Here is a 57,671-nt window from a genome sequence, read left to right as displayed (position 1 = left end):
TCCGGCCCAGCCTCCCGGTCGTCCCGCCGGGGCCGATCGGGCCGTTGACCGGCCTGATGAACTTCTCGCCCGATCGCGTGGCCGCCCTCCGCGTGCTCGGCTACCGCGACGCGACCAGGCGCTTCGACGAGATCGAGCGGCTCCTCAGCCGCCGGGGCACCCTCGACGAGGCCGAGTCCGCGATGCTGTCCGCCCTGGAGCGGCTGAGGGACGGATCACCGACGCCGTGAGGGGCGCGCGCCGGGAACCCATCGACCGCCCGAGGAGCACAGTTGTCCGACCGCCTGCACGTGCTCACCGTCATCTACCAGTCCGACCGCGCCGACCGCTCCAGCACCCTCACCGTCAGCCTCGCCACCATGGGCGCCGCCGTGACCTACCTGGTGGGCACCATCGCCTTCTACGACAAGCTGGATCTGCTCGGCTGGGCCATCAGCCTCCTGCCGTTCCCCCTGGTCTGCGTCCTGGCCTTCCAGGCCCAGATGGTCAACCTGGCCGCGGTCCGGGCCCGCTCCATCCTCACCCTGGAGAAGGCGATCCTGGACGCGGTGGAACCCCCGGCCGGTCCCCGCCTGGACCGTGCCGTCCTCGGTGTCACGGCCAGCGAGCGGGCCTCCAACCTGCACACCGCCGCCCGCTGGCAGCGCGGCGCGACCATCATCGCCTACGCGGGCGTCGGACTCATCGACGTGCTGTACGTCGTCCTGATGCTGATCAAAGCCGCCCCGCACCTCTCCGGCTGGCTCGCCGTCCCCGCCACCGTCTACGGCGCCCTCCTCGTCCTCGTGGCCCTGGCCTGGCACCACAGCGTCACCAACCTGGACCACACCGCCGTCGGCGGCCCGTGACCCGTGCGGACGCCCGGGGCGTGTCGCGGAAGTCCCGGCCGCCCCGCTCGCCCGTCGTCCCACTCGGCCGTTCGCTCCGGGTGTCCTCAGTGGTCGCAGGAATGTCGTGGACGTCGTCAACGGCTCAACGGCCGTCACCCACCGGTTCGCCGAGATGTGCGCTGCCGGGACGGACGCCTCCCCGGGCGGGGCACACCGTCCAAAAGCGTGAGCACTTCAGCCGCAACTGCCCCAACGGCGCCCGTTTGAGCACTCGCGTGTCACCTGCCCGCCAACTGCTCATGCTTTGAGCCGTGTTCGACGTTCGGGGGCAAGGCCGCCCACCCGGGCTATTTGCTGATCCGTGCGTCGCCCCATGCCGCGTCACCGACGTAACAGTCGTCCTCACCTTCGAGGAACACGCCGTGAAGGTAGAGAAGGGACGTACCGCGCACGTCGAGTGTCACATCACGAGACTCCATGATGCCGAGCTCGTACACCTTGCCGATCTGCTTGCCGTTGGAGCTGAAGGAGAACTGGATGCGTGTTCCCGGCGGGGTATCGCTCGGCAGGCCGATGGTTGCCCTGAACGTAGTCCACTCGCCCTTGAGGTCAATGATCACTTTCTGCGACACCATGCTGTCGCAGTTCCCGAGAGAGAGGCGCAGAGTGCGAGGGTACGGCTCGTTGTTGATCGTGGCCGGGCCTTCGTTCTCGTGGATTTCTTCCATCTCCGTCAGGTAAGCGATCTCCGGTGTGGGAGTGCCCGTCGAGTCGGGATTCGGTGTCGTGGGGTCCGGCTCGGGTTCGGTGGGTGCAGAAGATGGGTCCTCAGTGGGGGACGAGGCCGGAGAGGGCGCGGCACCGGGACTGGAAGCGCATTGCTGCGCGCCGAAGAACAGGGCGACGACGAGGCCCAGGATTCCGATGGTGTTGGTCCATTTCGCCTCAGTCGACAGCCCGTTGGACAAGACGCCCGCCCCTTACGCCCACCTGGTGTGGCGCCGATGGTACAGGCCGGGCCCCTGGGGCATCCCAGGGTCGAGGAAGGCCTCACGAAGTACCGGACGCTTCCAGCGAGGTACCCGTCTCCGGCCCCACAGTGCCGGGACCGCAGGTTCCAGGACGCAAGCCCGGCTTTCCGCAGCAGTTGTGCGACCGCGGAGGCTCCCTGCACCACCCGGCGGGACGCCATCCGGACCCGGCCGCCGGACGGCGCACCGCGGCCGTCCGGCACACTCGGACAGCAGGTCACCGGTCGACAGCAGCGTCCGGACCGGCAGGAGGGCCGCCGACCGATCGCGCCGACGTCAGCGCGGCAGATCCAGTTCGGCGCGGACGGTCTTGCCGACCGGCAGCCGGTCGAGGACCTCCCACCGGTCGGCCAGCGCCTCGACGAGGAGCAGGCCCCGGCCTCCGACGGCGGAGGCGTCCGGGGCGACGATCTCGCCGGGGTGGGGCGGGCGGCGTTCGCCGCGGGTGTCCGAGACGTCGATACGGAGGACGCGGGCGGGGTGGGCGTCGGCCTCCGCCCCGAGTCCGGGGCCCTCGTATGAGGCCGCTCCGCCGCAGAGTGTGAGCTGGAGTTCGAAGTCGCGGCCCGGTACGCGGCCGTGCGTGGCGGCGTTCGCACCCAGCTCGGCGACGATCAGGGCGGCGGCGTCGGATACGGCGGATCCGTACGGGAAGCCCCAGCTGTGCAGCCGGTACAGCGCGAGCCGGCGGGCGAGGCGGGCGCCCAGCGGGGTGGAGCTGAACCGCTGGGAGAACATACGTACGGTAACCGGCTTGCTGTGGGGGACGGTTGGCGCCATGGCCCCAATGTGTCGGGCTCTGGGGGCCGTTCACCAGGTCAGCGACTCATACGCGGGATCAGCGTACGGGTTCACGGGGTAACTCCACCCACCGCTAAAGCGGCGGGCTTCCTGTGTCGGTGGCTAAGCACCGTCGCAGAGAGCCAGCCCTGCCCTGCTGAGCACATTGAGCGCGCCGACGTCGCACTCGGTGCGCGGCGGAGTGGCGTACGCCCAGGTCGACTTGAGGTGCCCTGCCAACGGCTCCGCCCAGAGAGGCGCGTAGGGCGTCTTGTGCGCCTCGGCGACCCGAAGCGCAGCGGAACTCCGAGCGAGCCGCAGCGGACGGTGTGGTTCAGCCGGCGTACGGCCGCGCCCGGGGCCGGGTGAGCCGCTGGAGCGCGCGGTGGCGTGAAAGCGCCTACAGGCGGTCATCGATCGGCGAACCCAGTCCCAGAGCTGAACACAAATTCCACACAACCCCTCTTCATACCGGCCCCGATGGTCTAGATTGACCTTGCTTCAGCCGTTCGGACATGAGGCGACCGTTAATGATCTATAGGTCCGGTGCTACGGAAAGCCAGTATTCGCATTCCTGGTGCCGGACGTGGGGATGATCAATTCCCGGAGTCCGAGAGAGGGCCCCGGGTGCGGGGAGCACCCGAGGTTTCGACGGGTTCCGCGCACCTCGAGAGCCTGGCGGGACAGGCAAGTCCGCTGTCGCCAGGATGGGTTGCTCAACCGGCTCCGAAACAGCCGGGATGTCATGCGCGGAGGGGCGGGGGCCTCCCGTGGGGAGGAACAGCGCGGCGCGGGGGGCGGGGGCCTCCCGGGTGGAGAAACAGTGTCAGGGGAACACGTTGAACCACTGGGGACCTGGGGGGTTCTGTGCGGCAAGGGGGATTACTCAGCCCGTTTCCGTCGGCGCGCGGGCGTCTGGCGAACGGGGCGATCAACCAGCCCGCGATCGACTGGGAGCAGCGGTACCGCCGTACCGTGATCACCGGCGATACCGTGGCCACCGCCTTCGTGGTGGCGGCGATCGGAAACTTCTTCGGGGCCCGGGACGCGGCCAACTGGCACGAGAAATGGGGAATTCTCGCCTTCGGCACCTGGCTGCTGGTGCTGGGCGCGCTCGCGGTGGGCCGGGCGTGGGCTCCGGCCGTGCTCGGCCAGGGCGCCGAGGAATTCCGCCGGCTCGGACGCGCGCTTTTCGCGGCGACCGTCGTCCTGGCACTCGGTGGAATCGCCCTCACCTCGCGCAACATCAAGCTCTGGATCTTCGTCGCGGTCCCCGCGATCGCGCTCGTCACCATGACCGCGCGGTATCTGCTGCGCCTCGGGCTGCACAGACAGCGGAAGGAAGGACGGTGTCTGAGACCGGTGCTCGCCGCCGGGAGCCCGGCCACCGTGCGCGACCTGATCACCCGGACCCGTAAGTTCCCGCACCTCGGCTGGCGGGTGGACGCGGTGTGCACGACGGACGGTCTCGGACCCGACGGTGACCAACTGGACGGAGTGCCGGTCGTCGGCCGGCTGGCGGACGTCGCGGGCCACGTCCACCGCGACGGCTACCGTGTCGTCGCGGTCACGCCGGACCCGCACTGGTCACCGCACCGGCTGCAGCGGCTGGCCTGGAACCTCGAGGGCAGCGACGCCGAGATGGTCGTGGCGCCCGTACTGATGGAGGTGGCCGGCCCCCGGCTGCACATCGACGCGGTGCTCGGGATTCCGCTGCTGCGGGTCAGCATGCCGGCCTTCACCGGGGGCCGCCGGGTGGTCAAGGGGGTCGTCGACCGGATGGGCGCGGCGATCCTGCTGCTGCTGTTCGCGCCGCTGATGGTGTTCGTCGGGCTGCTCGTGCCGGCGACCAGCCGGGGTGGGGCGTTCTACCGCCAGCGCAGGGTCGGCAAGGACGGCCGCGAGTTCACCATTCTCAAGTTCCGCACCATGGTCGTCGGGGCCGACCGGGCCCGTGCCGGGCTGGCCGACCTCAACGAGGGCGCCGGCCTGCTGTTCAAGCTCCGCCGGGACCCGCGGGTGACCCGGGTGGGAGCGGTGCTGCGCCGGTACTCGATCGACGAGCTCCCGCAGCTCTTCAACGTGCTCACCGGATCGATGTCGCTCGTCGGTCCCCGGCCTCCGCTGCCGGAGGAGTCCGCCGCGTACGGCCCGGACATCCGGCGGCGGCTGCTGGTCAAGCCCGGACTCACCGGCCTGTGGCAGATCAGCGGACGCAGCGACCTGTCGTGGGAGGAGGCGGTCCGGCTGGACCTGCGGTACGTGGAGGACTGGTCGCTCGCCCTGGACACGGTGATCTTGTGGAAGACGCTGCGTGCGGTGCTCCACGGGCAGGGGGCCTACTGATGCGCGGGGGACGGCGACCCGACGGTCCCGCCGGCGCGCGGACCGCAGGCCGCGAGGGCCTGCCTGGGGGGAGGAACAGATCGTGAGAGTCAGCGTTTTCGGGCTCGGCTACGTGGGCTGCGTGTCGGCCGCGTGCCTGGCCAGTACGGGTCACGAGGTCATCGGGGTCGACGTGAACCAGGTGAAGGTCGACCTGGTCAACGACGGCAAGGCCCCGGTGGTCGAGGAGCGGATCGGCGAGCTCGTCGCCGAGGTCGTGGGGACCGGGGCGTTACGCGCCACCCGTGACGTCCGCGAGGCGATCATGGGCAGCGAGGTCTCGCTGATCTGCGTGGGCACGCCGTCGGAGCCCAACGGCAGCCTGTGCACCACGTACTTGGAGCGGGTCACCGAGCAGATCGGCGCCGCGCTGGCGGAGCGCGGCGGGCGGCACACCGTCGTGTTCCGCAGCACCATGCTCCCGGGCACCTGTCTGAACCTGCTGGTGCCGATCCTGGAGAAGTCCGTCGGCGGCACGGCCGGGGTGGACGTCGGGGTCGCGGTCAACCCGGAGTTCCTGCGCGAGGGCACGAGCGTGCGGGACTTCTTCGACCCGCCCAAGACCGTCATCGGCGAACTCGACCCGGCCAGCGGCGATGTGGTGGCGGCGCTGTACGACGGCCTGCCCGGCGAGGTGTTCCGGGTGCCGGTCCCGACGGCCGAGGCGATCAAGTACGCGGACAACGCGTTCCACGGCCTCAAGATCGGCTTCGCGAACGAGCTGGGCGCGGTGTGCCAGGCGCTCGGGGTGGACTCGCACCAGGTGATGGACGTGTTCCTGGCCGACCGCAAGCTGAACATCAGCCCCGCCTACCTGCGGCCCGGCTTCGCCTTCGGCGGCTCCTGCCTGCCCAAGGACCTGCGCAGCCTGGTCCACGCGGCACAGCGGGCCGACGTCTCGGTGCCCATCCTCGCCCATGTGCTGCCCTCCAACTCCGACCATCTGCAGCGCGCGGTGGAACTGGTCGAGCGCACCGGCAAGCGCCGGGTGGGGCTGTTCGGTCTGTCCTTCAAACCCGGCACCGACGACCTCCGCGAGAGCCCGCTCGTCGAGCTGGCGGAGCGGCTCTTCGGCAAGGGGTACGACCTGAAGATCCACGACGCCAACGTGAGCCTGTCCCGGCTGCTCGGCGCGAACCGCGAGTACGTCGAGACCCGGCTGCCGCACCTCGCGCAACTGCTCGCGGACTCCGTCGACGAGGTGCTCGAACACGCCGAGGTGTGCCTGGTCGGGACCAGGGATCCGGCCGTGCTGTCGGCGCTCCCCCATGGCGACGGTCCGGTGATCGTCGATCTCGTCCGCCTTCCCGACGCCGAGGCGCGCCGGGCCGAACCGGGGTACGTGGGCCTTGCCTGGTGACAGATCGTTCAGTGACACGGCCGGCGGCGACCGGCACGGCCGGCGCGCGCTGATCCTGGTGGAGAACCTGTCGGTGCCGTTCGACCGGCGGGTGTGGCAGGAGTGCACGACGCTGCGCGACGCGGGCTGGGAGGTGCACGTCATCTGCCCGCAGGGGAGCAAGCGGGACACCGAGCCGGAGGCGGAGATCGACGGGGTACGGATCCACCGCTACCCGTTGCGCGCGGCCACCGGAGGGCCGGCCGGCTACCTGCGGGAGTACGGATCGGCGCTGTGGCACACGGTCCGGCTGGCCCGGAGGGTCGGCCCGGTCGACGTGGTCCACGCCTGCAACCCGCCCGACCTGCTGTTCCTGCCGGCCCTGTGGCTGAAGCGGCGCGGCGCGCGGTTCGTGTTCGACCAGCACGACCTGGTGCCCGAGCTGTACCTCTCCCGGTTCGGCCGCGGCGAGGACCTGCTCTACCGCGCCGTGTGCGCACTGGAACGGATGACCTACCGGGCCGCGGACGTCGTGCTCGCCACGAACGAGAGCTACCGGGACGTCGCGGTGCGCCGCGGCGGCCGGCGGCCGGAGGACGTCTTCGTGGTGCGCAGCGCGCCCGACACCGAGCGGTTCCACCCCGTACCGCCCGAGCCGGAGCTGAAGCGCGGCAAGCCCCATCTGCTGTGCTACCTCGGCGTCATGGGCCCGCAGGACGGCGTCGACTACGCCCTGCGGGCCCTGGCGAAGCTGCGCGACGAGGTCGGGCGGACCGACTGGCACGCGGTGTTCGTCGGCGGCGGCGACACCTTCGACGCGATGGTGGAGCTGTCCCGGCGGCTCGGGCTCTCGGAACAGGTGGAGTTCACCGGGCGCATTCCGGACGCCGACCTGGTGCGCCACCTGTCCACCGCGGACGTGTGCCTCTCCCCCGACCCGCGCAATCCGCTCAACGACGTGTCGACCATGAACAAGGTCCTGGAGTACATGGTGATGGGCCGGCCGATCGTCTCGTTCGACCTGAAGGAGGCGCGGGTCTCCGCCGGTGACGCCGCCCTCTACGCACCCGCGAACGACGAGGCCGAGTTCGCGAAGCTCGTCGCGCTGCTGCTGGACGATCCGGAGCAGCGGGCCCGGATGGGCAAGGTCGGCCAGGAGCGGATCGGCGGGCCGCTCGCCTGGCGGAACTCGCAGGCGTCGCTGCTCGCCGCCTACGCCGCCGCCCGCCGTGACCACGCCCCGGTGCCGGCGGGCGAGACGTACCGGGCCGGGAAGAGGCCGCGCCGTTGAGCGACGACACGATACGCCTGGTCACGATCGGGCGGATGATCCGTCGGCGCCGACGGCTCCTCACCCTCCTCGCCGTGGTGGGCGCGCTCGTCGGCTACGGCACCTCCCTGCTGTTCCCGCCGCGCTACACGACGTCGGCATCGGTCCTGCTGCCGGGGGCGTGGGAGGAGCGCGAGCTGCTGACCCAGACGGAGATCGCGACCAGTTCGGTGGTGGTCGACCGCGCGGCCGCCGAGCTCGGCTGGAGCGGGGTCGGCGGCAGCGAGCTGCGGGACCGGGTGAGCGCCAAGGCCGCCGACGGGAACATCATCGAGATCTCGGGCACGGCCGACACCCCGGAGCGCGCACAGCGGCTCTCCGACCAGGTGGTCCAGCAGTTCGTCACCTTCGCCGCGCGGGTCGCGGGCGACAGCTCCGACTCCGCGGCGGCGGCGCGGCCCGAGGAGCTGCGGCAGCTGGTGGTGCGGACCAGCCGCCGCATCACCGAGCTGGCCGACGCCGCCGATCCGGGGCGGACCGTGGAGAGCGTGCAGACCCGCACCGAGCTCGCGAAGCTGCGCACCGCGCTGCAGGAGGCCATCACCGAGCTGGACAAGGTCGACCCGACCGCCAACAGGGCCGGCATGGTCGTCATGGGGCCGGCGGCCCGGCCGTCCGGCGAGGCACCGCCGACGAGGACGCAGCTCGTCGTCGGCGGGGCGCTGCTGTTCTTCCTGCTCGCGGTCGTCGGCCATCTCACCGCCGCGCGGATGAGCCGTCGGCTGCGCACCGAACCGGAGATCGCCGCGGCGCTGGGCTCGACGCTGCTGGGCACCGTCGACGTACCCGGTGAGCAGCCCGCGCACCGGCCGCAGGACCGTGGCCGGCGGGCCGGGATCCGCCGGCTGCTCGGCGTCGACGTCCGGTGGGACACACCCACCCCGCGGACCTCCGGCGACGAGGCCGGCAGGCAGCTCCGCTACCGGCGGGTGTGCGCCCGCCTCCGGGACCGGCTGCCGGTCCCCCGGCGGCTGTTGGTCGTCGTTCCGGACGGCGACGAGATCGCCCGCCGGGCCGCCGGGCGGCTCGTCGCCGAGGCCGAGGGCGATCCGCTGCTGCGGGTGGTGGGGGTTTCGGTGTCCCGGCCGATGGTGCCGGACCGCGACCACGAGTCCGGTGCCCTGGTCGTGCTCAGCGCGGGCGGCTGGACCGCTGAGGAGCTCGCCGGCATCGCCGAGGCGTGTGCGGACGCCGGGCACGAGGTCGTCGGCATCGTCCTCGCCGACCCGGTCCGGGCCCGTCCGACGCGGTCCGCCGGCCCTCCTCGGGACACCGCCACGCCGGCGCTCGCGGTGGGCCACGACGCGACGGGAGGTGCACGGTGACGACGAGTGCGACGTCGGAGTCGTCGGCCGCCGCTCCGCTGCTGGACCTGCAGGCGCTGGTGGTGGCGGTACGGAGGCGGCGCCGCCTCTGGTGCTCCATGGCGCTGCTGGGGCTGCTCGTCGGCACGGCGGTGGCGGTCCTGCTGCCGCCGCCGCCGACCGCGGTGACCAAGGTGCTGGTCGCACATCAGCAGGACCAGCCGAGCGACCCCGGAACGCTGATCCGCACCGACGCCGCGCTGCTGCACACCACCCGGATCGCCGACAAGGCCCTGCGGTCCCTCGGGTCCCCGGAGAAACCGGAGGACTTCATGGAGGACTACGAGGGGGTCGGCCTGACCAACAACCTGCTGCAGATCACCGCGACGGGTGACAGCGACGCGGAAGCGGTGGCCCGCGCCGAGGCGCTGGCCGACGCGTTCGTCGCGGACCATGTACGGCGGATACGGGAAGCCGCGAACGCGGACGCCAAGACCCTGCTCGAACAGCGTGACCTCATGCGGGACGAACTCGCCGAGGTCAACAAGGCGATCGGAGACGGAGCGCCGGAGAGCGGGCCGAAGGCGGCGGCGGACCTGGAGTCGCTCTTCGCCCGCCGGGCCGAACTCACCTCGCGCATCACCGATTTCGGCCAGCGCGCCGCGGAGGCACGCATCGGCACGCCCCAGCTCATCGCCGGCACACAGATCGTGGACGCCCCGCACGCGGTGCGGCACTCCCTGCCCAGGACCGCTGCCACCGACGCCGCGATCGGGCTCCTCCTCGGGCTCGCCCTCGGACTCGCGGTGGCCTCGGTCACCGCAGTGGTGGCGGACCGCCCCGTGCTGCGGCGGGAGATCGCGGCGCACCTCGGCGCCTCGGTCGTCGCGGAGCTGCCCCGCCGGCCGGCCGGACCGTGGCGGCGCCGACGGACCCGGGCGACACGGACACGGCTCACCGCCTTCCTGGCCCGCACCGTGCGCGGCTCCGCGGAACCGGTGTCGCTGCTGGAACTGGGCTGTGCGCGCGGCACGAGCGTGATCGCCCTGGACCTCGCCCGGGCACTGGCGGCGAACGGGCCGGTGGTCGTCGTCGACGGTCTGCCCGGCCCGCAGCTCACCAGGCGCCGCCCGACGCCGGGAGACCCCACCGTGGTCAGCGGCGTGGACGCCGCGGCCGTGGCGCCCCAGGAGCGCCGGATCGGCGTCGGCTCGGTGGCGCCCGGCACGGCGTGGACCGACCTGCGGTACCTCGGCACCCGGACCGTGCTCGTCGTGCGGGCCGGGCACGGCAGCGCCGCATGGCTGCACACCGTGGCGCGACAGCTCACGGACCAGCGCATTCCGGTGATCGGTGTGGTGCTGATCGACCCCGATCCGCGAGACCGGACCGACGGCACGCTGTGGGACGGGCCGCACACCGTGCCGCGCGGCCACGGCGAGCGGCCGGAACGACAGAACGGTAGGGGTACCTCCCACGCCGTCCAGGCAGCGGGGGAGGGCCGGCGGCGGACGGAGCGGCTGCCGATGCCGGCGGCCCGGATCCCGGACAACGACCAGGAGGCGCGGTAGGACATGTGTGGCATCGCAGGCACGTACCGATGGCCGGACGGGAAGGCCGTGACCGACCGGCTCACCGATGTCCTCGCCCACCGCGGTCCGGACGGGGCGGGCCGGTACAGCCGTCCCGTCGGTGACGGCGAAGTGCACCTGGGGCACCGCCGGCTGGCCATCGTCGACCTGTCGGAGACCGGCGCCCAGCCGATGGTCTCGGGCGGCCTCGTCCTGACGTACAACGGCGAGCTGTACAACGCGCCCGAGCTGCGGGCCGAGCTGGCGGCCGCCGGGGTGCGCTTCCGCGGTACCTCCGACACCGAGGTGGTTCTCGAGGCCTGGCGGCGCTGGGGCACGGACTGCCTGCCCCGGCTGCGCGGCATGTTCGCGTTCGGGGTCTTCGACGAGCGGACCGGTGAGCTGGTGCTCGCCCGCGACCAGCTCGGCGTCAAGCCGCTGTTCCTGCTCCGGCGCGGCGGGGGTCTGGTGTTCGCCTCCGAGCTCAAGGCGCTCGCCGCCGTGACCGGCGGGTCGCTGGAGGTGGACCACGCGGCCCTTGTGGCCTCGCTGCTGTACTACTGGGTGCCGGACTCGCGGTGCGCGTTCCGCGAGGCGGAGAAGCTGCCGCCGGGGAGCTGGCTGAGGTGCCGGCCCGACGGCCGGGTGGAGCGCGGCCGGTTCTGGAACCTGAGGGACGTCGCGGCCGAGGGCCGGGAGCGGGCCCGCAGCGGCGAACAGCCGGACCTGGCCGCCGTCGTCGAGGAGTCGACCCGACGGCACCTGCTCTCCGACGTGCCCGTGGCGACCTTCCTCTCCGGCGGCCTCGACTCCAGCTACCTGACCGCGCTGGCGGCCCGTGACCAACCCGGGATCTCCGCGTACACGATCGGGTTCCGCGCCGAGGACGCCAGGTTCGAGGCGATGCCGGACGACCTGCGCTACGCCCGGCAGGTGGCCGAGCGGTTCGGCGTCGACCTGCACGAGATCGAGATCGCTCCGGACGTGCTCGACCTGCTGCCGCGGATGACGTACCACCTGGACGAGCCGATCGGCGACCCCGCCGCGATCAACACGTTCCTGATCTGCTCGGCCGCCCGGGAGGCCGGGGTCAAGGTGATGCTCTCGGGGATGGGCGCCGACGAACTGTTCGCCGGGTACCGCAAGCACCTGGCCAACCTGCTCGCGCTGCGCTACCAGCGTGTTCCGCGGCCCCTGCGGCGCGGGGTGTCCGCGGCCGTGGACCGGCTGCCGGTCGCCTCGGCCCGCCGGGGGTACCGGTCGGTGCGCTTCGCGAAGCGGTTCCTCTCCTTCGCCGATCTGCCGGAGGAGACCGCGTTCCGGCGCAGCTACACCATGTACGACCGGGACGAGCTGCTGGCCCTGATCGATCCGGACCTCGCCGGGACGGTCGAGGACGTGCTGACCGAACACGCGGACGTCTACGAGGACAACGACCTCGACGACTTCGTCAACCGCATGTGCCTGGGCGACGCCCGGATGTTCCTTCCGGGCCTGAACCTCGCGTACACCGACCGCTCCAGCATGGCCGCGTCGACCGAGGTGCGGGTGCCGTACGTGGACGTCGAGGTGGTCAGGGCGGCGTTCGCCGTGCCCGGTGACCGCAAGATCGTCGGACGGCAGGGCAAGGCCGTCCTCAAGGAGGCGGCCTGCTCGATCCTGCCCCGGGAGATCGTGTACCGGCCCAAGGGCCTGTTCAGCGCCCCGCTGCGGGCCTGGATGAGCCGGGATCTGGCCCCGCTGGTGCGCGAGGTGGTCAACGACGGCGAGCTCGTCCGTTCCGGGTTCCTGCGCCGCGACGCGCTCCAGCGGCTCGTCGCCGAGGACGCCGCCGGGCACCGGGACTTCTCCAAGCATCTGTGGCACGTGCTGACCCTCGAGTACTGGTACCGCGGCGCGACCTCCGGGTCCGGCCGGACCGCCCCCTGACGGCGTAGAGACAAGAGGACTTCGGTGAAACAGGTCGTACAGAACTACAAGAGCGGCGAGCTGGCGGTGCTCGACGTGCCGGTGCCGGGGTGCAAGCCGGGCGGTGTGCTGGTCCGCAGCGCCTACTCGCTGATCTCCACCGGGACCGAGCTCATGAAGGTCTCCGAGGCCGGCATGTCGATGCTGGGCAAGGCCCGCTCCCGGCCGGACCAGGTGGCCAAGGTGGTGCAGAGCGTGGCCGTCAACGGGGTGCCCGCCACCTACCGCAAGGTGATGGGCAAGCTGGACTCCTACACCCCGCTGGGCTACTCGCTGTGCGGGGTGGTCGAGCAGGTCGGCGCCGGGATCGACGACGTGAAGGCCGGCGACCTCGTGGCCTGCGCCGGCAACGAGCACGCGTTGCACGCCGAGCTGAACTGGGTGCCGAAGAACCTCTACGCCCCGGTGCCGGACGGTCTCGCGCCGCGGCACGCGGCCTTCGGCACCGTCGGGTCGATCGCCTTGCAGGGCGTCCGCCAGGGCGAGTCGCGGCTCGGCGAGGTGGCGCTGGTCATCGGTCTCGGGCTGATCGGGCAGCTGGTGGTGCAGCTCCTGACCGCCTCGGGGGTCCGCGTCGTCGGGGCCGATCCCGACCCGGAGCGCTGCGAGCTCGCCGGGCGGCTGGGCGCGGCGGCCTGCGGCGATCCCGGCTCCGCGGCCGTGGAGAGCGCCGTCGCCGAACTCACCGACGGCCACGGCGTGGACCAGGTGTACCTGGCCGCCGGCGGCGGCAGCAACCAGCCCGTCGAGCTGGCCGCCCGGCTGTGCCGGGACCGCGGCCGGGTCGTCGACATCGGCAAGTGCCGGCTGGACCTGCCGTGGAACGCGTACTACGAGAAGGAGCTCGACGTCCGGTTCTCCCGCAGTTACGGCCCCGGGCGCTACGACCCGGAGTACGAGCTTCAGGGGCGGGACTACCCGATCGGCTACGTGCGCTGGACCGAGCGCCGCAACCTCGCGTGCTTCCTCGATCTCATGGCCCGCGGCAGCGTCGACGTGGAGCCCCTGGTCTCCCGTATCGCCGACTTCGACGACGCCGTCGAGACGTACCGGAGCCTGAAGGACGGCGAACTGAAGGCCGTGGCCGTGCTGTTCCGGTATCCCGGACAGGCGGTCGAAGCGGAGGCCCCGGTGGTGGTCGTGCCCGCCGTGAACGTGAAGCGGAGTCCGGTGAGGGCCGCGAGGACGCCGGTGCGCCTCGCGTTCGTCGGCGCGGGCAACTACGCGTCGTCGATGCTGCTGCCGCACCTGGCACAGCGCGACGGCGTCGAGCTGTCGACGGTCGTCACCACGACGGCGCTGTCCGGGGCCAACGCGCAGCGCAAGTTCGGCTTCGCCGGGGCGACCACCGACCTCGACGCCGTGCTCGGCGACAGTGCCGTCGACGCGGTGTTCGTGGTCACCCGGCACAGTTCGCACGCCGAGCTGACCCGGAGGGCGCTGCTGGCCGGCAAGGCGGTGTTCGTGGAGAAGCCGTTGGCGCTCACCGAGGACGAACTGGCCGGGGTACTCGCGGCGGTGGAGGAGTCCGGCAACGACCGGCTGCAGGTGGGCTTCAACCGCCGGTTCGCGCCGCTGCTGCGGGAGGCCAGGGAGCGGTTCGGCGCCCGCACCGGTCCGGCGAGCCTGCGCTACCTGGTCAACGCGGGCCGCCTCGACCACGGCAGCTGGTACCTCCGACAGGGCACCGAGGGCTCGCGGTTCGCCGGCGAGGGCGGGCACTTCATCGACACGGCGAGCTGGCTGCTGGAGGCCGACCCGGTCTCGGTGTACGCGGTCGCCCCGGCCGGCAACGAGGACCTTCAGGTCGTCCTGCGCTACCCGGACGGGTCCACCGCCACGATCAGCTACGTCACCACCGGATCGTCCGGGTTCCCCAAGGAGACGCTGGATCTCATCGCGGACGGCAAGGTGCTGCGGCTCGACGACTTCGTCCGTGCCTCGGTCCATGGCCGTAAGCGGTGGGTCAGTTCGCGGCTGCCCAAGGCCCGGGACAAGGGCCAGAACGCCGAACTGGCCGCGTTCGTCAAGGCCGTACGGACCGGCGGGCCGATGCCGGTGCCGCTTCAGTCGCTGGTCGCCACCACCGCGGCCACCCTCGCCGTACAGGCCGGTCTGGCCGCGGGCGCGCCGGTGACACTCACGGGGGCGCGATGAGCATGAGCGCGGGCTGGTACCTGCGGCGGCTGTCCCGGATGGGGCCGCGGGAGGTCGGCGGCCGGGTGGGCGACGCGGTGCGCAGACGGCGGTGGCGGTCGTCGCGGCCGGACTGCCCGGACGTGACCGGCGCCCGGTTCACCGCGGTACTGCCCGCGGGGACGATCGCCGCGGTGCCGCCGGACGCCGCGAAACGTCTCGTCGCCGAGGCGGACCGGCTGCTGGCCGGGCACGCCGAGTACTTCGGGGTGGTCCGCGACGACCTGGCCGACCCGGACTGGTCGTACGACCCGAAGACCGGGCGCCGGGCGCCGTCGGGCTACGCCTTCGACGTGCCGTACCGGAACGAGGACGCGGTCGGGGACATCAAGCAGATCTGGGAGCTGTCCCGGCACCAGCACCTCACCGTGCTCGCCGCCGCCTACGCGCTCACCGGGGACGAGCGGTACGCCGAGCGCGTGGCCGGGCACCTGCGGTCGTGGTGGGCGGCCAACGCGCCGCTGCGCTCGGTGCACTGGACCAGCGGCATCGAGCTGGGGATCCGGCTGCTGTCCTGGGTGTGGGTCCGCCGGCTGCTCGACGGCTGGCCGGGCGCGGCCACTCTGTTCGAGGACAATCCGGTGGCGCTGCGCCAGATCTGGCACCACCAGCGCTGGCTGGCCGCCTTCCCCAGCCGGGGGTCCTCGGCGAACAACCACGTCATCGCCGAGACCGCCGGGCAGTTCGCCGCGGCCTGCGCGTTCGGCTGGTTCCCCGCCTCGGCGCGCTGGCGGGCCGACGCGCTGCGGTCGCTGGAGCGGCGGCTGCGGAGCAACACCTTCGGCTCCGGCCTCAACCGCGAGCTGGCCACCGAGTACCACGGCCTTGTGCTGGAGCTCGGCCTGGCCGCGGTGGCCGAGGCGGACGCCGCCGGCGTGCCGGTCCCCGCGACGGTCCGGCTGGTGCTGCTGCGGATGACCGACGCGCTCGCGGCCGTCGTGGACAACCGGTTGCGGCCGCCGCGCCAGGGGGACGCGGACGACGGGCACGGGCTGGTCGTGGACGGCGCGGGCACCGACCGCTGGGCCTCGCTGCTGGCCACCGGGGACGCCGTGTTCGGCCGGCTCCACTGGTGGCCGGCGGTGACCGGCACCGATGTGCGCACCCCGCTGCTGGCCGCGCTCATCCGTCCCGGGGCCGATCCAGGGTTCTCCGGCCGCGCCCCGGCGCCCGGCACGCCTCCTCGCCGCACGGCGCCCCCGGGCAGATGGCTCCGCCACACGAGCGGCGACACCGCACACCGAGGGCAGGCACCGGGCGACGGGGCACTCCGGACGGGCCGCACCCCGGCGGTGTCCCGGCCGGCGAGCCGGCCGGACCGTTTCACCGACGCGGGGCTCACCATCCTGCGTGGTCCGGGGGAGATCTGGTGCCGCTGCGACGGCGGTCCGCACGGCTTCCTGTCCATCGCCGCGCACGCCCACGCGGACGCGCTGTCCGTGGAGGTCCGGCACGACGGGGTCGACGTGCTCGCCGACCCGGGGACGTACTGCTACCACGGGCAGCCCGAGTGGCGGCGGTACTTCCGGTCGACCCTCGGCCACAACACCCTGCAGCTGGACGGCGCCGACCAGTCCGTCTCCGGCGGCCCGTTCCTGTGGACCCGGCACGCCCGCAGCCGCGTCCTGGTCGCGGACACCTCCGACGGGGAAGTGGCCCGCTGGTGCGCCGAACACGACGGTTACCAGCCCTCCGTGCACCGCCGCCGGGTGGAACTGAACTCCGCCAGCCAGGAGTTGAGGGTGGTCGACGAGGTGCGCGGCCCGCGCCGGGAGGTGCGCCTGGCGTTCCACCTCGGTCCGGCGATCGCCGCGGACCTGGCGGGGAACCGGGCCGTGCTCACCTGGACCCGGGACGGCGAGGACCGCTCCGCGGTACTCGACCTGCCCGGGCAGCTGAGCTGGCGGGCGCATCGCGGCGAGAGCGACCCGCCGCTGGGCTGGTACTCCCCCGGCTTCGGGCGCAAGGAACCCGCCACCACGCTGGTCGGCACCGGCTCCACCGACGGCACGGAGGGCTTCACCACCGTGCTCGGGTTCAAGGGTTGAGGGGAGGAGGGCACTTGGGAAGCACGTGGCGGCGCCGGGCGTTACCGCTGGCACTGGTCCTGCTGGCGGCGACCGGCTGTGAGAGCACGCCGGACGCGCGGCCGGAGCCGACCGCCGCGCCGGCCGCGTCCGTGGCCCGGGTGTGCGACGGGCCCGCGGCCGGGCCGGCGAAGGCGCCGGCGGGCGCGGTGACGGTCGACCCCGCGGTGGCCGGTGACCTGGCCGCGAAGACCAGGAGCAGCCCTCCGCACACCACGTTCTGGCTGCGGCCGGGCACGCACGGGCTCGATCCCGACCGCTACGCCCAGGTCGTCCCCAAGGAGGGGAACAGCTACCTCGGCGCGCCGGGCGCGGTGCTCGACGGCCACAGGACCAACCAGTACGCGTTCGGCGGCACCGCCCGCGACGTCACCATCCGCCACCTGACCGTGCAGGGTTTCGTCGCGCCGCACGACGAGGGCGTGGTCAACCACGACTCGGCCGACGGGTGGGTGATCGAGCACGCGACGATCCAGAACAACTCCGGCGCCGGGCTGATGGCCGGTGCCCGCCAGCGGGTCCGCGCCAACTGCCTGCGCGACAACGGCCAGTACGGCATGAACGCGTACAAGGCCGACGGCCGTATCAGCGGCCTGGTGGTCGAGGGCAACGAGATCACGGGCAACAACACCGACGACTGGGAGCGGCGGCGGAAGGGCTGCGGCTGCACCGGAGGCGTCAAGTTCTGGGCCGTCGACGGCGCCGACGTACGCGGCAACTGGGTGCACGACAACCGCGGTACCGGGTTGTGGGCGGACACCAACAACAACGACTTCCGCATCGAGGACAACGTGCTGGAGGCCAACGACGGTGCCGCGCTGATCTACGAGACCAGCTACAACGCGGTCATCCGGAAGAACACGATCCGGCGGAACAACTGGGTCGAGGGCCGCAAGTACGCCGACCGCGGCGACACCTTCCCGTTCGCGACCGTCTACCTGTCCGAGTCCGGCGGCGAACCACGGATCCGGGCCCGCACGGACAGGATCGAGATCTACCGGAACGTGCTGGAGGACAACTGGTCCGGGATCACCCTGTGGGAGAACGCCGACCGGTTCTGCAACAGCCCGGCCAACACCTCGTCCGGTGAATGCACGTTGCTGGTGAAGGACACCGGCCGCTGCGCACAGCCGGCGATCGCCACCGCACCGCTCTACGCCGACTGCCGGTGGAGGACCCAGCGGGTGGACATCCACGACAACCGCTTCGTGCTGGACAAGTCCGTCGTCGACTGCACGGAGAAGTGCGACCGCATGGCGGTGCTGGCCAACTACGGCACCTACCCGGACTGGTCGCCGTACCAGGGCGAGCGGGTGGCCGAGGCGATCACCCTCGAGCAGCACAACCGCTGGCACGACAACGTCTACGTCGGCCCCTGGACGTTCGTCGCCCACGACCCGAGCCGGGTCCTCGACTCCGGGCAGTGGCAGGGCACGCCGTACCGACAGGACGCGGGCAGCACCTTCCGCGCACGGGACGGTGGTTGAGATGGGCGCGGACCGGGCGCCGAAGACCGTCGGGACGGCCTGGGGGCTGCTGGTCCTCAACACGCTCGGCTCCGCCGGGGCGGAGACCATCGTCCCGCTGCCCCGCTCCCTCATCCAGATGGCCACCATGGGCGCGCTGGTCGCCGCGTTCGCGCTGGCGCTCGCGGCCAATCTCCGGCTGCGCATCCGGCCCACCGCCTACGTGTTCCTGCTCACCCTGCTGCTGGTGCCGAGCGTGATCTCCAGCGCGAGCCTGGAGTCCGGGTTCGGCGCGCTGTTCCGCTGCACCCGGCTGGCTCTCTTCGTCGGCACGCTGTGGCTGCTCAGCCGCTGGTGGGACGGCGGCCTGACGTTCGTCCGGCACCACATCCGGATGTACTTCGTGGTCCTCGGGTCGGTGGCCGCCGGCCTGGTCGTCTCACCGGGCACCGCCATGCCCGAGCTCTACGGCGGGCGGCTGGTCGGCGCGTTGTGGCCGCTCACCCCGCCGCAGATCGGACAGTACGCCGCGGTGATCACCGGGCTCACCGTGCTGCTCGTCCTGGGCCGCCGGACCGACCGGCGCAGCGCGGCGCTGGTCGTCGTGCCGGCACTCGTCCTGCTCGCACTGACCCACACCCGCACGGCCACGCTCGGCCTGCTCGTCGGGCTGACGGTGGCGATCGGCTCGCTCGTCCTGACCAGCGCCGCCGCCCGCCGGTTCTTCGCCTGGGCGGTGCTGTGCGCCGCCGTGGCCGCGGTGGGGTTCGCCTCCGCGCTGCAGGCGTGGTTCCTGCGCGGACAGAGCCAGGAGAACTTCACCAGCCTCACCGGCCGGGCCAAGGTCTGGGACGCCCTGCTGGCAGCACCCCGGACGACCTCGGAGTACCTGTTCGGCGCGGGCCTGGGCGACAAGTCGTTCGGCGGGCTGCCGATCGACAACAGCTGGCTGGCCGTCTACCACGAACAGGGGATGACCGGCGTCGTCCTGGTGGCGGCGATCATCGTCGTGCTGGGCGGCGTCGCGTTGCTGCGGCCGCCGTCGCTGTCGAGGGCCTGCGCGATCTTCCTGATCGGCTACTGCGCGATCGCGTCGTACACCGAGGCCGGTCTGGGCGACGCCTCGCCGTATCTGCTGCACCTGGCCGTGGCCGCCTCGCTCCTCGTGGCGCCCGCCCCGGCCGCTCCCCTCCCGACGCCCGACGTCCCCCGACGGCGCGTCCCGCGATGGGCCCGAAGATCGGAGGTGACCTGAGCATGCACGTCCTCGTGGTGCACAACTACTACGCCTCGGCGCAGCCGAGCGGGGAGAACAAGGTCGTCGACCAGGAGGTGGCACTGCTGCGCGGGGCCGGCCACCGGGTCGAGGTGTTCGAGCGGCGCAGCGACGACATCGCCGCCCGGTCCCTGCCGGCCAAGGCCGCGCTGTCGCTCCTCGTGCCGTGGAACCCGGCGGTCCGCGCGGAGCTCGCCGCCCGGCTGCGCGCCGGGCGGCCGGACGTGGTGCACGTCCACAACGTCTTCCCGCTGCTGTCGCCCGCGGTGCTGGCCGCCTGCGCCGACGCCGGGGTGCCCGCCGTCGCCACGCTGCACAACTACACCCAGGTCTGCCCGCCCGGCACGCTGCAGCGGGACGGCCGGCCGTGCACCGAGTGCGTCGGGTCCGCGCCGCTGCCCGCCGTCCGGCACGGCTGCTACCGGAACTCCCGGCCGGCGACGGTGCCGCTCGCGGTCAGCCTGTCGGTCAACCGGCGGCGGTGGTGGTCCGGCGTGGAGCGGTTCCTCTGCATCTCCGCGGCGCAGCGCGACGTCCTGGTGCGGGCCGGCATGCCGGCCGAACGGCTGGCGGTGAAGCACAACTTCGTGCCCGATCCGGGCGCCTGCCGGGCGGGCGACGGCGAGCATCTGCTCTACCTCGGCCGGCTCGCCCAGGCCAAGGGCGTACGGCTGCTCATGGCCGCGTGGGACGAGCTCGCCGCCGGCGGCGGTGTGGGCGTACCGCTCGTGATCGCCGGCACGGGACCGCTGGAGCGAGAGGTGGCCGCCTGGGCGGCGGGCCGGGACGACGTGCGCTACGTCGGCCTGTACGACCCTGCCCAGTGCCGGCAGGCCGTCGCGCGGGCGGTGGCCGTGGTGGCCCCCTCGACGTGGCTGGAGGCGTTCGGCCTGGTGGTCGTGGAGGCGATGGCGGCGGGGGTCCCGGTCGTCGCCGCCGGTCACGGCGCCTTCGTCGAACTCGTCGAGGAGGGGAGGACCGGGCTGCTGCACCGGCCGGGCGAGGCCGCCTCGCTCGCCTCCTGCCTGCGCCGGATCACGGCCGAGCGGGACCGCAACCGGGAGATGGGGCTGGCGGCCCGGCACCGTTACGAGCAGGGGTTCAGCCCGGCCGTCGGCCTGGAGCGCCTGCTGGAGGAGTACCGCACCGCGATCGCGGGTCGGTCGGCACTGGCTCGCGGCGGGGACACCCGCGCGGGCAGGGGGGATGGGGACAGCAGATGACACGATGCCGACTCTGCGGCTCGGAAGCGATGGCGAGCGTCGTCGATCTAGGGGCGACGCCACCGTGTGAGAGCTTTCTCGCCGCGGACCAACTGGACCAACCGGAGCCCGCGTACCCGCTGCACCTGCGGGTCTGCACCGACTGCTGGCTCGCGCAGATCCCTCCGCTGATCACGCCGGAGGAGACGTTCAGCGAGTACGCGTACTTCTCCTCCTTCTCGACCTCCTGGGTGGAGCACGCGCGCACGTTCGTCACCGACGCCGCGACGCGGCTGGGCCTCGGCCCCGACGCCTTCGTGGTCGAGGTCGCGAGCAACGACGGGTACCTGCTGCGGCACATGGTGGACCGCGGGATCCGCTGCCTCGGCATCGAGCCGTCGGTGAACGTCGGCGCCGCGGCGCGGGACGCGGGTGTGCCCACGCTCACGGCGTTCCTCGACCCGGCCACCGGCGCCGGCGTCCGCGCCGAGCACGGCCCGGCGGACCTGGTCGTGGCCAACAACGTGTACGCGCACATCCCCGACGTGGTCGGGTTCACCCGGGGGCTGCGCGCCCTGGTCGCCGACGACGGCTGGGTCTCCGTCGAGGTGCAGCACCTGCTGACCCTGATCGAGGAGAACCAGTACGACACGATCTACCACGAGCACTTCCAGTACTACACGGTCGCGTCCGCGGCCCGGGCGCTGGCGAGCGGCGGACTCGCGCTCGTGGACGTCGAGTTGCTGCCCACGCACGGCGGCTCCGTCCGGCTGTGGGCCCGGCCGGCCGAGGTGGCCGGCGAGCCGACCCGGCGGGTGGCCGACGTGCTGGACCGGGAGAAGGCCGCCGGGCTGCGGGAGCTGTCCGGGTACGCCGAGTTCTCCGCCCGGGTGGCCAAGGTGCGCCGGGACCTGCTGCGGTTCCTCGTCGATGCGGCCGAGCGCGGCGAGACGGTGGTCGGCTACGGCGCCCCGGGCAAGGGCAACACCCTGCTCAACCACTGCGGCATCCGGCCCGACCTGCTCCCGTACACGGTCGACCGCAACCCCTACAAGCACGGCAGGTTCACCCCGGGCACCCGCATCCCGATCCTGCCGCCCGAGCGGATAGCCGCCGACCGGCCGGACTACGTCCTCGTCCTCCCGTGGAACCTGCGGGCCGAGCTGGTCGAGCAGCTGTCCTTCGTGCACGACTGGGGCGGCCGACTGGTCTTTCCCATACCGGAACTGAGCATTGTCGAGGTCAAGCGATGAAGGTCGTCCTGTTCTGCGGCGGTTACGGGATGCGGATGCGGAGCGGAGCCGCGGACGACGTGCCCAAGCCGATGGCGATGGTCGGGCCGCGACCGCTGATCTGGCACGTCATGCGTTACTACGCGCACTTCGGGCACACGGAGTTCATCCTGTGCCTCGGGTACGGGGCCCACCACATCAAGGACTTCTTCCTCAGCTACGAGGAGACGACGTCCAACGACTTCGTGCTGCGGGGCGGACGGACCGAACTGCTGTCCACCGACATCTCGGACTGGACGATCACGTTCGCGCAGACCGGCATCGAGTCACCGATCGGCGAGCGGCTGCGCCGGGTGCGGCACCACCTGGACGGCGACGAGATGTTCCTCGCCAACTACGCCGACGTGCTCACCGACGCCCCGCTGCCGGAGATGATCGACTCCTTCGCCCGGCGCGACGCCGGCGCGTCGATGATGGTGGTGCCGCCGCAGTCGTCGTTCCACTGCGTGGACCTGGGCGAGGACGGCCTGGTGGGGGGCATCACCGCGGTGAGCGACATGCCGCTGTGGGAGAACGGCGGCTACTTCGTGCTCCGCCAGGAGGTCTTCGACCACATCCCGGAGAACGGGGACCTGGTCGCCGACGGATGCGCCCGACTGGCCAAGCGGGGGCGTCTGGTGGCGCACCGGCACCGCGGTTTCTGGAAGCCGACCGACACCGTGAAGGAGCGGGCCGCGCTCGACACCGCCTACGCCCGGGGCGACCGCCCGTGGGCCGTGTGGGAACGGGACGGCGCGGGGGTGGGCGCGTGATCCGGCTCGGATCCGATCACCTCGACCGGATCGTCGCGGTGGGCGCGCACTGCGACGACATCGCCATCGGCGCCGGCGGCACACTGCTGACGCTGTGCCTCGCGCGGCCGGGCATCCGCGTCGACGCGCTGGTGCTCTCCGGCGGCGGCGGCGAGCGGGAGCAGGAGGAACAGGCCGCGCTCGCCGCCTTCTGCCCGGGTGCCGACCTGCGGCTGACCGTGCTCAAGCTGCCGGACGGCCGCATGCCGGCGCACTGGGAGGAGGCCAAGGCCGCGGTCGAGGAACTGCGCGGGCGGACCGAGCCCGATCTCGTGCTGGCCCCGCGCACCGAGGACGCGCACCAGGACCACCGCGGCCTGGCGAAGCTGATGACCACCGCGTTCCGCGACCACCTCGTGCTCGGCTACGAGATCGTCAAGTGGGACGGCGATCTCGGCCGCATGGCGGCGTACCAGCCGCTGTCGCCGGACACCGCCGAACAGAAGGTGCGGCTGCTGCAGGAGCACTACCCCTCGCAGCGGCACCGGCCCTGGTACGACCGGGAGGCCTTCCTCGGTCTTGCCCGGATCCGCGGCATCGAATGCCACGCGCGCTACGCCGAGGCGTTCGCCGTCACCAAACTCACTCTCGACCTGGGGGAATGAACCTTGCGCGTACTGCTGACCGGACACCAGGGCTACCTCGGCACCGTGATGGCGCCCGTCCTCGCGGCCGCCGGACACGAGGTGGTCGGCCTGGACGCCGGCCTGTTCGCCGACTGCGTCCTCGGCCCGACGCCCGCGGACCCGCCGGGGCACCGTGTGGACCTGCGCGACGTCACGGCCGAGCACGTGGCCGGGGTGGACGCCGTGATCCACCTGGCCGCGCTGTCCAACGACCCACTGGGATCGCTGGCGCCGGAGCTCACCTACGACATCAACCACCACGCGTCCGTACGGCTGGCCCGGCTGGCCCGCGACGCCGGGGTCCAGCGCTTCCTGTACGCGTCGACCTGCTCGGTCTACGGTGCCGCCGGCGGTGACGACCTGGTGGGCGAGGACGCCCCGCTGCGCCCGGTGACGCCGTACGCGGAGTCCAAGGTGCGGGTGGAGGACGACCTGCACGCGCTCTGTGACGGCGACTTCAGCCCGGTGTACATGCGTAACGCCACCGCCTTCGGTCACTCGCCCCGGCTGCGCGCCGACATCGTGCTGAACAACCTGGTGGGTCACGCGCTCCTGTCCGGCGAGGTCCTCGTGCTCTCCGACGGCACCCCCTGGCGCCCGCTGGTGCACGCCGCCGACATCGCGCGGGCCTTCGCGGCCGCGCTGACCGCGCCGCGGGAAGCGGTGCACGACCGGCCGTTCAACATCGGCAGCGAGACCAACAACGTCACGGTCGCCGAGATCGCCGAGCAGGTCGCCGAGGCGGTGTCCGGCTCCAAGGTGGTGATCACCGGGGAGACCGGTGCCGATCCGCGGTCGTACCGGGTGGACTTCTCCCGGTTCCGCGCCGCGATACCCGGCTTCGACTGCGAGTGGACGGTGAAGCAGGGCGCGCTCGAACTCGCCGACGCCTACCGGAAACACGGTCTGACCCGGGAGGACTTCGAGCGCCGCTTCACCCGGCTCGCCGTGCTGCGCGCGGCCTCCGACACCGGCACCGTCGACGACACCCTGCGGTGGCGCCGATGACCGAGGCAGGCGAGGAGATGCACACGCTGGTGGAGCGGTTGTACCCGCTGTGCCGGAGCATCACCGGCGACGGTGTGCGCGCCACCCTGGAGATCGTCGGCGAGTACGTCCCGCTGCGGGTGCACGAGGTGCCGACCGGCACGCAGGTGCTCGACTGGACGATCCCGCAGGAGTGGAACATCCGGGACGCCTACATCGCCGACGGCGCCGGCCGGCGGGTCGTCGACTTCGCCGCGTCCAGCCTGCACGTGCTCGGCTACAGCGTGCCGGTGTCGGCGACCATGCCGCTGGCCGAACTCCGCCCGCACCTGCACACCCTGCCGGACCACCCGGCCTGGGTGCCGTACCGCACCAGCTACTACACGCCGGAATGGGGCTTCTGTCTGGCGCAGGAGACCTTGGACGCGCTGCCGGACGGCGAGTACGAGGTGCGCATCGACTCCACACTCGCCGACGGCCACCTCACCTACGCCGAGCACGTGATCCCCGGGCAGGTCCCCGACGAGGTGATCGTCTCCTGCCACGTCTGCCACCCGTCGCTGGCCAACGACAACCTGGCCGGCATCGCGGTGGCGGTGTTCCTGGCCCGGGCGCTGGCGGAGCAACAGCCCTACTACACCTACCGGTTCATTTTCGCCCCCGGCACCATCGGGGCGATCACCTGGCTGGCCCGCAACGCGGAGCGGGTGGAACGGGTCAAGCACGGCCTGGTGCTGGCCTGCGCCGGTGACCCGGGCCGGCTGACGTACAAGCAGAGCAGGCGTGGCGACGCGGAGATCGACCGGGTACTGCGGCATGTGCTGGCCGCCTCCGAACGCCCGCACCACATCACCGAGTTCACCCCGTACGGCTACGACGAGCGGCAGTTCTGCTCGCCCGGGTTCGATCTCGGCGTGGGCTCGCTCAGCCGGACCCCGTACGCCGGTTATCCCGAGTACCACACCTCGGCGGACAACCTGGACTTCGTCTCCCCCCGGGCGATGGCGGACACGCTCGCCGTCTGCCGCGAGGCGTTCGCCGTCCTGGACCGCAACCGGCGGTACGTCAACCTCAGCCCGTACGGCGAACCGCAGCTGGGCCGGCGTGGGCTGTACGACTCGCTCGGCGGGCGCAGCGACGCGAAGCAGGCCCAGCTGGCCATGCTCTGGGTGCTCAGCCTCTCCGACGGCGAGCACGCTCTGCTGGACGTCGCCGAGCGGTCCGGGCTGCCGTTCAGCGCCGTCGCCGCCGCGGCCGACGCCCTGCACGGCGCCGGGCTGATCAAGGCGTGACGCCGATGTCCACCGGGAAAGAGACGACGCCTCCGGCCAGGTCCGCCCGGCGGGCCGTCGCCGGGCGGCTGTCCTGGGGACTGGCCGACCAGGCGGCCTCCAGCCTGTCCAACTTCGTGGTGGGCATCTACGTGGCACGCTCGCTGGGGCTGACCGCGTTCGGCGTGTTCAGCCTGGCCTGGGTGACCTACGGCGTGGTGCTCAACGTCTCCCGCGGGCTGGCCACCGACCCGCTCGTGGTGCGCTTCAGCGGCGTGCCGGAGGCGTCCTGGCGCGGGGCGGTGGCCCGGTCGTCGGGTACCGCGCTCCTGGTCGGCGCCGTCATCGGCGCGGCGTGTCTGGTCGCCGGGCTGAGCATCGGCGGTCGCCTGGGGCCCGCGTTCGCCGGCCTCGGCGTCATGCTGCCGGGGCTGCTGCTGCAGGACGCCTGGCGGTACGCGTTCTTCGCCGCCGGCGCCGGCCGGAAGGCGTTCGTCAACGACGTCGTGTGGGGCGTCGCGCTCGTCCCGGCCATGGTGGTGGCGGCCCACGTGGGCACCGTGACCGCTTTCCTGCTCGCCTGGGGCGGGTCCGCCACGGTGGCCGCGGGGTACGGCTGCTTCCAGTCCGGCATCCGGCCCCGGCCGGCCGGAGCGCGCGAGTGGCACCACGACCACCGCGACCTCGGCTACCGGTACCTGGTCGAGAACGTCGGCGTCAGCGGCTCGAGCCAGCTGCGGGCGTACGGGCTCGGCGCGATCGTCGGGGTCGGCGCGGTGGGTGTGGTCCGGGGCGCCGAGCTCCTGCTCGGCCCGTTCCTCGCCGTGCTGATGGGGCTGTCGCTGGTCACCGTCGCCGAGGCGGCGCGGGTGCTGCGGCAGGCCCCGCGGCGGCTCGGAACGTTCTGCCTCCTCCTCGGCGGCGGGCAGGCCGTCGGCGCGCTGCTGTGGGGCGCGGCGCTGCTGCTGGTGCCGGACCGGCTCGGCGAGCTCGTTCTCGGTGACGTCTGGAGCTCTGCCTCGGAGCTCATCGTGCCGGTCACGCTCGGCGTCGCGGGCGCCGGACTCGGCACCGGCGCGGCGGCCGGGCTCCGCGCGCTCGCCGCGGCCCGGCGCAGCCTGCGCTGCCAGCTGTTCGCCTCCACCTGCTACGTCGCCGGCGGAATCGGCGGGGCGGTCGTGGCCGGCACGATCGGCTCGGCCTGGGGCGTCGCCGCCGCGTCCGCCTGCGGTTCGGCCGTGTGGTGGCTCCAGCTGCGGTCCGCCCTGCGCGAGCACCACCACCACCCCATCCCCGAAGTGAGGACACCGTGACCACCCATCCCCGGCTGAGCATCGGCCTGCCCGTGTACAACGGCGAGGAGTACCTCGCCGAGTCGTTCGACGCCCTGCTCGGCCAGACCTACGAGGACTTCGAGCTGGTCGTCTCCGACAACGCCTCGACCGACGGGACCCAGGACATCTGCCGCCGGTACGCCGCGATCGACTCGCGCATCCGGTACCTCCGGCTGCCCCGGAACATCGGCGCCGCGCCGAACCACAACCACGTGTTCACCGAGTGCCGCGGCGAGCTGTTCAAGTGGGCCTCGCACGACGACCTGTACGCCCGGGACCTGCTGCGGGCCTGCGTCGAGGCGCTGGACGAGCGGCCGGACGTGATCCTCGCGCACAGCGGCCAGGCGGTCATCGACGGCGACGGCAAGGTGAAGGTCCCCTACGAGTACGGGCTCGCCACCGACTCCCCGCACGCGCCGGAGCGCTTCCGCAGCCTGCTGTTCGAGCCCGGTGGCGACGACTTCTACGGGGTGATGCGGGCCGACGTGCTGCGCCGGGTGAAGCCGCACGACAGCTACCACCACGCGGACCGCGTGTTCGTCGCCGAGATCACCCTGCACGGGCCCTTCCACCAGGTGCCGGAGCTGCTGTACTTCCGCCGCGACCACCCCACCCGCGCCGAGCGGGCGAACCCCTCCAAGCGCTCCCGGTGCGTCAACCTGGACCCGCGCCGGGCGGGCCCGCTGCACCCGACGCCCCGGCTGCTCGCCGAGTACGTCTGGGGCTTCGCCGCGGCGGTCCGGCGGGCGCCGCTGTCCCCGGCCGACCGGCGCGCGTGCTACCGCCACCTGGCCGCGTGGATGACCAGCCGGGTGCGGCCGGGCGCCGGCGAGCGGGTCGAGGACCGCGCCCCGGCCGGCCCGGACCGGCTCACCGTCTCCGTCGACGCCCTCGTCGCCGGCCGTGAGGGGAGGCGGGCGTGAAGTCCCTGCGTGTAGGGGTGTTCGGCCTGCTCGGCTCCGGCAACGTCGGCAACGACGGGTCGCTCGAGGCCGTGCTCGGCTACCTCCGCGCCGAGCACCCGGACGCGGTCGTGGACGCGCTGTGCGGCGGACCCGAGGCCGTCGCGGCCCGGTACGGGATCCCCGCGACGCGGCTGAACTGGTACCGCGGGGAATACCGGACCGCCTCCCGTGCGGGCGCGATCGCGGCCAAGGGTCTGGGCAAACTCGTCGACGTCGTCCGCACCGCCGCCTGGGCACGCCGGCACGACGTGGTGATCGTGCCGGGCACCGGCGTCCTGGAGACCACACTGCCACTGCGGCCGTGGGGCTTCCCGTACTCGCTGTTCCTGCTCTGCGCGACCGGACGGCTGTTCGGCGCCCGGGTCGCGCTGGTCAGCGTCGGCGCCGCCAGGATCGGCAACCGGCCGACCCGGACTCTGACGCGCTGGTCGACGCGGCTGGCCGCGTACCGGTCGTACCGGGACGCCACGTCCCGCGACGCGATGCGGGCGATGGGCGTGGACACCGCGCGCGACGAGGTCTACGCGGACCTCGTGTTCGCCCTTCCCGCACCGCCGGCGAGCGAGCCCCCGGGGCCTGTTCCGAGCCCGCCGGGCGTGGTCTGCGTCGGCGTCATGGACTTCCACGGGAGCAACGACGAGCGCGCCCGGGCCGAGGAGATCCACCGGCGCTACCTCGACGGGACGACCCGTTTCGTCCGCGCGCTGGTCGAGGACGGCAGGCCGGTCCGGCTGCTCACCGGCGACGAGCTCGACCGGCCGGTCGTCGACGCGATCCTCGACGCGGTGGACTCGCCGCTGGTCACCGCCGCCGAGGCGGCATCGCTGGCCGACCTGATGAAGGAGACGGCGGCCGCCGACACCGTGGTGGCGACCCGGTACCACAACCTGGTCTGCGCACTGAAGGTCGGCACGCCGACGCTCGCGCTCAGCTATTCGGCGAAGAGCGACACGCTCATGGCGGAGATGGGTCTTGGCGAGTACTGCCACCCGGCCCGCGAGGTCGACGCCGACCGGCTGCTCGAGCAGTTCCGCGAGCTGGAGCGGCGGTCGGCGGAGCTGCGGCGGACCCTCTCCGAGCGGAACCTGGTCGTCGCCCGGCGCGTCGAGGACCAGTTCACCGCCTTGACCGCGGCCCTGTTCCCGGCGGCCGACCACACCCACACCCCGCGGGAGGCCCCATGAAGGCGACCGAAGTCCCGGCGATCGCCGGCGCGTACCTGTTCGAGCCGACGCCGTACGCCGACGAGCGCGGCTTCTTCTGCCGCACCTTCGACGCCGACGTGGTCCGCTCCGTGGGCCTCGACCCGGACGCCTTCGTCCAGGACAGCCTGTCCCGCTCGGTCCGGGGCGTGCTGCGCGGCCTGCACCTGCGCTCCGGCGCCGGCGAGGCCAAGCTCGTACGGTGCTCGTACGGGAGGGTCTTCGACGTCGTCGTGGACCTGCGGCCGGACTCGCCGACCTACCTGGGCCGGGCCTTCTTCGAGCTGTCCGGCGAGACGCAGGCGACCCTGTACATCCCGGCGGGGTGCGCGCACGGCTTCCAGGCGCTGGCCGGGACCGCCGACACCTCGTACCGGATCGACCGCCCGCACGACCCGGCCGAGGACGTGACGATCGCCTTCGACGACCCGGAGCTCGCCGTTCCCTGGCCGCTGCCGGTCACATCGATGTCCCGGCGGGACCGGGAGGCACCGAGCCTCGCCGAGGTCCTGAAACACTTGGAGAGGTGAGGTTGCCGTGGCCACCGAAGAGTTCCGACTGCCCCGGTCGCGACAGGCGAACGAGCGGCTGCACGCCCTGATCCCCGGGGGCGCGCACACCTACGCCAAGGGCGACGACCAGTACCCCGAGAACCTGGCCCCGGTCATCAGCCACGGCCGCGGCGCCCACGTGTGGGACGTCGACGGCAACCGCTACGTCGAGTACGGCTCCGGCCTGCGGTCGGTCAGCCTCGGTCACGCCCACCCCCGCGTGATCGAGGCGGTGCGGCGGGAACTGGACCGCGGCAGCAACTTCGTCCGGCCGTCCGTCGTGGAGGTCGACGCCGCGGAACGCTTCCTGGCCACGGTGCCGACCGCCGAGATGGTGAAGTTCGCGAAGAACGGCTCCGACGCCACCACCGCCGCGGTGCGCCTCGCCCGCGCCGCCACCGGGCGCCCGCGGGTGGCCCTCTGCGCCGACCATCCCTTCTTCTCCACCGACGACTGGTTCATCGGCACCACGCCGATGTCCGCGGGTGTTCCGGCGGCGACCACCGACCTCACCGTGGCGTTCCCCTACGGGGACCTGGCCGCCACGGAGGAGCTGCTGGGCCGCTGCCAGGACGAGGTCGCCTGCCTGATCCTGGAACCCGCCACCCACACCGAGCCGCCGCCCGGGTACCTCGCCGGCCTGCGCGAGCTGGCCGACCGGCACGGCTGCGTACTGGTCTTCGACGAGATGATCACCGGCTTCCGCTGGTCCGAGGCGGGTGCCCAGGGCCTGTACGGCGTCGTCCCCGACCTCTCCACGTTCGGCAAGGCGCTGGGCAACGGGTTCGCCGTCTCCGCGCTGGCCGGGCGCCGCGACCTGATGGAACGGGGCGGGCCGCGCCACTCCGGCGACCGGGTGTTCCTGCTGTCCACCACGCACGGCGCGGAAACGCACGCGCTGGCGGCCGCGATGGCCGTGCAGAGCACCTATGTGGAGGAGGGCGTCACCGCGCGGCTGCACGCTCTCGGCGAGCGGCTGGCCGCCGGTGTCCGCGACGCCGCGGCCGGCATGGGCGTCGGCGACCACGTCGTCGTCCGGGGCCGGGCCAGCAACCTGGTCTTCGCCACCCTCGACGAGAAGGGCCGGCCGTCGCAGCCGTACCGCACCCTGTTCCTGCGTCAGCTCCTCGTGGGCGGGGTGCTGGCCCCCTCGTTCGTGGTGAGCGCCGCACTCACCGACGCCGACATCGACCACACCGTCGACGCGGTGGCCCAGGCGTGCGCGGTGTACCGGAAGGCACTGGACGCCGGTGACCCCACCCCCTGGCTGGGCGGACGCCCGGTGAAGCCGGTGTTCCGCCGCTTGGCATGAGGTGGCGTCAGCGGGGCTCCGGCCGACCGGCGTCGGCCACGGTGTCGACCAGCCACGCGGTCACCGGTGTCACCGCCAGCGCGGTGCACCAGCCGCCGAGGGCGTCGGTCGGGTAGTGCGCGCCCAGGGCGACCTGCGCCCAGCCCATGGCGGCGCCGGCGACCAGCGCCGCGGCGAGCACGAGTGACAGGCCGGCCGTCCTGCCGAGGCCGAGCCGGCCGGTCGCGAGCAGCGCCACCGTGAGGGCGAACGCGGTGAGGAAGGCGGTGTGCCCGCTCGGGTAGGACAGGTTGTCGTGGCCATGGATAGTGCGTCCCACCAGCGGCTTGAGCAGCGTCGTCGTCCCCACGGCCAGACCGGCGCCGGCCACGACGAGCACCGCCGCGCGGGGCCACCGAAGCAGCAGACAACCCGTCACGGCGGCTCCGACCAGCACCGCCGCTCCCAGGGGCTCCCCCAGGAAGTCGGTGGCCAGGGCGACACGCCGCCACGACGACCCCACCCCGTCCACCGCGATCCGCGCGTCCACCCCGCCGGCCTCGCCGTCGCCGGCGTACACGGCCCCGAGCACGACGACCACCAGCGCGGCGAGGGCCGCGACCAGCCCGAACCACGCGCGCAGCGCCGGGGACAGCACCGCGCGCGCCGGCCGGCCTGCCGTACGCCCACCACGGGTGGGCCGGATCAGATCTTCCGCCATCGGTCCATCATCGCCGCCGCGCCCGGCGGACGCCCCGCCCTGTGGAAACTCACCCGCGGCGGCCGCGACGGCCGGGCAGGTCCCGTTCGGCGACGACCGTCCTGCCGACGGGGAGGCGGTCCGGGACCTGCCACCGGTCGGCGAGCGCCTCCACGAGAACCATGCCCCGGCCGGCCGACGCGGCGGACCTGGTCGCGGGTGGTGTCGTGCCGTCGCCTCCCCCGCTTGAACGCAAGCGGGTTCGACATTACGGTCCATGCTTTCACGGTGCGGTCGTCCAGGGTTCGAGAGGCACACGAGGCGCATGCGGCAACCAACTGCCCAGATCATCCGGAATCCGGTCCTTCCGGGTTCGCACCCGGATCCGTCCGCGCTGCGCGTGGGTGACGACTTCTACCTGGCGACCTCGACGTTCGAGTGGCACCCCGGCGTACGGCTGCACCACTCCCGCGATCTGGTGAACTGGCGACCGCTGGGCGGTGCTCTGGACACCACGCGGCTGCTCGACCTCACCGGCTGCCCGGACTCCGGCGGCGTGTGGGCGCCGAACCTCTCCTACGCGGACGGGCTGTTCCACCTGGTCTACAGCAACGTCTCCACCTATGCGGGAGGCTTCACCGACTGCCCCAACCACCTCACCACCGCCCCGTCGATCCAGGGCCCCTGGTCCGATCCGGTACCGCTGCACGCGCGGGGCTTCGACGCGTCCCTCTTCCACGACGGCCCCGACAGCCGGCTGCTGAACCTGGTCCACGACTGGCGGCCGGGGCACGGCGGCTCGGCCGGTCTGGAGGCGACCCGGTACGACCGGTCCGCGCGCCGTCTGGTCGGGGACCCGGTGCGGATCGTGCTGCCGCCGCAGGCCGGCTGGATCGAGGGCCCCAACCTCTACCGGCGCGGCGACTGGTACTACCTGCTGACCGCTGACGGCGGCACGGGCTACGACCACCAGGTCACCGTCGCCCGCTCCCGCACACTGACCGGCCCCTACGAACGCGACCCGCACGGACCTCTGATCACCGCCCGGCACCATCCGGACCTGCCGCTGCAGAAGGCGGGACACGGCAGCCTGATCGAGACGGGCGGGGGCCAGTGGTACCTGGCCTACCTCGTGGCACGGCCCCACGGCCATCGGGGCCCGTGCCTGCTCGGCCGCGAGACCGCGCTGGCGCCCGTCACCTGGACCGACGACGGCTGGCCGCGCGTCCCCACGGGCCTGCCCGCCCTGGAGGTCCCCGCCCCCGAAGCGCCGGCCGACGACAGTGCCGGAACGCGGACCGGGGCCGACGCGGCGGACGGCTTCGACGCGCCGGTGCTCGGACCGCAGTGGTCCGCGCTGCGTCGCCCCGCGACTCCCGACTGGGTCTCCCTCACGGCCCGCCCGTCCCATCTGCGGCTGCACGGCGGCCGCTCTCCGCAGAGCCTGACCGGTCCCAGTCTGGTGGGCCGCCGGGTGACGTCCGCGGACGGTTCCTTCGAAGCGACGATGGAGTACCGGCCGCGCTCCTTCCAGCACCTGGCCGGGATCACCGCGTACTACAACACGCGCAACTGGTACTTCCTGCACGTCACGGCGGACGACGAAGGACGGGCGGTGCTGCGTGCGGCGAGCTGCGACCGCGGCGCGCTGATCGTGGACGAAGCCGGCGGAATACCCCTCGGCGGGATCCGCCGCCTGCGTCTCGGCCTCGACCTCCGGGGGCCCGTCCTGCGCTTCCGCTACGCCACCGGCGACGACTGGCACCCTGTCGGACCGCCCCTGGACGCCACCGTCCTGTCCGACGAGCACGCCGAGGAGTTCGAGGACGGCCGGATCCGGGCCCTCGGCTTCACCGGCGCGTTCGTCGGCATGTGGGCCTGGGACCTCACCGGGGGCGGTCTGCCCGCCGACTTCGACGAGGCGGCCTGGCGCGCGCTCCCTTGACGTCGTGCGACGCGCCGTCGTCCCTTCCACGGGGCGCGGACGTCGGGCAGGGGGTCGTCTCCCCCCCTCCCCCGGGCCGGCCAGGCGGTGCGGCACGCGAACCACCGAAGCCGCTTCCGCCCGCGCTCACCGGCCCCGCCCGGATGCTCCGCCGAAGGTCGGCGGTGCGGGTTCCGTCAGGGTGCGTCCACCGGCGCCGGCTGCCGCTCGGAGAGGTGACGGACCGACGTCCTGCGGCGGGTGTCGACGGCCGGGGCGAGGAGGATCGCCACGGCGACGAGGACGAGGACGACGGTCATCGCGGCGCGCAGGCCGTAGCGTTCGCCGAGGAAGCCCAGGCCGGGGGGACCCACGAGGAACGCGACGTAGCCGATCGTCGCGACCAGGCTCACGCGGGCCGCCGAGTCGGGTCCGGAGTCACCGGCCGCCGAGAGGGCCAGGGGGAAGCCAAGCGAGGCGCCCAGCCCCCAGAAGAACACGGCCGCTCCGGCGACGAGGGGCACGTCGACGAAGACGACGACGGCGAGTCCGAGTGCGGCGGAGAGGGCACCGGCGCGGACGACGGGGGCACGACCGAAGCGGTCGATGAAGAATCCGCCGCCGAAACGGCCGATCGCCATGGCGGCTGCGAAGCCCGCGTACACGGCGGAGCCCAGAGCGGGGTCCATGTCGTGTCCGTCGACCATGAGCAGCGGCAGCCAGTCGTTGGCGGCTCCCTCGGCCAGGGCCATGGTCAGGACGATGCCGCCGATCAGCAACAGGCGCCGGTCCCTCCACACCGCCGGCCGCTGCCCCTTCTGCCCGTCCCCGGCGTGCCCCGCGGTCTCCCGTGCTCCGCCGGTCCCGGCGGGGACGGCCCGGTAGGCGTGGGCGAAGAGGGCGGCACAGGTGAGGGCGACGGCGGCGAGGTGTCAGAACACGGGGACGGAGGCGGCGGTGCACGCGATGCCCGCGCCGGCGCCGATGACGGTGCCGAGGCTGAAGAAGCCGTGCAGTGCGGGCAGCACGGTGCGCCGGGTGAGGCGCTCGACTTCGGCGCCGTCGACGTTGAGGACGACTTCGCCACCGCCCATGCCGGCGCCGAAGAGGAACAGGCCGGCGGTGACGGCGGGGGCCGAGGAGAAGGTGGTGCCGACGCCGATCAGGAGCATGCTCAGCACGATCAGGGTGGTGCCGGCGCCGATGACGGGCCGTGGCCCGAAGCGGGAGACCAGGGGGCCGGAGCCGAGGATGCCGAGCATGGAGTCGACGGACAGCCCGAAGAGGACGAGGCCCATCTCGCCGGTGGAGGCACCCAGCTGATCCCGCACGTCCGGGGTGCGGGTGACCCACGAGGACATCGACAGGCCGGGTATCAGGAAGAAGACGAAGAGCGCTCTACGGCGCCGGCGGACGGCGGACGGCGGAATCGATCATTCAGGAAGCCTCTTCCAGGGCGGGGTCGTTGTCCAGCCGCCCGTGCCGGCCTGCGGTGGCAGTCGGCTCGGGGTGTTCGGCGCCGAGGCTGCGGGCGGGGGCGGCCGGCGTGCCCATCGGCCGGCCCGCCGCCCCGCGCGCACCTCACGCACTCGTCGTACGCAGGGGTCATGGGCCGTCAGCCCCACCGGCACCACGCTTCGAAGGTCAGCGGGTGGGTGAGTCGTCGAGGACGGCGGCCCGGGTGCGGACCTGGGCGGCTTCGTCCGGAGCGTTGGCGCGGGTGAAGGCGTCGGCGGCCTGGAGGTAGGCGGCGCGGGCCTCGGCGGGGCGGCGGGCGGCCTCATGGGCTCGGGCCAGGTTGTGGAGGGTCCGTCCCTCGCCGTACCGGTCCTCGAATCCTCGGAAGAGCTCCAGGGACCTTCCGTACGCCTCGGTCTCCTCATCCACCCGGCCCGCCTCGCGCAGGGCCATGCCGAGGTTGTTCCACGCCCTGCCCTCGCCGTGGCGGTCCCCGACCGCCCGGTACAGGTCGCGGGCCCGGGTGTGGGCGTCGATCGCCTCCCCCGCCCGGCCCGCCTCGCGCAGGGCCATGCCGAGGTTGTTCCACGCCCTGCCCTCGCCGTGGCGGTCCCCGACCGCCCGGTACAGGTCGCGGGCCCGGGTGTGGGCGTCGATCGCCTCCCCCGCCCGGCCCGCCTCCCCCAGGACGACGCCGAGGCTGTTCCACGCCATGGCCTCGCGGTCACGGTCTCCGACGGTCTGGTACAGGTCGCGGGCCCGGGTGTGGGCGTCGATCGCCTCCCCCGCCCGGCCCGCCTCCCCCAGGGCGCTGCCGAGGTTGTTCCACGCCATGGCCTCGCCCAGCCGGTCCCCGACACGCTGCGCGGCCTTCCGCGCGGCCTCCGCGACGGCGATCCAGTCGTCGAAGTACCGCCGCCAGGCCAGGTACTCCCCCAGACACAAGGCCAGCCGCAACGCCGCGCCCGCGAACCGCTCCTCCCGCCCCCACCCCACCGCCGCGACCAGACCCGCCCGCTCCCCGTCCAGCCACGCCAACGCCTGCCCCCGGTCCCCGAACCGCTCCGGCTCCGCCATTCCCGGCAGCCACCGCAACCGGTCATCGGCCGCATCCGCCCACCGCACGTAGAACCCCAGCACCCGCTCCCGCGCCGCCTCCCCCTCCTCCCGCAACCCCGCGTCCCCCGCCACCACATCCGCCCCGAACACCCGCACCAGGTCGTGCAACCGCCACCACCCGCGCTCACCCTCCCTCTCCACGAGGTGCGCACGGGCCAATTCCCTGAGGTCGCGCATCGGAGGTTCCGCGGCGCCGACCAGCGCGGCGACGACCTCGTCGCTCACCTCAGGCCCCGGCGCGAGAGCGAGCAGGCGCAGCAGCCGCGCGGGCTCGGGCGGCAGTCGGCGGTAGGAGAGCTCGAAGGCGGCGCGGACGCTGCGCTCACCGCCGTCGAGGTGGTCGAGGCGGTCGTGGGACTCGGCCAGTTCCGCCACGAGTTCGGTCACCGGCTTGCCCGGGTCCTCCGCCAGCAGCGCGGCCGCGATCTGCAGGGCCAGCGGGAGGTGCCCGCACAGGCCGGCGAGCCGCTCGGCCATGTCGGGGTCGTCGGCCACCCGGCTGTCGTGCGGGTCGGCGATGCGCAGGGCACGGTCGAGGAGTTCGTACGACTGTCGCGGGCTGAGCCGGTCCAGGGAAATGAACCGCGCGCCCAATTGGGGCAGCCGGTGGCGTGACGTGACCAGGACGTGGTGCCGGGAGCCGCCCGGCAGGAGGAGCCGTACCTGCTCCGATGAGGAGGCGTTGTCGGCCAGGACCAGCACCGCGCCGCGCTCCTGGGCCCGCGCGGCCAGCGTCGAGCGGTAGAGCGCCGCCCGCTCGTCCGTCGTGGTGGGGATGTGTTCCGGCGGGGTGCCCAGGGCGCGCAGCAGGGCCTGGAGGGCACGGTCGGCGGTGACGGGCTCGCGGTCGTAGCCGTGCAGGTCGATGAAGAGGACCCCGCCGGGGAACCAGCCCCGTTCACGGGCCAGGTGCGCGGTCTCGACGGCCAGCGCGGTCTTGCCGATGCCGCCGAGACCGGACACGGCGGCGACGAGGGTCGCCGCCGACCCGGAGGACTGCGCGCCGGCCGGGTCCAGCGCGCCCAGCAACACGGCCGTCTCCTCCTCCCGCCCGGTGAACCCGCCGGGCCTCGGCGGCAGGCCGGCCATCGCCTCCGGGTCGGCGGCCCCGCCCTGCTGGATCACGACCTGCACGCCGACCACCTCGCGCAGGAAGACCCCGCCACGGAAGTCGACGTGGTCGCCGTCGTACCAGGACGTCCCGCTTCCCGGCACGGACCGCTCCATGGCCCGCGCAACGGCACCGGCGACACCCCGCGGATCGGCGGCCAGCAGGTCGGCCACCGCCTCACCCCACTCCCGAACGGCCTCCCGCCGCGCCGGGTCCTGTGCCGCCTCGGCGATCTCCCGGACGGACGCGCCGGCCTCCAGCCCCACCGCCCGCGCCAGCTTCTCCACCGCCCGGCGTCCACCGTCCCCACCCGCGCCCTCGGCCAAGGCCGCCAACAGCGCCGTCATCCCCTGCCCGTTCCGCGTCCCGTCTCCGAGCCGGTGGGAGACCTCCTCATTGCCGTGTCGGGGCCGGTGCTTGCGCAGCACCGCCATCGTGACCGCGACCGCCTGCTCTGCGGCGCGCTCCTGTGAACCGGCGACGTAGGCATCACGCTTGCCGCCATCAGCACGGTCGCTGATGCCCCGGATCACCAGGGCGTCCAGCCGGCCGCTCAGACGGGCTGCCTGGAGCGCACCGGAACCCTCCATCTCGATCGCACCCGCGTCGCTGTAGCTCCTGCGGATGAACCGGGCGATCTCGGACTCGGCGTCCGCCAGGACGATGTCGCCCGTGGCGATCGGCATGAAGTGCGCCCGTACGCCGGGCATGTCCCGCACGGCGGAACGGGCCGCCTGTTCGAGCGCGTGCGAGCCCGGCAGGGCCGTCGGCCGGACCAGGAAGCCCTCCGGCATCTGCTTGCCGCCGTGGATCTCGTACACCCGTGTGCCCACGACGACGTCGCCGATCCCGACGTCGTCCTTCAGACTGCCGGCAATACCGACGAAGAACACGGCCTCGGGGCGCAGCCAGTTGATGAGCCGGGTGGTGAGAGCGGCGGTCCGCTCGGCGCCCATGCCCAGCTCGGCGAGGACGACCTGCCAGGCAGTACCCGGTAGCCGGCCTTCTTCGGCCCGGGTTCCGTCAGGGTGGACCAGCTCCCGCCGCTCCATGACGTGCGCGCGGACGGCGGCGTATTCGAGGGGGAGTGCGGTCAGGACGAGAACGGTGGATCGTGCTGTCGGCTCAGCAGGTCGTGGTGCCGGCTCCGTCACCACGTCCGGCATCACCGGCTCACGCGGTACCACCGGCGCCGGACGTCCGCCTTGTCGCCGGCGTACCAGGTTGTGGACCTCTGCCCAGTGCCGCGCGCCCGCCGGGAGGGTGAGCGTTCCCTCGAGGTCGGGCACAGCGGCCGTGAAGCGAGCACTGATCGCCGGGGCGTTGCGCTTCAGGTAGGCGGAGATCGTGGCGATCACTTCGTCGGCCTCGTCCCGGCGGATGGTGCTCAGCAGGCGCTCCCTCGCACCCGGAACGAACTCATAGGCCTGGCCCAGCACCTCGTCGGTGCGGGCGCCGCCGTGCACTGTCCGGAGGAGTCCGCTGTAGACGATCTCCGCCAGGTCGGACAGGGGACTGTCCGGCAGCATCGCGGACTGCACCGCACGCATTACCGCCAGATTGAGCGGGACAGCCGCGAGGTACGCGGCAAGACGGAAGACGTCGGGTTGCGCCTGGGCCCGGAAGTCGTCGAACGTGACGTCCCGTCCGGACACCTCGTTCACGTCGAGCGCTCCGGGGCCGGACCGTGAGAGTGCCGCGGACGCGGGCAACAGCACCGCGGCCGCGTCGAACGCGGCGGGTTCCGCGATCGCGTGCGCCCAGGGGGCAAGCCACTCAGGGCTGACCCCCAACACCGGTACGGGAACAGCACCAAGCTTCGGGCCGTCCGAACGCAGGCCGTAACCGGCGTACAGCAGGGTGGAGTTGGCCCCTCCCGCTTCCGTGCTGCGAAAGCGCCCCGGCTCCGGCGCCAGGGCCGTCCGCTCCCAAGCGTGCTCAGGCAGTGTCTGGAGTATCGCCGTCGGACCACTGGCTGCCCACTTCCGCAGCGCTCCGCGCAGCATGTCGGACCCCCAAGCCGGCGCCACGCCGTCAGTGAGGACGAGGGTGATCGTGCGGCCCGTGGAATCGACCGCCGAACTCGTCGAGCGCAGCAAGTGCGGCGGGGTCGCGGCACTGATTCCGAGCCCGGGAGAACCGTCGCTCCGTGCCAGCAAACGGCACAGGCGTACGTCTCGGAACGCGCCGAGCCGTCGGCACAGGGAGCGCAGTTCGCGTGCGAGCGGCTCCCAGAAGACGCCGCTCGCGCTGTACGCGTCCAGGACGATCACGAGGTCGAGCCATCGGTCCTCGGCCGGCGTGAGCACAGGAATCCAGTGGTGGTGCTCGGCGATCCGGGTCACCGTGGCCTCCTCGTCGAGAACCGTGCTCACCGTGGAGGGGACGCGCCGTTTGAGAGGGCGCAGTGCGCGCGCCAGTTCGCGGTGGCGGGGCAACGCGGCCGACCCGCCTACGCGAACCGGCGCCGCCTGTACGGCTTCTGTCTCCGCTCCCTCGTCCGGGGAGCCGTCCCCGGGCAGATAAAGACGTGTAGCTCGGGACTCGGACGGGTCTCTGTCACCGGCCTGTAACGGATCCGGCCCGGGGCCGTCCTCCGTGGTGGACGGAATCAGGTGTTCCCCGGACGGCGGGGGAACCCGCCCGTCCTGCCCGACCCCCTCGGGTAAATGCCGTGCCAGCCAGATGAGTTCGGCCACTTCGCGAGGTGTGGGCGGTTGCTTCGCCGGACAGAGGTCGGCGAGCAGCGAGCCGAATCGCTCCATCACGACTCCGTCGGCACCGTCACATTGAGATGCTGGAACACCAGCGCGGTGAGCCGGTCGAGGCTCGGCGCACCGTCATGTGCCGTACGGCTCACCAGGTAGACGGCGTTGAGGAGCTGGTCGGTGGCCAACTCGCCCGACGCGGCGTGGCTGAGGAACCTGCTGATGACTTCGTCGGCGTCCTCAACGGCGGTGGGGAGATGTGCCCGCACAATGGTCCGCAGCCTTTCGTCGTCGTCGACGGCGGGGAGATGGAGCCGGACGCAGCGACGGAGGAACGCGGGCGGGAACTCACGCTCGCCGTTGCTCGTCAGGATGACGAAGGGGAACGTGTGGCAGCGTACTGTGCCGCGCACGACCGTGACCCGGGCGCCGTCGTCGGCCGGGCGGACCCGGACCCTGGGCTGCTTGTCGGCGACCCTGGAGAGTTCCGGGATCTCGAACATGCCTTCCTCGAAGACGTCGAGGAGATCGTTGGGCAGGTCGATGTCGCTCTTGTCGATCTCGTCGATGAGCAGGACGCGCGGCAATGCGTACGGCGCCAGAGCCGTGCCGAGCGGTCCGAGCCGCAGATAGCGCCCGACGTCCGTACCGTGCTCCGCCTCCGCGGCCGGGAATGTGGTGGCACTTTTTCCGGCGGTGCTTCCCTTCCCGCTCGCTTCTGGCACACCGCTTGCAGGGTCTCGGGCCGCGCGGGTGACTCCGGCGTCCTCCAGCCGGCCCAGCGAGTCGTACTGGTACAGACCGTCACGCAATCCGGTCTTGCTGTTGATCGGCCAGCGCAGCACCGTGCCCAACTTCAGTTCACGAGCTACCGCATACGCCAGCGTGGACTTTCCGACGCCGGGATCGCCCGTCACCAACAGCGGGCGGCGCAGGTACAGGGCCGTGTTGACCGCCTCGATGGTGCGTTCCTCGGCCTTGTACGCGTCGCCTCTCGGGAGCCGCCGGTCCCCGGGAGTCTCGGCGTTCCGGTCGAACGGGGTGACCTCACCGGCGTGCTCGAAGTCCCGCCACGGCGGCGGATCCGGCAAACGGTCGATGCCGTCGTGCGGCTCGCGCACACCTTGGTAGATCCGCCACTCGCTCATCAGGAGCGTCCTTCCTGGGCCGGGGTCAGAGGAGACCGAGGGATCTGGCGTCCGGGGTCGTCCCACAGCAGGACGATGTCGTCACCGAGATGCCCTTCCCTCTTCGGGGGCTTCTGCGCATCGATGCGCAACTGGCGGATCCTCTCGGGGAGTTCGTCTCGCCGCGTGTCGTCCAAGGTGGCACACAGTTCGGCGAAGAACCCGTTGCCGGGGCAGGCCCGCCTGTCCGGCGCCCCGCATCGGGCGCCGTCGTCACGCTCGCAGACCGGGCTGCCCCGCCGCCACACCATCATCGGCACTCCGGACGCGACGGCCACTTGGTAGGCGTCCGAGACCGGCTGCGACTGCGGAGAACCAGCGAGCGCGAGCGCGGCCAATGTCGGATCGCTGTCGAACGAGGCATCCAGCGCGGCCTGATGCTGATCACCCCGACCGCACACGCACACCATCATCTCGCTGACCGCCTTGCCGTCCAGCTGCTGCCAGCGCTCAGCCCATGCCGCGTGCAACGCGGGCGCCTCGTGCCGCTCAAGCGGCCGGACCACCACACGCTGTTTGCGGCCCAGTGAGAACCAGGGCAACTGCGGCCAGAGCGAAAGATCGGCGAAGCCTTCGTCGAGTACCTCTTTCGGGAGGATCAACTCGATCAGACCGGGTCGGGTGGCCCCGCCCATGATCTCGATCTGTTCGGGCAGCAGCGCCGCCAGACGCTCGACCGCCTGGTTCAGGGGAAGCGCGTCCGACTCCGGGGCGGCCGGATCGATGTCGTTCGCCGAGCGGTAGCGCCATACCCTGACGTGGTACAGCCGCCGGTCGCGCATCGAATGGCGAATCCTGCCGATGATCGATGCCTGGGCTTCCGACGCGGCCCCCTGGGCCAGACGCTGCTGGACCTTTTCGCCGAGCCCGAGCCTGCCCGCTGTGATCAGCACCAGGTCGCGCAACTGCTGCACGGCTCCCTGACAGGCTGGATCCGTCACGCCCTGACGAGCGAGATCGGCGGCGAAGGCCAGCTCGTAGGGCAGTTGACCGGCCTCGGGCGGCATCTGGGCGGCCAGCTCGGTGAAGACGTCACGGTGGTCCAGTAGCGGATACGACTCGGGCTCGCGGGCACCTTCGACGGCTGCGGCGAAGAACGCGGCGCGGTGGCTGCTCGTACTGGACGGTTTCGTGTCGAATCCGCCTTCGACGCCTGTCCGGTGGGCCGGCAAGGGGTTCTCGTCCATCGGCTCCATCGGCAGCCGAGAGAAGATCGCCAGCAGTTGTCGTTCCTCGGCGGGGCCGAGCACCGGGTCGAGACCCTCACCGGCCCCTCCCGAGCCGTGCCCGATGAGGCCGTCGGACAGCCGGGCCCACCGGTCGTCCTGCCCGTGGAACACGTCATGTGCCCGTATGAGGGCGCGGTAGACCTCCACGTCCAGCAGCCTCAGTGCGCTCACGGGGGTACCGAGACCTCCCATGGAGGTGTTCCGCAGCCTGGTGGCCTTGACGATCGCGCAGACGCCACCGGACTCGTGGTTCAGTACCGGGCCGCCGGACAGCCCCTTGTTGACCTCGCCGCCCACCAACTCCAGCATCGAGCCGCCCTGCAGCTTCGTGGTGCCCCCGCGGGTGAGGGCGGCGGAGCGCTCGGACGCCTTTCCGGACTCGTAGATGTCGGAGAAGCCGATCGCGGTCAGAGGGGCGTCGCGCGAAGGAGGCATGGTGTCCAGCCAGACGCATGGATGATTCGTGGGTGCGTCGGGAAGTCGTACCACGGCCAGATCCGGATAGGGCCACAAGTCCCGGCCCTTGGGCGGGGCCGACGCGGTCAACACGAATCCTTCGAACTCCGTGTCGTTCCAGAAGACGGGTAACCGAGTGCCTGTCCGCACCCCGGCCACATGGGCGCAGGTCACCACGTAACCCGGGGCGACGAAGAAACCCGCCCCCTGCGACGCTCCGTGGACACGCACGCGGCAGGTGCCCAGGTGTTCTTGGAGAAGTGACAACGGCGAGGGCCTGCGCACAGCGTGTGGCCTCAGTCCTGAGCCCGTGGCACCGGGGGTACGGCCGGGGGCTGGGCCGGCTGCGGTGGCACCACCGGTGTGACAGTGGAGGGCTCGCCCTTCCAGCTCAAGGTCACCTTGAACGCCGCCTTGCCGCTGCCACCTGCCAGGGCGGCGACAAGGCCGTTCCCGCCGGCAGCCAGTTCCAGACCGAACTCGACACTGACCTCGTCGGGGTGGGCCTTCGCCACGGCGTTGCGCACATTGGAGGCGACGGCCTGGAGGGATTCCTGGAACCCCTCGAGTCTTTCCGTGATCCGCTCGCCGAGACCGGAGTCGCTGGGCCCGTCACCCTCATCAACCGTGGCCCAGATGACCTGCTCATCCGGCATCTGCAAGCGCACGAGCTGCGACATGGCTCCCCCTCATTTGCCACCTTTGGCAGATCACATGGTACGAGCAGCGTGTCGGATCCGTGGACCGATCACGCCGAATCGCTTCGGTGCCCTGAGCGCGGCGACCACCCGGGACAGATGTGCCGATCGCGGGAGAACCGGGGCCACGGCGCTCGCCTTCACCCACCGGGCACTCGCAACGGGCCGCTCGGTGGGACGCAACCAGGCCGCCGTCCCCCTGGGCGAGGGCTTCCCGGGTGCCGCGCACTCACCGTCCACGGGGTCGTGATCACCACCGACACGGACGTCGCGGGCTGGAAGTCCAGGGCTCTCGACGGGATCCTCTCGAAATCCTCGTGCGGCCCCGGAATCGTGTGCCGGGGCACGTCACCGGGGGGACGGCGGTGGCGCGGTCGGTCGCGGCGGAGGGGCCGAACTCACGGCAACTCACGGCAACTCACGGCAACTCACGGCAAGGGATACCGCGCGCCCCCGCGGCGCGCGGTATCCCGACGGACATCGTCCAGTCCGGTTCAGACGAGTTTGGCCGAGAGCGTGATCGTCGTGCCCAACAGGGCCTTGCTGATCGGGCAGTTGGCCTTGGCGTCCTGCGCCGCGGTGACGAACGCGTCGTCGTCGATGCCGGGAACGGTGCCCTCGACGGTGAGGTGGATGCCGGTGACGCCCTCGCCGGGCCGGAACGTCACGTCGGCGGAGGTGACGAGCTCGGTGGGCGGGGTGCCCGCTTCCTTGAGGCCGTGCGACAACGCCATGGAGAAGCAACTGGAGTGGGCCGCGGCGATCAGCTCTTCCGGGCTGGTCCTTCCGTTCGCCTGCTCGGCGCGCGACGGCCACGACACCGGCTGGTCGCCGATGCCGGAGGAGTCGAAGGTGACGACGCCGTTGCCGTCGAGCAGGTCGCCTTCCCGGACGGTGTGTGCTGAGCGCTTGGTTGCCACGATGGGTCCTTTTCTTTTGCGGTGCGTAGAGGGAAGCGAAAGGGAACCCGATGTTCCGGCTGTTGCCCGTGCGACCGGTCGTTCCACCCGGACCGCGCGCGGCCCGGCGGCCGGGCCCGTGCTCCGCCTCCGCAGATTCTGCTGGGGACCCGGCCGGCGGACATCGGCTGATCGACCTATGCCACCGGTCCTCCTGCATCGGCGGGGAACGTCGTGAACAGCGGGTGCGCACCGGGTCGGAGGCGGTGGAGAACCGTGCGCCCACGTGTTCGCGGCCAGGACGTCGTAAGCCCGCCCCAGGAGCAGCGCCGGCGTGCGGTCCCACAGTTCGGCCAGTGTCAGCGGCTGGGGGCCGGCTCGCTCGATGCCGCCCTCGTGGCCCCGGTGTCCGGGCCAGGACTTCAGGGCCGGAACGTCCTGGTCAGCATCGCCGAGGCGTCGTCGGCAGCGGCCGGGGACCGGACGTCGGATCGATCAGGTGAGGCGGTCGGCTTCGTCGAGCAGGTACCGGCGCTCGACCTGGTTGCCGGTCAGGGTGGCCGCCTCGCGGTACAGCGTCGTGGCCCCGGCAGTGTCACCGGTCATCTGCACCAGGTGGGCGCGCACCGCCCGTTCCCGTTGCCGGGTGAGAGGGTTCTGGTCCAGTCCGTGGCGCCGGTTGAGATCGTCGAGCAGCGCCAGTCCCCGGGCCGGCCCGAAGGCCTGGGCCACCGCGACCACCCGGCTCAGCCGTACCGGTGCGGTCGGGGTGAGGCGCTCGAGCCACAAGTACAGCATGGCGATCTGCGGCCAGTCCGTGCGCTGCGGAGCCGCGGCGGCGGCGTGCAAGGCCGCGATCGCTGCCTGGAGCTGGTACGGACCCGTCTCGCCCCGGTTCCAGACCCTGTCGATCAACTCGGTGCCCTCACGGATGAGATCGCGGTTCCATCGGGTCCGGTCCTGCTCGTCCAGTGGCAGAAGTCCGCCATCATCGCCTGTGCGGGCCGCGCGCCGCGACTCGGTGAGCAGCATCAGCGCCAGCAGGCCGGTCACCTCTTCGTCGTCGGGCATGGTGCCGGCAAGAGTCCGGGCCAGCCGGATCGCCTCACTGGTCAGGTCGATGCGGGCGAGTTCGTCGCCGGTGGATGCCGTATAGCCCTCGTTGAAGATCAGATAGAGCACCCGCATGGCGGCGCTCATCCGGCTGTGCCGGTCGGCGGCGGTGGGCAGAGCGAAGTGGGCTCCGGCCCGGGTGAGTTGCTGTTTGGCGCGACTGATCCGCGTCCCCATGGTGGTTTCAGACGTCCCGTAGGCGTGCGCGATCTCCGCGGTCGTCAGACCGCCGACCGCGCGCAGTGTGAGCGCCACCTGGGAGGCGTGGCTCAGCGCCGGGTGACAGCAGAGGAGCAGCAGGGTGAGGCCGTCGTCGGTCTCCCGCGGAGGGCTTGGCCGGCGCTCCGTTTCACCCATGGCCAGTTCGGCCATTCCGACTTCCCACTCGCGCCGGTACCGGGCCTGGTCCGACCGGAGCAGGTCGACCATACGCCGGTAGCCGATCCGGATCAGCCAGCTGCGCGGATCCTCCGGTACGCCCTCGGCCGGCCACGTCCGGCTCGCCGCCAGCAACGCTTCCTGTACCGCGTCCTCGGCGGTGTCGAAGCGGCCGAAGCGTCGCACCAACGCGCCGAGCACCTGCGGCGCTTCAGCACGCAGCAGATTCTCGACGTCCATGGTCATGTCCGGCCCGCCGGTCATGCCGTGAAGTCCTCGCTCATGATCGGCCGGATCTCGATCGGCTCGCCCAGCACCTCCACGATTCGCGAGGCGATCTCCACAGCCCGTTCCCGGTCGGCCACGTCGATCACGGCGAAGCTGGCCAGGACTTCCTTCAGCTCGGCGAACGGTCCGTCGGTCGCCGTCATTCCGTCCGGTGTCCGGTGGACCGTGGTGCTGACCGCCGGGTGGCCCAGGCCCTCGGTGCTGACAAGTTCACCGGTGCCGATCAGCTCCTGCTCGAACCTCTGATAGACGGCGAACGAGGCCAACGCCTCCGGGGACGGGGCATCGGCGGTCGCGGCGTCCCAGGCGGCGGCCGATGTGTAGCCGAGCAGCAGAAACTTCACAAGGGTTCCCCCTCCGTCTTGTCCGGGTGATGGTAGAGCAGGTCAGAGGGTGCGCCGCAGGGAACTGGCAACGGCGGTTGTCCAGGTGAAGGCGACCAGACCGTTCACGGCGATCTGGATACTCATGTGGTCCGGTGACATGGGCAGGACCAGGACGAACGCGGCAGCGCCGTTCAGTACAGCCGGGAGTACCGCCCGGCGGCGCACACACCGTACGGTCAGGACGATGGCGGCGATGGCCAGTGCCGTGAAGGCGGTGGCGGCCGAGGCCGAGTGCACGACGCTGTGCCAGGACATCCGGGCGGCCGGCCGGTCCGGGGTACCGGCCGGGAAGCCGTTCTCCGGATCCATGGTGAACAGACCGGCGACGATCAGCCCGACGCCGAAAATCCCGACGCAGACCGGGAGCACCCGCTGCCCGAACCCCCCGCGGAGAGTGCGCCTGATACCGGCGGCCAGTGCGAGACCGCCGAGCCCCGCGAGCACGAATGTCGCGATCTGGATCCAGCCGAGGCCGCCGGTGGCGAGCTGGCTGATCGGGTGCCGGGCAATGTCGAAGCCCGCACGGGTGACCATCTGGATGACGGCCGAGGCGGCGAAGACCGGCCCGGCGAGGGCTCCGGCGGCCAGCAAGCGGTCCGAGGTGCGGGCGGTGGGAACAGCGGGAACGGCGGGGGCGGTCATGACTTCCTCCTTGGCGGGTTCTCGCGGCTACCTCGTTGCCGGTTCCGGGATCTCGACACGCCAGCAATGTGACTCACGTCACATACATCGGGTGTCGAGAACAGGCGGGCGGCTCCGAGGTAACCGCGAGAACCCAGCGAGGAGGACGAGATGTCTGAGACCAACCTGCCGAGCGCCGAACTGAAGGCCCTGGACCGCCTGGTCGGCACCTGGGCGGTTACCGGCGGAGCCGAGGGAACCGTGCGGTACGAGTGGATGCCCGGCCGGTTCTTCCTGATCCAGCACGTTGAACTCACCCAGTTCGGCGAGCCTGTCACCGGCATGGAACTGATCGGGAATCTCCGCCCGTTCGGCGAGCCGGCCGGCGCGGACGTGGTGTCGCGGTACTACGACTCGAACGGCAACACCTTCGACTACGTCTACGAACTGGCCGGCGACAAGCTGACCATCTGGGCCGGCACGAAGGGCAGCCCGGCCTACTACGAGGGCACGTTCAGCGTCGACGGCACCACGGCGACCGGCGATTGGGTCTACCCGGGCGGGGGCGGATACACCTCGACCATGACGCGGATCTGAAACTCGGCCCGCAGCAGAAAGGATCGGGCGGCCTGGTCGCATGGCGACGATCCAGGGTGGGTCGTCGCCATGCGGTGGGCTGAAGTCGACGTCCGGATGCGGCTCGTACGCCTCGGGCCGAGGGCCGTTCGTGGGTGGAGTGCTCACCGAAGCAGCTACGCCGTCAACCGCAACAACGGCCCCGCCCGCCGGGCAACGAGTCGAGAACGAGGAGCCCGCAGAGCATCACCAGCAGGCCGACAGGCATGACCCATCGCCAGAAGCAGCGTCGGACGAGCGTCGACATGACTTCCCACTGTCCCCACGACGATCAGGCCGGCGGACCCTCCATCCAGCACGACCTCTACAGAACCGCAGGTCAGAGGCGCTCATCGTTCCAGCGCGGACCGCAGCTTCGGGTTGCCGCCGTAGACCTCGTCGCCTGCGGCCCGGCTCACGCGGTGTCCGGCGTCAAGGAACCGGCCGATCATGCGGGCGGCCGGCTCCGGCTTGATCGCGAAGACGGTGCCCTCACCCAGTCCCGCTGCCCGGCAGCGGTCCGGGCCGCACGTCCACGAGCGCGGGATGCACAGCTCGCGGTCCACTGCCGCGTGCCCGCGGTGACCTGCACAGACGAGGTGGACGGCGACCTGAGCGTTTTCGATCCGCCCTGCGGTGCCGGTGTACTGGCGCTGGACACCCACGGTGTGTGTGCCCTTCTTCACGTCCCCGGTCTCATCGACGATCAGCACCGCGTTCTCGTCGTGCAGATGTTCCAGCACGCATTCGCGTACGGCGTCGGCATCCCACTTGACCCGGCCGAGCAGGTGCTGCATGCCGTCCGGACTGGTCTCCCCGGCCCATTCCGCGGTCGTCCAGCAGTTCTTGCGCGGCAGATCCGACAACAGCCCTCGCGCCGAGCCCCGCACCCGACGCCGGGATTCGACCCGCGCGAACCGGCTCGCCATCCGGGACATCAGGACCTCGAACGCCTCCTGCCAGCGGGCTGGGTCTACGCTGTGCCCAGCGCGGCCACCGCATGATCGTCAGTCTTCACACACCGATGATCAGCGGTGACCGCGGCCTTCCCGCAGCCGGTCCCCCGGCAAGATCGTGTGCACCAGGTCGCGCTGATACCAGGTGCCCGGCTCACCGTCGAGGTGGGCCGGGTCAGCGGGGCCGACGGGGACGAACCCGGCTTTGATCAGCACCTTTCGGGATGCGGCATTCTGGTGGACGGTGGCCGCCCGCAGTGTGCGCAACCGGTACTGGGCCGCCGCCAGTTGGCACAGCTCCCGGACGGTTGCGGTCGCCATGCCTCGGCCGGCGACGCGCTGCGCGACTCGGTAACCGAGTTCCGCAGTGTGGTCTTCGATGTCGACCAGGTTGAACCTGCCGAGTACCGATCCTTCCTCGGCGACGAGCACGTGGAAGGCGCAGATGCCGGCCTCCTGCTCAGCGAGCAAAGCGTTGTACCGGTCGGTGAACTGCTCGAAGAAGTCGTCGCCGCGGTCGGGGACCGAGGCAGCGAAGTAGGCGCGGTTCGCCAGCTCGAAGGCCAGGACCGCCGGGGCATGGCCAGCATGCAGCCGCTGCAGCTCGGGCATGGCCCGACCCTACCCGGGCGGTCCGGCCAAGGTCACCTGGTTTCCTCCAGCGGCGGGCAGCCCCAGGCGACGAAACGGCGCATATGATCGGCTGCTTCCGCGTCCGGCTGCCGCCCGCCGAACACGACCGGCTCGCCGTGGTCGCCGTCCAGGGGGACGCCGTGGAGCCGTTGCCGTCTGCGCGCGCCGTCGGGACCCGCGATGGACGGGAGTGCGAGCGGTGTGCCGGCGCGGTCCCACCACCGCACCGGCACACCGCCGCCTCCCTCAGGCCGGCACCCGCGACAGCGCACCCACTATCTCGTCGACGCGGGTCTTGGCATCACCGAAGAGCATCCGGGAGTTCTCCCGGAAGAAGAGCGGGTTCTGCACGCCGGCGTAGCCGGCGGCCATCGACCGCTTGAAGACCACCACGTTCCTGCTCTCCCACACCCGCAGCACCGGCATCCCCGCGATCGGCGAGTCCGGGTCCTCGGCCGCCGACGGGTTGACGGTGTCGTTGGCGCCGATGACCAGTACGACGTCCGTGTCGGCGAGTTCGTCGTTGATCTCGTCCATCTCCAGGACGATGTCGTACGGCACCTTCGCCTCGGCCAGAAGGACGTTCATGTGTCCGGGCAGACGCCCGGCGACCGGGTGGATGGCGAAGCGCACGTCGACGCCCCTCGCGCGCAGCAGCCGGGTCATCTCCGCGACCGGGTACTGCGCCTGCGCCACCGCCATGCCGTAACCGGGGGTGATGACGACGGACGAGGCCGACAGGAGGAGTTCGGCGGTGTCCTCCGCGGAGATCTCACGGTGCTCGCCGTAGTCCCGGTCACCCGACGGGCCGGCCTCCAGCCCGAAGCCACCCGCGATCACGGAGATGAAGGAGCGGTTCATCGCCTTGCACATGATGTAGGAGAGGTACGCGCCGGAGGAACCGACCAGCGCGCCCGTGACGATCAACAGGTCGTTGCCCAACAGGAATCCGGAGGCGGCGGCCGCCCAGCCGGAGTAACTGTTGAGCATGGAGACGACCACGGGCATGTCGCCGCCGCCGATGGAGGCGACGAGGTGCCAGCCGAGCGCCAGCGCCAGCGCGGTGACCGCTGTCAGCAGCCCGAGCGACGGCGTGATGACGTAGAGCACCGTGAGGATCACGAAGCCGACAAGAGCCCCGACGTTGATGACGTTCTTGCCCGGCAGCATCAGCGGTGCGGACCTCATCCGCGCCGAGAGCTTCAGGAAGGCGACGACGGAGCCGGTGAAGGTGACCGCGCCGATGAAGACGCCGATGAAGACCTCGGCGTGGTGGATGCCGTCGGCGTGCGAGCCACCCTCCAGGTGACCGTTCCAGCCGATCAGCACCGCGGCGAGACCGACGAAGGAGTGCAGCAGCGCGATGAGTTCCGGCATGCCGGTCATCTGCACCCTCCTCGCGCACCAGAGTCCGACGACCGCGCCGGCCGTGACCGCGGCCACGAGGACGATGCCGGAGGTGAGTGAACCGACGTCGGTGACCCGCAGGACCGTGGCCGCGAGCGCGAGCGTCATGCCCGCGACGCCGTAGCCCCAGCCCTGGGACGCGGTGTCGTGCCGGGAGAGCCCGGCGAGCGCCAGGATGAACAGCAGGGCGGCGACCAGGTACGCCGCACTGGAGATCGAGAGGACGTCCATGGTCACCTCACGCCTTCCGGAACATCGAGAGCATGCGGCGGGTGACGGCGAAGCCTCCGAAGATGTTGATCGAGGCGAGCAGCGTGGCGACGCCGGCCAGCGCCAGCACCACGTTGTCGGAGCCCGTCAGCTGAAGCAGCGCACCCACCACGACGATCCCCGAGATGGCGTTGGTGACCGACATCAGCGGCGTGTGCAGCGCGTGGTGCACGTGTCCGATCACGTAGAAGCCGACCACGATCGCCAGTGTCAGCACGGTGAAGTGCTGCGTGATCTCCGAGGGGGCGAAGGCGTTGAGCAGGAACAGCGCCAGCGATCCGGTGCCGACGAGTGCCGTCTTCGCGGTCGCGGAGAGCTTCTTCTCCGCCCTCACCACCTTCTCCCCCGTCTTCTCCGGCTCCTTCGCCGCAGTGGCCGCGGCGGGGGCCGCGGACACCTGCACCGGGGGTGGTGGCCAGAGCACGTCACCCTGGTGGACCACGGTCAGCCCGCGCTGCACGGCGTCCTCGAGATCGACGGTGATCCGCCCGTCCTTGGCGGGAGTGACCAGCTTCATCAGGTTGACCAGGTTGGTGCCGTACAGCTGTGACGACTGCGCCGGCAGACGCGCGGGCAGGTCGGTGTAGCCGATGATCGTCACACCGTTGTCGGTCGTGACGACCTTGTCCTTGACCGATCCCTCGACGTTCCCGCCCTGGGCGGCCGCCATGTCGACGATGACGCTCCCCGGCTTCATGGAAGCGACGTCGGCGGCCGTGATCAGTCTCGGCGCCGGCCGTCCCGGGATCAGAGCCGTGGTGATGATGATGTCCACCTCCGCGGCCTGCTCGGAGTAGATCTCGGCGGCCCGCCGGTCGTACGCCTCGGAGGTCGCCCTCGCGTACCCGTCGGTCGACCGCTCGACCTCGATGTCCACCGGCAGGTACGCACCGCCGAGCGACTTCACCTGGTCGGCGACCTCGGGCCGTGGATCGGTGGCACGGACGACGGCGCCCAGGGAGGCGGCCGCGCCGATCGCCGCCAGACCCGCCACGCCGACGCCGGCGACGAGCACCTTGGCCGGCGGCACCTTGCCCGCCGCGGTCACCTGACCGGTGAAGAACCGGCCGAAGTGGTGCGCCGCCTCGATCACCGCACGGTATCCCGCGATGTTGGCCTGGCTGGAGAGGACGTCCAGCGACTGGGCCCGGGAGATGCGCGGAACCGCGTCCATCGCGAAGGCGTCGACCTTGCGCGCGGCCAACGCCGTGAGCAGGTCTTTGTTGGTCGCCGGCGCGAGCGGGGCGACCAGCGTCGCGCCCTCCTCGAGCCGTTCCACTTCCGGGAGTTCGGGGGCGTTCACCCGGAAGACCAGGTCGGAGCGCCACGCCTCCTCCGCGGTGCCGATCGCGGCACCGGCCCGGGTGTACGCCTCGTCGGTGATGCTCGAGCCCGCACCCGCTCCGGTCTCGATCACCACGTCGTAGCCCAGTCCGGTCAGTTGCCTGACGGTCGCGGGGGTGGCCGCGACCCGGGTCTCCCCGGGTTTGGTCTCCCGGGTCACTCCAATGAGCATGCTCGGCTCTTTCGTCTCGTGGTCACCCATAGGGGTCTGCATGGACGCAATGGCCCGGAGCGCCTCGGCACTCGTACCGAGAACGGTCCGGCTCCGAACTCCGCGGTGACGCCCGGCGATCCGCTCGCAACCGTGGGAGTACGCTAGATCCGCTTCTCGCCGCCGTCGACGTGGTGACGGCATGTACCGCGTCACAGTGCGCCGGTCGCCCCGGTCGGTGAAGGTGGGCACGGCGTCGGTCGTTTCGCGCGTGAAGGAACGGAATGCGCGGCGATCGGCTTCCCGGATGCGCGGACGGCGGCGAACGGGATCTGCGGGACGCGTCATGGACCAACCGCTCCGGACACCTCCGGCCCCATCTCGTCGTGAGTGTGAACCATGCCCTGCGGACGGCGACCGCCCACAGAGGAATATCCCCGTGCGGGCCGGGCAAACCACGGCCGGCCCGGCGCCCCCGGCCCCCGGCCGACAGCGGTCAGCGGTCAGCGGTCAGCGGTCAGCGGTCAGCGGGGTGTCCGCGGACGAACCTCACCCGGCCGTAAGGAGTGCCCCTGCCCGCCGGCATCGACGGCGGTGGTCATGATGTGGCGCGTGCGTACGCGTGCGACAACCGGTGCGTGCGGTCGTGCTCGATGTCCTCGACGGTCAGCCGACGGTTTCATCCGGAGCAGGAGAGGGTGACGAACCCGGCCAGGTCACCGGCAGTCCCACGGGCGACGAAGGTGCGGGAATTCCCCTCGTCCCCGTCATCGCCTTCACACCGCGTGCACTCCGGACGCGTTGGTCCTGCCGCCTTTCCCACGGTGCTGCGCCCGTCCGGGCCAGCCGCGATGGCGGTGGGGCCGGTGCCGGGTGAAGGTGGGGTAGTGCTCGACGTTCCCGTCGGCCTGCCCCCCCGGTTCGTTCTGTGAAGGAGCACCGTCATGTCCGAACGCAACACTCTCATCCGCAGTCTGCACGATGTGGGCCTGGCTGCCTGGTTCGGCGGCTCGCTGATGGGCGCGGTCGGCCTCAACGGCGCGGCCAAGGACGAAGGCGGAAATGATCCGACCGGGGAACGGATCTCTTCGTCGGGATGGGCGAAGTGGACACCGGTCAACGCCGCCGCCATCGGCGCGCATCTGTTCGGGGGCGGCGGGCTGCTCGCTGTGAACGCCCACCGTGTCGCCGCCCAGCAGGGAGTGGCCGCCTCCACCACGGCCAAGACCATCGTCACCGCCGCGGCCCTGGCCGCCACCGCCTACGCCCGCGTCCTGGGCAAGAAGGTCGAACTGGCCTCCTCGACGGACCCGCAGGACGCCGAGAAGGCGCAGAAGCATCCCCTCGACCTCGACAAGGCCCGGCGGCAGCTGGCCCGCGTGCAGTGGGTGGTGCCGGCGCTGACCGGATGTCTGGTGGTGCTCAACGCCCTGCACGGCGAGCAACAGCGTCCCATCGAGCAGATTCCCGGCATGTGGGGGCGGGCCCGCTCCGCGACCCACCTCATGTCGTAGGGCTGCGCCCTCGGGGACGGAGTGCGTCGCCCGCCCGTCAGGCCGGCCCAGCGGCTTCCCCGGGGCGAGTGCCACAAGACGGGCCTGCCGTGACCACCCCGTCGGAGATCGCGCACTCGGGGGCTCGCGGCGTTACGCGCGCACGAGGAGCTGTGCGCCATGTCTCCGACGGCTGCTTGCACCCGCCCACGGCAACGACAGGACCGGACAGCCGATCCCGGTTCCGAACCTGAACGAGGAGAGCGCCATGTCCACTCCCGCGCGGGGGCCACGTACCGCCCGAACACCGGTCCAGCAGGCGGCTCTGCTGGTGGGAGTGGTCTTTCTGCTGGTCGGTGTTCTCGGCTTCATCCCGGGTGTCACCACGGACTACGACACCATGAGGTTCGCCTCCCACCACTCCGAAGCCAGGCTGCTGGGCATCTTCCAGGTGTCGATCCTGCACAGCCTTGTGCATCTGGCCTTCGGTGTGGCCGGGCTGGCGCTGTCCCGCACCGCATCACAAGCCAGGCTCTACCTCCTCGCCGGCGGTGCCGTCTACCTGGTCCTGTGGTTGTACGGACTGCTCATCGACCACGACAGCGCCGCGAACTTCGTCCCCCTCAACACCGCCGACAACTGGCTCCATCTCCTGCTCGGCCTGGGCATGATCGCTCTGGGCGTCCTGCTCACCCGCGGACGCAACGCGACACGGCCTGCTGTGTGACCACCGGAGGCACTCGAGGCCCGGCCCTGGTGCAGCACCGTGGCCATACGGTGCTCGTCCTCGTGGCAACGACCTCGTCTGTTCGGCAGCCCAGGCCGACCGGACCGCCGAACAGTCCGTCAAGGCTGCTCACCGCGCGGCTCGTGCGACCGGGCGACAGCTTCCGCGCTCATATGATCTTGAACGCTTTGTGCAGCGTGCTGCTGATCTCCCTCGTGATGACGGTGGTCGGCACCTGGATCGGCACGCGGCAGATCTCCACCGAGCCCCTCGAGCAGTTCGCGTACCTGTGGCCGCGGAACTGCACCATCGCGTCCCTCGTCGAGGCGCTGCTCGCCCAGCCGGTCGCCCGGCAGGTCATGCGTCGCTATCACCGGCGCGTCGACGCCCGCGCCGCGCTTGCAGCGGCCTGACAGCCACTCCCGGCGCTCGGGGGCCACTGCGCGCCGGTGACCCTCTCGCGAGATCCCTCGACGTGGACGGTGACGGGAGGTGATTGTGAAGCGGGAGGCCGACAAGGAAGGCGTCCCGCCCGGTCGACTCCGCCTGGCCTCCCCCTACGATCCTGATGCGCGGTGGGCGGCCAAGGGCGACGACCTGTTCTGGCTCGGCTACAAGGTCCGCCTCACCGAAACCTGTGACACTCCCGCCGAAGCCGAAGCGCTGCCGTTGCGGCTGATCACAGACGTCCTCACCACCGACGCGACCGTCCCGGACGCGAAGGCCACCCGGCCGGTCCGACAAAACCTCGCCGGCCGCGGCCTGACCCCGGTGAGCACTGCCTCGACGCCGGCTACCCGTCCGCCGACCTCATCCACGACGCCGCCCGCGAGGGCATCACCATGGTCACCCCGGCCCTCCTCGACCACTCACCGCAGGCCAAGGCAGACACCGGGTTCCAGAAGAGCGCCTTCCGCATCGACTGGAAGGCCCGCCGGGCCCGCTACCGCGGCCTGCCCAGGGTCCGCCTCCAGCACGCCTTCTCCGCCACCGCCGTCAACGTCATCCGCCTCGACGCCCACTGGAACCCCCGCCAACCATCCTTCACGCCCCGGACCAGCAGACTCACCCGCCTCAGCCACCAACGCGCAGCCCAAACCCCGAAGGGTGCAGCTCCGGCTCTGGGGCCGCGGAGAACTCGGCTGCAACCGAGGCCGGCCCGCCCATAGGATCCTCGTTCGAGGCGCTGACACGGCGCCCTGCCGACAGCTGGCACTCAACGGACCGAGGATGCGTGGCGCAATTGAGCAGCCGACTCTTCGCAATCTCCTTCGACGCGCACCAGCCCGAGCGCCTGGCGCATTTCTGGTCCGGCGTCCTGGGCTTGGAGAGAGCCGACGATTCTCACGACGGCGTCGCCCTGCTGTCCGGGAACGACGCCGGCTACCGCCTCGGTTTCCGTCCCTCCCCGGCGCAGAAGGTCGCCCAGAACCGGCTGCACTTCGACCTGACCAGCTCCTCCCTGGAGAACCAGCAGGAGACCGTGGCCAGAGCGCTCGACCTCGGCGCGCAGCACGCCGACGTCGGCCAGGGACCGGACGCCTCCCATGTGGTGCTCACCGACCCCGAGGGCAACGAGTTCTGTGTCCTCGAGCCGCACAACAACTTCCTCGCCGGCTGCGGCTTCATCGGAGCGCTCGCCTGCGATGGTTCTCAGGCCGTGGGCTACTTCTGGAGCGAGGCGCTGGGCTGGCCGCTGGTCTGGGACCAGGACGAGGAGACCGCCGTCCAGTCACCGAACGGCGGTACGAAGATCACGTGGGGCGGTCCGCCGCTCATGCCGGACCCCGGCAAGGACCTGCACTTGGACCTCGTGCCGGACGACGATCAGCAAACGGAGGTCGAGCGCCTGCTCTCCCTCGGGGCGAAGCGTCTCGACTCCGCCCACGGTGGGGACGACGCGGTGCTGCTGGCCGACCCCGACGGTAACGAGTTCCGCGTGCTCACGCGCCGGTGAAGCCGGAACCGACACCCAGCCAAATTGCGCAGCAGAGTCTTCAAGTTTCTGCAAAGACAGCCCGCGGGAACGCGCCCTCCAACTGGCACGACCTACACGATCAGCCAGGCGACACCCCGCCAGAACGAGCGTCATGAGCATGATTCCAGCGTCGAAATACCGCCCGTAACGCCCACAACGCGCATAATACACACGCACGAAACCGCAGGTCAGCGGCCCTTCGCGGCCGGTTCAAGGATCGCCACGCACTCCACGTGATGCGTCATCGGAAAGGGCCAGGTCAGAGCGCATTTCTCGGTTCGCCGGCCGGCGGGCGGGCGGGCGCCCAGAGCGTCAAACCAGCGTCATGACCAACAGTCCGTCCTTCCCACTCGGGGCCGGGCAGTGCCCAGCGCCATGCCCTGCGTGAGCCCGCCCGCGTTCACTCCGGACACCGGCTCCCCCATCGTGCCCCGCACCGACTGGACGCCCGCACCGGAGCCCTTGCCCCGTCGTGCCCGAGGCCGCCTTGAGCGCGAGTATGGAACGGCCCGATCACCCACGAACGGGCGACACCACACCATCAGGAACGAGACGCGGCCCTCTCTTACAGCAGCACTCTCTCTCCGTCGCTCACGCGGTGTGCGGTGATGCCCCTCTTCTCGGCAGCGCGGCTGAAGCGTTCGACGATGTCGGGTGTGTCCAGCGAGTGGTGTAACTCGTGGGTTGGTTGTTACCGCTGGGTCGCGGTGAGGCGGCCGTCGAAGGCGATATCGAAGGCTTGGAGGG

Annotated in this window: 44 protein-coding genes and 2 pseudogenes (1 of these 46 running past the window's edge); 30 read left to right on the top strand and 16 right to left on the bottom strand. The window is 71.8% G+C overall.

The features are described from left to right. Both ACH4VX_RS32610 and ACH4VX_RS32605 read left to right on the top strand, forming a co-directional pair. Positions 1-230 carry the 3' end of a patatin-like phospholipase family protein gene (locus ACH4VX_RS32610; RefSeq protein WP_398372573.1) on the top strand. The gene continues 877 nt to the left of window position 1, outside the view, so only the last 230 of its 1,107 coding nucleotides appear in the window; its start codon lies off the left edge, out of view; it ends in the stop codon at positions 228-230. Between the two features lie 42 nt (positions 231-272). Beyond that, positions 273-848, top strand: coding sequence for a hypothetical protein (locus ACH4VX_RS32605; protein WP_398372571.1), 576 nt, complete (start codon positions 273-275; stop codon positions 846-848). 329 nt (positions 849-1,177) lie between these two features. Here the strand turns inward: ACH4VX_RS32605 and ACH4VX_RS32600 are convergent, their stop codons facing one another. Further along, positions 1,178-1,798: an NPCBM/NEW2 domain-containing protein gene (locus tag ACH4VX_RS32600; protein WP_398372569.1), complete on the bottom strand. Its 621-nt coding sequence runs from the start codon at positions 1,796-1,798 to the stop codon at positions 1,178-1,180. Positions 1,799-2,137: 339 nt separating this feature from the next. Continuing rightward, complete coding sequence (locus tag ACH4VX_RS32595) at positions 2,138-2,641, bottom strand: ATP-binding protein (RefSeq protein WP_398372567.1); 504 nt, start codon at positions 2,639-2,641, stop codon at positions 2,138-2,140. 867 nt (positions 2,642-3,508) lie between these two features. Here ACH4VX_RS32595 and ACH4VX_RS32590 point away from each other — a divergent pair. The 21 genes from ACH4VX_RS32590 to ACH4VX_RS32490 all read left to right on the top strand — a co-directional run bounded on the left by ACH4VX_RS32590 (position 3,509) and on the right by ACH4VX_RS32490 (position 31,096). Next, positions 3,509-4,987 carry a sugar transferase gene (locus tag ACH4VX_RS32590; RefSeq protein WP_398372565.1) on the top strand — a complete coding sequence of 493 codons (1,479 nt, stop codon included), beginning with the start codon at positions 3,509-3,511 and terminating at the stop codon, positions 4,985-4,987. An 82-nt stretch (positions 4,988-5,069) separates the two neighbouring features. Further along, a complete protein-coding gene (locus tag ACH4VX_RS32585) occupies positions 5,070-6,386 on the top strand; it encodes a nucleotide sugar dehydrogenase (RefSeq protein ID WP_398372563.1) in 1,317 nt (438 codons plus the stop codon). Then, complete coding sequence (locus tag ACH4VX_RS32580; RefSeq protein WP_398372562.1) at positions 6,376-7,656, top strand: glycosyltransferase family 4 protein; 1,281 nt, start codon at positions 6,376-6,378, stop codon at positions 7,654-7,656. Before ACH4VX_RS32585 ends, ACH4VX_RS32580 begins: the two co-directional genes overlap by 11 nt. After that, positions 7,653-9,020, top strand: coding sequence for a Wzz/FepE/Etk N-terminal domain-containing protein (locus ACH4VX_RS32575; RefSeq protein ID WP_398372561.1), 1,368 nt, complete (start codon positions 7,653-7,655; stop codon positions 9,018-9,020). Before ACH4VX_RS32580 ends, ACH4VX_RS32575 begins: the two co-directional genes overlap by 4 nt. Beyond that, positions 9,017-10,570, top strand: a complete 1,554-nt coding sequence (locus tag ACH4VX_RS32570; protein ID WP_398372559.1) for a Wzz/FepE/Etk N-terminal domain-containing protein — start codon at positions 9,017-9,019, stop codon at positions 10,568-10,570. The genes ACH4VX_RS32575 and ACH4VX_RS32570 overlap by 4 nt, the downstream gene beginning before the upstream one ends. Before the next feature lie 3 nt (positions 10,571-10,573). Continuing rightward, positions 10,574-12,499, top strand: a complete 1,926-nt coding sequence (asnB, locus tag ACH4VX_RS32565; RefSeq protein WP_398372557.1) for an asparagine synthase (glutamine-hydrolyzing) — start codon at positions 10,574-10,576, stop codon at positions 12,497-12,499. A gap of 24 nt (positions 12,500-12,523) precedes the next feature. Further along, positions 12,524-14,695 (top strand): bi-domain-containing oxidoreductase, encoded by a 2,172-nt coding sequence (locus tag ACH4VX_RS32560; protein WP_398372555.1) that lies wholly within the window; start codon positions 12,524-12,526, stop codon positions 14,693-14,695. Further along, positions 14,692-16,782 (top strand): alginate lyase family protein, encoded by a 2,091-nt coding sequence (locus ACH4VX_RS32555; protein WP_398372553.1) that lies wholly within the window; start codon positions 14,692-14,694, stop codon positions 16,780-16,782. Before ACH4VX_RS32560 ends, ACH4VX_RS32555 begins: the two co-directional genes overlap by 4 nt. A 14-nt stretch (positions 16,783-16,796) precedes the next feature. Beyond that, a complete protein-coding gene (locus ACH4VX_RS32550; protein ID WP_398372551.1) occupies positions 16,797-18,308 on the top strand; it encodes a right-handed parallel beta-helix repeat-containing protein in 1,512 nt (503 codons plus the stop codon). 1 nt (position 18,309) lies between these two features. Next, complete coding sequence (locus ACH4VX_RS32545) at positions 18,310-19,542, top strand: O-antigen ligase domain-containing protein (RefSeq protein WP_398372549.1); 1,233 nt, start codon at positions 18,310-18,312, stop codon at positions 19,540-19,542. A 2-nt stretch (positions 19,543-19,544) separates the two neighbouring features. Beyond that, positions 19,545-20,786 (top strand): glycosyltransferase, encoded by a 1,242-nt coding sequence (locus ACH4VX_RS32540; protein ID WP_398372548.1) that lies wholly within the window; start codon positions 19,545-19,547, stop codon positions 20,784-20,786. Next, complete coding sequence (locus ACH4VX_RS32535) at positions 20,783-22,018, top strand: class I SAM-dependent methyltransferase (RefSeq protein ID WP_398372546.1); 1,236 nt, start codon at positions 20,783-20,785, stop codon at positions 22,016-22,018. Before ACH4VX_RS32540 ends, ACH4VX_RS32535 begins: the two co-directional genes overlap by 4 nt. After that, on the top strand, positions 22,015-22,809 hold the full coding sequence (locus tag ACH4VX_RS32530) for a glucose-1-phosphate cytidylyltransferase (RefSeq protein WP_398372544.1): 795 nt from the start codon (positions 22,015-22,017) through the stop codon (positions 22,807-22,809). The genes ACH4VX_RS32535 and ACH4VX_RS32530 overlap by 4 nt, the downstream gene beginning before the upstream one ends. Then, entirely contained in the window at positions 22,806-23,453 is a 648-nt protein-coding gene (locus tag ACH4VX_RS32525; protein WP_398372542.1) for a PIG-L deacetylase family protein, read from the top strand. The genes ACH4VX_RS32530 and ACH4VX_RS32525 overlap by 4 nt, the downstream gene beginning before the upstream one ends. A 3-nt stretch (positions 23,454-23,456) precedes the next feature. Further along, complete coding sequence (locus ACH4VX_RS32520) at positions 23,457-24,482, top strand: NAD-dependent epimerase/dehydratase family protein (protein ID WP_398372540.1); 1,026 nt, start codon at positions 23,457-23,459, stop codon at positions 24,480-24,482. Continuing rightward, positions 24,470-25,753, top strand: a complete 1,284-nt coding sequence (locus tag ACH4VX_RS32515; RefSeq protein WP_398372538.1) for a DUF4910 domain-containing protein — start codon at positions 24,470-24,472, stop codon at positions 25,751-25,753. Before ACH4VX_RS32520 ends, ACH4VX_RS32515 begins: the two co-directional genes overlap by 13 nt. A 5-nt stretch (positions 25,754-25,758) precedes the next feature. Further along, a complete protein-coding gene (locus ACH4VX_RS32510; RefSeq protein WP_398372537.1) occupies positions 25,759-27,045 on the top strand; it encodes a hypothetical protein in 1,287 nt (428 codons plus the stop codon). Then, entirely contained in the window at positions 27,042-27,989 is a 948-nt protein-coding gene (locus ACH4VX_RS32505; protein ID WP_398372535.1) for a glycosyltransferase family 2 protein, read from the top strand. The genes ACH4VX_RS32510 and ACH4VX_RS32505 overlap by 4 nt, the downstream gene beginning before the upstream one ends. Beyond that, entirely contained in the window at positions 27,986-29,215 is a 1,230-nt protein-coding gene (locus tag ACH4VX_RS32500) for a polysaccharide pyruvyl transferase family protein (protein ID WP_398372533.1), read from the top strand. Before ACH4VX_RS32505 ends, ACH4VX_RS32500 begins: the two co-directional genes overlap by 4 nt. Next, a complete protein-coding gene (locus ACH4VX_RS32495; RefSeq protein WP_398372531.1) occupies positions 29,212-29,763 on the top strand; it encodes a dTDP-4-dehydrorhamnose 3,5-epimerase family protein in 552 nt (183 codons plus the stop codon). Before ACH4VX_RS32500 ends, ACH4VX_RS32495 begins: the two co-directional genes overlap by 4 nt. 7 nt (positions 29,764-29,770) lie before the next feature. Then, positions 29,771-31,096, top strand: a complete 1,326-nt coding sequence (locus ACH4VX_RS32490; protein ID WP_398372529.1) for a glutamate-1-semialdehyde 2,1-aminomutase — start codon at positions 29,771-29,773, stop codon at positions 31,094-31,096. 7 nt (positions 31,097-31,103) lie between these two features. Here the strand turns inward: ACH4VX_RS32490 and ACH4VX_RS32485 are convergent, their stop codons facing one another. Beyond that, positions 31,104-31,796 carry a phosphatase PAP2 family protein gene (locus tag ACH4VX_RS32485; protein ID WP_398372528.1) on the bottom strand — a complete coding sequence of 231 codons (693 nt, stop codon included), beginning with the start codon at positions 31,794-31,796 and terminating at the stop codon, positions 31,104-31,106. 304 nt (positions 31,797-32,100) lie between these two features. Between ACH4VX_RS32485 and ACH4VX_RS32480 the strand changes: the two genes are divergently transcribed. Continuing rightward, positions 32,101-33,720, top strand: a complete 1,620-nt coding sequence (locus tag ACH4VX_RS32480) for a glycoside hydrolase family 43 protein (protein ID WP_398372527.1) — start codon at positions 32,101-32,103, stop codon at positions 33,718-33,720. A gap of 176 nt (positions 33,721-33,896) precedes the next feature. Here ACH4VX_RS32480 and ACH4VX_RS32475 read toward each other — a convergent pair. The 9 genes and pseudogenes from ACH4VX_RS32475 to ACH4VX_RS32435 form a co-directional block, all read right to left on the bottom strand. Then, a pseudogene (locus ACH4VX_RS32475) lies at positions 33,897-35,129 on the bottom strand (MFS transporter). Positions 35,130-35,343: 214 nt separating this feature from the next. After that, on the bottom strand, positions 35,344-40,152 hold the full coding sequence (locus tag ACH4VX_RS32470) for an SAV_2336 N-terminal domain-related protein (RefSeq protein WP_398372525.1): 4,809 nt from the start codon (positions 40,150-40,152) through the stop codon (positions 35,344-35,346). Further along, a complete protein-coding gene (locus ACH4VX_RS32465) occupies positions 40,152-41,243 on the bottom strand; it encodes an AAA family ATPase (protein ID WP_398372524.1) in 1,092 nt (363 codons plus the stop codon). Before ACH4VX_RS32465 ends, ACH4VX_RS32470 begins: the two co-directional genes overlap by 1 nt. Beyond that, positions 41,243-43,198: a trypsin-like peptidase domain-containing protein gene (locus ACH4VX_RS32460; RefSeq protein ID WP_398372625.1), complete on the bottom strand. Its 1,956-nt coding sequence runs from the start codon at positions 43,196-43,198 to the stop codon at positions 41,243-41,245. Before ACH4VX_RS32460 ends, ACH4VX_RS32465 begins: the two co-directional genes overlap by 1 nt. A 65-nt stretch (positions 43,199-43,263) precedes the next feature. Continuing rightward, positions 43,264-43,647 (bottom strand): CU044_2847 family protein, encoded by a 384-nt coding sequence (locus tag ACH4VX_RS32455; RefSeq protein WP_398372522.1) that lies wholly within the window; start codon positions 43,645-43,647, stop codon positions 43,264-43,266. Between the two features lie 512 nt (positions 43,648-44,159). Continuing rightward, positions 44,160-44,585, bottom strand: a complete 426-nt coding sequence (locus ACH4VX_RS32450) for an OsmC family protein (RefSeq protein ID WP_398372520.1) — start codon at positions 44,583-44,585, stop codon at positions 44,160-44,162. A 474-nt stretch (positions 44,586-45,059) separates the two neighbouring features. Next, the gene (locus ACH4VX_RS32445) at positions 45,060-46,319 is read right to left on the bottom strand and encodes an RNA polymerase sigma factor (protein WP_398372518.1); all 1,260 of its coding nucleotides are present in this window, start codon (positions 46,317-46,319) and stop codon (positions 45,060-45,062) included. Then, complete coding sequence (locus ACH4VX_RS32440) at positions 46,316-46,687, bottom strand: YciI family protein (protein ID WP_398372516.1); 372 nt, start codon at positions 46,685-46,687, stop codon at positions 46,316-46,318. The genes ACH4VX_RS32445 and ACH4VX_RS32440 overlap by 4 nt, the downstream gene beginning before the upstream one ends. 42 nt (positions 46,688-46,729) lie before the next feature. Then, positions 46,730-47,371 carry a DUF998 domain-containing protein gene (locus tag ACH4VX_RS32435; RefSeq protein ID WP_398372514.1) on the bottom strand — a complete coding sequence of 214 codons (642 nt, stop codon included), beginning with the start codon at positions 47,369-47,371 and terminating at the stop codon, positions 46,730-46,732. 150 nt (positions 47,372-47,521) lie between these two features. Here ACH4VX_RS32435 and ACH4VX_RS32430 point away from each other — a divergent pair, with 150 nt between their 5' ends. Beyond that, on the top strand, positions 47,522-47,947 hold the full coding sequence (locus ACH4VX_RS32430) for a hypothetical protein (RefSeq protein ID WP_398372512.1): 426 nt from the start codon (positions 47,522-47,524) through the stop codon (positions 47,945-47,947). Between the two features lie 374 nt (positions 47,948-48,321). Here the strand turns inward: ACH4VX_RS32430 and ACH4VX_RS32425 are convergent. From ACH4VX_RS32425 to ACH4VX_RS32410, 4 genes and pseudogenes are all read right to left on the bottom strand, one after another. Next, a pseudogene (locus ACH4VX_RS32425) lies at positions 48,322-48,903 on the bottom strand (IS701 family transposase); the annotation flags it as partial. Positions 48,904-48,993: 90 nt separating this feature from the next. Further along, positions 48,994-49,533 carry a GNAT family N-acetyltransferase gene (locus ACH4VX_RS32420; protein WP_398372510.1) on the bottom strand — a complete coding sequence of 180 codons (540 nt, stop codon included), beginning with the start codon at positions 49,531-49,533 and terminating at the stop codon, positions 48,994-48,996. Positions 49,534-49,800: 267 nt separating this feature from the next. Next, positions 49,801-51,192: a Re/Si-specific NAD(P)(+) transhydrogenase subunit beta gene (gene pntB, locus ACH4VX_RS32415; protein ID WP_398372508.1), complete on the bottom strand. Its 1,392-nt coding sequence runs from the start codon at positions 51,190-51,192 to the stop codon at positions 49,801-49,803. Between the two features lie 7 nt (positions 51,193-51,199). Beyond that, a complete protein-coding gene (locus ACH4VX_RS32410) occupies positions 51,200-52,747 on the bottom strand; it encodes a Re/Si-specific NAD(P)(+) transhydrogenase subunit alpha (RefSeq protein ID WP_398372506.1) in 1,548 nt (515 codons plus the stop codon). A gap of 923 nt (positions 52,748-53,670) precedes the next feature. On the opposite strand from ACH4VX_RS32410, the gene ACH4VX_RS32405 reads away from it, so the two are divergent. From ACH4VX_RS32405 to ACH4VX_RS32385, 5 genes are all read left to right on the top strand, one after another. Beyond that, positions 53,671-54,240 carry a hypothetical protein gene (locus tag ACH4VX_RS32405; RefSeq protein ID WP_398372505.1) on the top strand — a complete coding sequence of 190 codons (570 nt, stop codon included), beginning with the start codon at positions 53,671-53,673 and terminating at the stop codon, positions 54,238-54,240. Between the two features lie 247 nt (positions 54,241-54,487). After that, entirely contained in the window at positions 54,488-54,946 is a 459-nt protein-coding gene (locus tag ACH4VX_RS32400) for a DUF4383 domain-containing protein (RefSeq protein WP_398372503.1), read from the top strand. A gap of 173 nt (positions 54,947-55,119) precedes the next feature. Next, positions 55,120-55,359 carry a hypothetical protein gene (locus ACH4VX_RS32395; protein WP_398372501.1) on the top strand — a complete coding sequence of 80 codons (240 nt, stop codon included), beginning with the start codon at positions 55,120-55,122 and terminating at the stop codon, positions 55,357-55,359. Positions 55,360-55,788: 429 nt separating this feature from the next. Then, positions 55,789-56,115 (top strand): hypothetical protein, encoded by a 327-nt coding sequence (locus tag ACH4VX_RS32390; protein WP_398372499.1) that lies wholly within the window; start codon positions 55,789-55,791, stop codon positions 56,113-56,115. 74 nt (positions 56,116-56,189) lie between these two features. Beyond that, complete coding sequence (locus ACH4VX_RS32385; protein WP_398372497.1) at positions 56,190-56,903, top strand: VOC family protein; 714 nt, start codon at positions 56,190-56,192, stop codon at positions 56,901-56,903. Positions 56,904-57,671: the final 768 nt, after the last annotated feature.

The organism is Streptomyces sp. NPDC020731 (assembly GCF_044334705.1).
Lineage (GTDB): Bacteria > Actinomycetota > Actinomycetes > Streptomycetales > Streptomycetaceae > Streptomyces.
Note: the sequence above shows the minus strand (reverse complement) of the source record. Positions and strands in the feature narration are given on the sequence as shown.

Coding starts and splice junctions, on each gene's coding strand:
- ACH4VX_RS32595 (WP_398372567.1), bottom strand. CDS start 2,641: ATGGCGCCAACCGTCCCCCACAGCAAGCCGGTTACCGTACGTATGTTC.
- ACH4VX_RS32495 (WP_398372531.1), top strand. CDS start 29,212: ATGAAGGCGACCGAAGTCCCGGCGATCGCCGGCGCGTACCTGTTCGAG.
- ACH4VX_RS32410 (WP_398372506.1), bottom strand. CDS start 52,747: ATGCTCATTGGAGTGACCCGGGAGACCAAACCCGGGGAGACCCGGGTC.
- ACH4VX_RS32465 (WP_398372524.1), bottom strand. CDS start 41,243: ATGAGCGAGTGGCGGATCTACCAAGGTGTGCGCGAGCCGCACGACGGC.
- asnB (WP_398372557.1), top strand. CDS start 10,574: ATGTGTGGCATCGCAGGCACGTACCGATGGCCGGACGGGAAGGCCGTG.
- ACH4VX_RS32470 (WP_398372525.1), bottom strand. CDS start 40,152: ATGGAGCGATTCGGCTCGCTGCTCGCCGACCTCTGTCCGGCGAAGCAA.
- ACH4VX_RS32405 (WP_398372505.1), top strand. CDS start 53,671: ATGTCCGAACGCAACACTCTCATCCGCAGTCTGCACGATGTGGGCCTG.
- ACH4VX_RS32510 (WP_398372537.1), top strand. CDS start 25,759: ATGTCCACCGGGAAAGAGACGACGCCTCCGGCCAGGTCCGCCCGGCGG.
- ACH4VX_RS32395 (WP_398372501.1), top strand. CDS start 55,120: ATGATCTTGAACGCTTTGTGCAGCGTGCTGCTGATCTCCCTCGTGATG.
- ACH4VX_RS32455 (WP_398372522.1), bottom strand. CDS start 43,647: ATGTCGCAGCTCGTGCGCTTGCAGATGCCGGATGAGCAGGTCATCTGG.
- ACH4VX_RS32435 (WP_398372514.1), bottom strand. CDS start 47,371: ATGACCGCCCCCGCCGTTCCCGCTGTTCCCACCGCCCGCACCTCGGAC.
- ACH4VX_RS32530 (WP_398372544.1), top strand. CDS start 22,015: ATGAAGGTCGTCCTGTTCTGCGGCGGTTACGGGATGCGGATGCGGAGC.
- ACH4VX_RS32485 (WP_398372528.1), bottom strand. CDS start 31,796: ATGGCGGAAGATCTGATCCGGCCCACCCGTGGTGGGCGTACGGCAGGC.
- ACH4VX_RS32420 (WP_398372510.1), bottom strand. CDS start 49,533: ATGCCCGAGCTGCAGCGGCTGCATGCTGGCCATGCCCCGGCGGTCCTG.
- pntB (WP_398372508.1), bottom strand. CDS start 51,192: ATGGACGTCCTCTCGATCTCCAGTGCGGCGTACCTGGTCGCCGCCCTG.
- ACH4VX_RS32400 (WP_398372503.1), top strand. CDS start 54,488: ATGTCCACTCCCGCGCGGGGGCCACGTACCGCCCGAACACCGGTCCAG.
- ACH4VX_RS32555 (WP_398372553.1), top strand. CDS start 14,692: ATGAGCATGAGCGCGGGCTGGTACCTGCGGCGGCTGTCCCGGATGGGG.
- ACH4VX_RS32390 (WP_398372499.1), top strand. CDS start 55,789: ATGGTCACCCCGGCCCTCCTCGACCACTCACCGCAGGCCAAGGCAGAC.
- ACH4VX_RS32535 (WP_398372546.1), top strand. CDS start 20,783: ATGACACGATGCCGACTCTGCGGCTCGGAAGCGATGGCGAGCGTCGTC.
- ACH4VX_RS32545 (WP_398372549.1), top strand. CDS start 18,310: ATGGGCGCGGACCGGGCGCCGAAGACCGTCGGGACGGCCTGGGGGCTG.
- ACH4VX_RS32480 (WP_398372527.1), top strand. CDS start 32,101: ATGCGGCAACCAACTGCCCAGATCATCCGGAATCCGGTCCTTCCGGGT.
- ACH4VX_RS32445 (WP_398372518.1), bottom strand. CDS start 46,319: ATGACCGGCGGGCCGGACATGACCATGGACGTCGAGAATCTGCTGCGT.
- ACH4VX_RS32540 (WP_398372548.1), top strand. CDS start 19,545: ATGCACGTCCTCGTGGTGCACAACTACTACGCCTCGGCGCAGCCGAGC.
- ACH4VX_RS32430 (WP_398372512.1), top strand. CDS start 47,522: ATGTCTGAGACCAACCTGCCGAGCGCCGAACTGAAGGCCCTGGACCGC.